The sequence below is a fragment of the Lentzea sp. NPDC051213 genome (genome assembly GCF_044455585.1).
Classification (GTDB): domain Bacteria; phylum Actinomycetota; class Actinomycetes; order Mycobacteriales; family Pseudonocardiaceae; genus Lentzea.
The window spans coordinates 1-56,797 of record NZ_JBITEX010000016.1; the positions used below are offsets into that span (position 1 = coordinate 1).

The 56,797-nt window shown below is 68.6% G+C and carries 52 protein-coding genes and 2 pseudogenes (1 of these 54 cut by a window edge); 20 read left to right on the forward strand and 34 right to left on the reverse strand.

Translation table 11 applies throughout. From position 1 onward, the window contains the following. Positions 1–525: 525 nt before the first annotated feature. A complete protein-coding gene (tyrS, locus tag ACIA8G_RS43200; RefSeq protein WP_396424645.1) occupies positions 526–1,800 on the reverse strand; it encodes a tyrosine--tRNA ligase in 1,275 nt (424 codons plus the stop codon). 67 nt (positions 1,801–1,867) lie between these two features. Here tyrS and ACIA8G_RS43205 point away from each other — a divergent pair, with 67 nt between their 5' ends. Continuing rightward, positions 1,868–2,308, forward strand: a complete 441-nt coding sequence (locus ACIA8G_RS43205; protein WP_396424646.1) for a hypothetical protein — start codon at positions 1,868–1,870, stop codon at positions 2,306–2,308. On the opposite strand, the gene ACIA8G_RS43210 is transcribed toward ACIA8G_RS43205, so the two are convergent. After that, complete coding sequence (locus tag ACIA8G_RS43210) at positions 2,298–3,578, reverse strand: SMI1/KNR4 family protein (RefSeq protein ID WP_396424647.1); 1,281 nt, start codon at positions 3,576–3,578, stop codon at positions 2,298–2,300. The genes ACIA8G_RS43205 and ACIA8G_RS43210 overlap by 11 nt on opposite strands. Before the next feature lie 38 nt (positions 3,579–3,616). Between ACIA8G_RS43210 and ACIA8G_RS43215 the strand changes: the two genes are divergently transcribed. Then, on the forward strand, positions 3,617–4,663 hold the full coding sequence (locus tag ACIA8G_RS43215) for a TIR domain-containing protein (RefSeq protein WP_396424648.1): 1,047 nt from the start codon (positions 3,617–3,619) through the stop codon (positions 4,661–4,663). On the opposite strand, the gene ACIA8G_RS43220 is transcribed toward ACIA8G_RS43215, so the two are convergent. The 10 genes from ACIA8G_RS43220 to argC are packed head-to-tail and all read right to left on the reverse strand — an operon-like array spanning position 4,632 to position 13,807. After that, positions 4,632–5,894 carry an SMI1/KNR4 family protein gene (locus ACIA8G_RS43220; RefSeq protein WP_396424649.1) on the reverse strand — a complete coding sequence of 421 codons (1,263 nt, stop codon included), beginning with the start codon at positions 5,892–5,894 and terminating at the stop codon, positions 4,632–4,634. The genes ACIA8G_RS43215 and ACIA8G_RS43220 overlap by 32 nt on opposite strands. A gap of 27 nt (positions 5,895–5,921) precedes the next feature. Continuing rightward, positions 5,922–6,524, reverse strand: a complete 603-nt coding sequence (locus ACIA8G_RS43225) for a DNA-3-methyladenine glycosylase (protein ID WP_396424650.1) — start codon at positions 6,522–6,524, stop codon at positions 5,922–5,924. Continuing rightward, positions 6,514–7,905: an argininosuccinate lyase gene (argH, locus tag ACIA8G_RS43230; RefSeq protein ID WP_396424651.1), complete on the reverse strand. Its 1,392-nt coding sequence runs from the start codon at positions 7,903–7,905 to the stop codon at positions 6,514–6,516. The genes ACIA8G_RS43225 and argH overlap by 11 nt, the downstream gene beginning before the upstream one ends. A gap of 29 nt (positions 7,906–7,934) precedes the next feature. After that, positions 7,935–8,201: a hypothetical protein gene (locus tag ACIA8G_RS43235; RefSeq protein WP_396424652.1), complete on the reverse strand. Its 267-nt coding sequence runs from the start codon at positions 8,199–8,201 to the stop codon at positions 7,935–7,937. Further along, the gene (locus ACIA8G_RS43240) at positions 8,194–8,679 is read right to left on the reverse strand and encodes an arginine repressor (RefSeq protein ID WP_396424653.1); all 486 of its coding nucleotides are present in this window, start codon (positions 8,677–8,679) and stop codon (positions 8,194–8,196) included. Before ACIA8G_RS43240 ends, ACIA8G_RS43235 begins: the two co-directional genes overlap by 8 nt. Further along, entirely contained in the window at positions 8,676–9,608 is a 933-nt protein-coding gene (gene argF / locus ACIA8G_RS43245; RefSeq protein ID WP_396424654.1) for an ornithine carbamoyltransferase, read from the reverse strand. The genes ACIA8G_RS43240 and argF overlap by 4 nt, the downstream gene beginning before the upstream one ends. Continuing rightward, positions 9,605–10,738: an acetylornithine transaminase gene (locus ACIA8G_RS43250; protein ID WP_396424764.1), complete on the reverse strand. Its 1,134-nt coding sequence runs from the start codon at positions 10,736–10,738 to the stop codon at positions 9,605–9,607. The genes argF and ACIA8G_RS43250 overlap by 4 nt, the downstream gene beginning before the upstream one ends. A gap of 20 nt (positions 10,739–10,758) precedes the next feature. Next, positions 10,759–11,628 carry an acetylglutamate kinase gene (gene argB / locus ACIA8G_RS43255; protein WP_396424655.1) on the reverse strand — a complete coding sequence of 290 codons (870 nt, stop codon included), beginning with the start codon at positions 11,626–11,628 and terminating at the stop codon, positions 10,759–10,761. Further along, entirely contained in the window at positions 11,625–12,797 is a 1,173-nt protein-coding gene (argJ, locus tag ACIA8G_RS43260) for a bifunctional glutamate N-acetyltransferase/amino-acid acetyltransferase ArgJ (protein ID WP_396424656.1), read from the reverse strand. The genes argB and argJ overlap by 4 nt, the downstream gene beginning before the upstream one ends. Then, positions 12,794–13,807, reverse strand: coding sequence for an N-acetyl-gamma-glutamyl-phosphate reductase (argC, locus tag ACIA8G_RS43265; RefSeq protein ID WP_396424657.1), 1,014 nt, complete (start codon positions 13,805–13,807; stop codon positions 12,794–12,796). Before argC ends, argJ begins: the two co-directional genes overlap by 4 nt. Before the next feature lie 167 nt (positions 13,808–13,974). Here argC and ACIA8G_RS43270 point away from each other — a divergent pair, with 167 nt between their 5' ends. From ACIA8G_RS43270 to ACIA8G_RS43280, 3 genes are read left to right on the forward strand one after another with little or no spacing between them, the layout of a single operon-like run. Continuing rightward, entirely contained in the window at positions 13,975–15,465 is a 1,491-nt protein-coding gene (locus ACIA8G_RS43270; protein WP_396424658.1) for a sensor histidine kinase, read from the forward strand. After that, positions 15,462–16,943, forward strand: coding sequence for a sensor histidine kinase (locus ACIA8G_RS43275; protein ID WP_396424659.1), 1,482 nt, complete (start codon positions 15,462–15,464; stop codon positions 16,941–16,943). The genes ACIA8G_RS43270 and ACIA8G_RS43275 overlap by 4 nt, the downstream gene beginning before the upstream one ends. Before the next feature lie 10 nt (positions 16,944–16,953). Beyond that, positions 16,954–17,595 (forward strand): response regulator, encoded by a 642-nt coding sequence (locus ACIA8G_RS43280; RefSeq protein ID WP_396424660.1) that lies wholly within the window; start codon positions 16,954–16,956, stop codon positions 17,593–17,595. On the opposite strand, the gene sthA is transcribed toward ACIA8G_RS43280, so the two are convergent. Beyond that, on the reverse strand, positions 17,582–18,997 hold the full coding sequence (gene sthA, locus ACIA8G_RS43285) for a Si-specific NAD(P)(+) transhydrogenase (protein ID WP_396424661.1): 1,416 nt from the start codon (positions 18,995–18,997) through the stop codon (positions 17,582–17,584). The genes ACIA8G_RS43280 and sthA overlap by 14 nt on opposite strands. A gap of 84 nt (positions 18,998–19,081) precedes the next feature. Here sthA and ACIA8G_RS43290 point away from each other — a divergent pair, with 84 nt between their 5' ends. Continuing rightward, positions 19,082–20,131: a 2OG-Fe(II) oxygenase family protein gene (locus tag ACIA8G_RS43290; protein ID WP_396424662.1), complete on the forward strand. Its 1,050-nt coding sequence runs from the start codon at positions 19,082–19,084 to the stop codon at positions 20,129–20,131. Here the strand turns inward: ACIA8G_RS43290 and ACIA8G_RS43295 are convergent. Further along, positions 20,097–21,101, reverse strand: a complete 1,005-nt coding sequence (locus tag ACIA8G_RS43295; RefSeq protein ID WP_396424663.1) for a hypothetical protein — start codon at positions 21,099–21,101, stop codon at positions 20,097–20,099. The two genes, ACIA8G_RS43290 and ACIA8G_RS43295, sit on opposite strands and share 35 nt — an antisense overlap. 133 nt (positions 21,102–21,234) lie before the next feature. Between ACIA8G_RS43295 and ACIA8G_RS43300 the strand changes: the two genes are divergently transcribed. Then, the gene (locus tag ACIA8G_RS43300) at positions 21,235–21,897 is read left to right on the forward strand and encodes a DNA alkylation repair protein (RefSeq protein WP_396424664.1); all 663 of its coding nucleotides are present in this window, start codon (positions 21,235–21,237) and stop codon (positions 21,895–21,897) included. A 33-nt stretch (positions 21,898–21,930) separates the two neighbouring features. Here ACIA8G_RS43300 and ACIA8G_RS43305 read toward each other — a convergent pair whose 3' ends face one another. From ACIA8G_RS43305 to pheS, 3 genes are all read right to left on the reverse strand, one after another. After that, positions 21,931–22,428, reverse strand: a complete 498-nt coding sequence (locus tag ACIA8G_RS43305; RefSeq protein WP_396424665.1) for a hypothetical protein — start codon at positions 22,426–22,428, stop codon at positions 21,931–21,933. Between the two features lie 355 nt (positions 22,429–22,783). Then, positions 22,784–25,261 carry a phenylalanine--tRNA ligase subunit beta gene (gene pheT / locus ACIA8G_RS43310; protein ID WP_396424666.1) on the reverse strand — a complete coding sequence of 826 codons (2,478 nt, stop codon included), beginning with the start codon at positions 25,259–25,261 and terminating at the stop codon, positions 22,784–22,786. A gap of 3 nt (positions 25,262–25,264) precedes the next feature. Then, the gene (gene pheS, locus ACIA8G_RS43315; protein WP_396424667.1) at positions 25,265–26,332 is read right to left on the reverse strand and encodes a phenylalanine--tRNA ligase subunit alpha; all 1,068 of its coding nucleotides are present in this window, start codon (positions 26,330–26,332) and stop codon (positions 25,265–25,267) included. Between the two features lie 133 nt (positions 26,333–26,465). Between pheS and ACIA8G_RS43320 the strand changes: the two genes are divergently transcribed. Together ACIA8G_RS43320 and ACIA8G_RS43325 are read left to right on the forward strand one after the other, a co-directional pair. After that, entirely contained in the window at positions 26,466–28,217 is a 1,752-nt protein-coding gene (locus tag ACIA8G_RS43320; protein WP_396424668.1) for an HSP90 family protein, read from the forward strand. Positions 28,218–28,219: 2 nt separating this feature from the next. Beyond that, the gene (locus tag ACIA8G_RS43325; protein WP_396424669.1) at positions 28,220–30,925 is read left to right on the forward strand and encodes a hypothetical protein; all 2,706 of its coding nucleotides are present in this window, start codon (positions 28,220–28,222) and stop codon (positions 30,923–30,925) included. On the opposite strand, the gene ACIA8G_RS43330 is transcribed toward ACIA8G_RS43325, so the two are convergent. The 5 genes from ACIA8G_RS43330 to infC all read right to left on the reverse strand — a co-directional run bounded on the left by ACIA8G_RS43330 (position 30,922) and on the right by infC (position 33,997). Beyond that, positions 30,922–31,803 carry a S41 family peptidase gene (locus tag ACIA8G_RS43330; protein WP_396424670.1) on the reverse strand — a complete coding sequence of 294 codons (882 nt, stop codon included), beginning with the start codon at positions 31,801–31,803 and terminating at the stop codon, positions 30,922–30,924. The two genes, ACIA8G_RS43325 and ACIA8G_RS43330, sit on opposite strands and share 4 nt — an antisense overlap. Positions 31,804–31,840: 37 nt before the next feature. Further along, positions 31,841–32,680, reverse strand: coding sequence for a TrmH family RNA methyltransferase (locus tag ACIA8G_RS43335; RefSeq protein WP_396424765.1), 840 nt, complete (start codon positions 32,678–32,680; stop codon positions 31,841–31,843). Beyond that, positions 32,677–33,066: a 50S ribosomal protein L20 gene (gene rplT / locus ACIA8G_RS43340; RefSeq protein ID WP_396424671.1), complete on the reverse strand. Its 390-nt coding sequence runs from the start codon at positions 33,064–33,066 to the stop codon at positions 32,677–32,679. Before rplT ends, ACIA8G_RS43335 begins: the two co-directional genes overlap by 4 nt. An 81-nt stretch (positions 33,067–33,147) precedes the next feature. Then, entirely contained in the window at positions 33,148–33,342 is a 195-nt protein-coding gene (rpmI, locus tag ACIA8G_RS43345) for a 50S ribosomal protein L35 (RefSeq protein ID WP_396424672.1), read from the reverse strand. A 49-nt stretch (positions 33,343–33,391) separates the two neighbouring features. Then, on the reverse strand, positions 33,392–33,997 hold the full coding sequence (gene infC / locus ACIA8G_RS43350) for a translation initiation factor IF-3 (protein WP_396424673.1): 606 nt from the start codon (positions 33,995–33,997) through the stop codon (positions 33,392–33,394). 294 nt (positions 33,998–34,291) lie between these two features. Here infC and ACIA8G_RS43355 point away from each other — a divergent pair, with 294 nt between their 5' ends. Then, a complete protein-coding gene (locus ACIA8G_RS43355; RefSeq protein WP_396424674.1) occupies positions 34,292–34,654 on the forward strand; it encodes a DUF1844 domain-containing protein in 363 nt (120 codons plus the stop codon). A 34-nt stretch (positions 34,655–34,688) separates the two neighbouring features. On the opposite strand, the gene ACIA8G_RS43360 is transcribed toward ACIA8G_RS43355, so the two are convergent. From ACIA8G_RS43360 to ACIA8G_RS43380, 5 genes are all read right to left on the reverse strand, one after another. Further along, positions 34,689–35,345 (reverse strand): hypothetical protein, encoded by a 657-nt coding sequence (locus ACIA8G_RS43360; RefSeq protein ID WP_396424675.1) that lies wholly within the window; start codon positions 35,343–35,345, stop codon positions 34,689–34,691. Continuing rightward, a complete protein-coding gene (locus tag ACIA8G_RS43365) occupies positions 35,342–35,932 on the reverse strand; it encodes a hypothetical protein (RefSeq protein WP_396424676.1) in 591 nt (196 codons plus the stop codon). Before ACIA8G_RS43365 ends, ACIA8G_RS43360 begins: the two co-directional genes overlap by 4 nt. A 102-nt stretch (positions 35,933–36,034) precedes the next feature. Further along, on the reverse strand, positions 36,035–36,415 hold the full coding sequence (locus ACIA8G_RS43370; RefSeq protein ID WP_396424677.1) for a RidA family protein: 381 nt from the start codon (positions 36,413–36,415) through the stop codon (positions 36,035–36,037). Between the two features lie 11 nt (positions 36,416–36,426). Continuing rightward, the gene (locus tag ACIA8G_RS43375) at positions 36,427–37,173 is read right to left on the reverse strand and encodes an IclR family transcriptional regulator (protein ID WP_396424678.1); all 747 of its coding nucleotides are present in this window, start codon (positions 37,171–37,173) and stop codon (positions 36,427–36,429) included. Beyond that, positions 37,174–38,139, reverse strand: coding sequence for a sugar kinase (locus ACIA8G_RS43380; RefSeq protein ID WP_396424679.1), 966 nt, complete (start codon positions 38,137–38,139; stop codon positions 37,174–37,176). It lies immediately after the preceding gene. An 85-nt stretch (positions 38,140–38,224) separates the two neighbouring features. Between ACIA8G_RS43380 and ACIA8G_RS43385 the strand changes: the two genes are divergently transcribed. The 4 genes from ACIA8G_RS43385 (at position 38,225) to ACIA8G_RS43400 (ending at position 44,697) form a co-directional block, all read left to right on the forward strand. Then, on the forward strand, positions 38,225–39,517 hold the full coding sequence (locus tag ACIA8G_RS43385; RefSeq protein ID WP_396424680.1) for an amino acid deaminase: 1,293 nt from the start codon (positions 38,225–38,227) through the stop codon (positions 39,515–39,517). Positions 39,518–39,530: 13 nt separating this feature from the next. Further along, positions 39,531–41,114, forward strand: coding sequence for an amidohydrolase family protein (locus ACIA8G_RS43390; RefSeq protein ID WP_396424681.1), 1,584 nt, complete (start codon positions 39,531–39,533; stop codon positions 41,112–41,114). Further along, positions 41,111–42,508 (forward strand): GntP family permease, encoded by a 1,398-nt coding sequence (locus ACIA8G_RS43395; RefSeq protein WP_396424682.1) that lies wholly within the window; start codon positions 41,111–41,113, stop codon positions 42,506–42,508. The genes ACIA8G_RS43390 and ACIA8G_RS43395 overlap by 4 nt, the downstream gene beginning before the upstream one ends. Before the next feature lie 98 nt (positions 42,509–42,606). Continuing rightward, complete coding sequence (locus ACIA8G_RS43400; RefSeq protein WP_396424683.1) at positions 42,607–44,697, forward strand: alpha-galactosidase; 2,091 nt, start codon at positions 42,607–42,609, stop codon at positions 44,695–44,697. Positions 44,698–44,749: 52 nt separating this feature from the next. On the opposite strand, the gene ACIA8G_RS43405 is transcribed toward ACIA8G_RS43400, so the two are convergent. Next, positions 44,750–45,913, reverse strand: coding sequence for a hypothetical protein (locus ACIA8G_RS43405; protein WP_396424684.1), 1,164 nt, complete (start codon positions 45,911–45,913; stop codon positions 44,750–44,752). 234 nt (positions 45,914–46,147) lie between these two features. Further along, positions 46,148–47,323 carry an FAD-dependent oxidoreductase gene (locus tag ACIA8G_RS43410; RefSeq protein WP_396424685.1) on the reverse strand — a complete coding sequence of 392 codons (1,176 nt, stop codon included), beginning with the start codon at positions 47,321–47,323 and terminating at the stop codon, positions 46,148–46,150. 75 nt (positions 47,324–47,398) lie between these two features. On the opposite strand from ACIA8G_RS43410, the gene ACIA8G_RS43415 reads away from it, so the two are divergent. Next, positions 47,399–47,995 (forward strand): TetR/AcrR family transcriptional regulator, encoded by a 597-nt coding sequence (locus ACIA8G_RS43415; RefSeq protein WP_396424686.1) that lies wholly within the window; start codon positions 47,399–47,401, stop codon positions 47,993–47,995. 19 nt (positions 47,996–48,014) lie between these two features. On the opposite strand, the gene ACIA8G_RS43420 is transcribed toward ACIA8G_RS43415, so the two are convergent. The 3 genes from ACIA8G_RS43420 to uvrA form a co-directional block, all read right to left on the reverse strand. Then, positions 48,015–48,542, reverse strand: coding sequence for an SRPBCC family protein (locus ACIA8G_RS43420; RefSeq protein WP_396424687.1), 528 nt, complete (start codon positions 48,540–48,542; stop codon positions 48,015–48,017). A gap of 78 nt (positions 48,543–48,620) precedes the next feature. Further along, positions 48,621–48,803: a hypothetical protein gene (locus ACIA8G_RS43425; RefSeq protein ID WP_396424688.1), complete on the reverse strand. Its 183-nt coding sequence runs from the start codon at positions 48,801–48,803 to the stop codon at positions 48,621–48,623. Continuing rightward, a complete protein-coding gene (uvrA, locus tag ACIA8G_RS43430; protein ID WP_396424689.1) occupies positions 48,803–51,682 on the reverse strand; it encodes an excinuclease ABC subunit UvrA in 2,880 nt (959 codons plus the stop codon). Before uvrA ends, ACIA8G_RS43425 begins: the two co-directional genes overlap by 1 nt. Before the next feature lie 224 nt (positions 51,683–51,906). On the opposite strand from uvrA, the gene ACIA8G_RS43435 reads away from it, so the two are divergent. Next, positions 51,907–52,659, forward strand: a complete 753-nt coding sequence (locus ACIA8G_RS43435; protein WP_396424690.1) for a maleylpyruvate isomerase family mycothiol-dependent enzyme — start codon at positions 51,907–51,909, stop codon at positions 52,657–52,659. A 47-nt stretch (positions 52,660–52,706) separates the two neighbouring features. On the opposite strand, the pseudogene ACIA8G_RS43440 reads toward ACIA8G_RS43435, so the two are convergent. Beyond that, positions 52,707–53,666 (reverse strand): annotated as a pseudogene (locus ACIA8G_RS43440) (acyltransferase family protein); the annotation flags it as partial. Positions 53,667–53,804: 138 nt separating this feature from the next. Here ACIA8G_RS43440 and ACIA8G_RS43445 point away from each other — a divergent pair. From ACIA8G_RS43445 to ACIA8G_RS43455, 3 genes and pseudogenes are all read left to right on the forward strand, one after another. Further along, positions 53,805–54,482 (forward strand): MBL fold metallo-hydrolase, encoded by a 678-nt coding sequence (locus tag ACIA8G_RS43445; RefSeq protein ID WP_396424691.1) that lies wholly within the window; start codon positions 53,805–53,807, stop codon positions 54,480–54,482. Between the two features lie 164 nt (positions 54,483–54,646). Continuing rightward, entirely contained in the window at positions 54,647–55,900 is a 1,254-nt protein-coding gene (locus tag ACIA8G_RS43450) for an ATP-binding protein (RefSeq protein WP_396424692.1), read from the forward strand. A 33-nt stretch (positions 55,901–55,933) separates the two neighbouring features. Next, positions 55,934–56,091, forward strand: a pseudogene (locus tag ACIA8G_RS43455) (MBL fold metallo-hydrolase); the annotation flags it as partial. 20 nt (positions 56,092–56,111) lie between these two features. Here ACIA8G_RS43455 and ACIA8G_RS43460 read toward each other — a convergent pair. Next, positions 56,112–56,474: a VOC family protein gene (locus ACIA8G_RS43460; RefSeq protein ID WP_396424693.1), complete on the reverse strand. Its 363-nt coding sequence runs from the start codon at positions 56,472–56,474 to the stop codon at positions 56,112–56,114. A 141-nt stretch (positions 56,475–56,615) separates the two neighbouring features. Here ACIA8G_RS43460 and ACIA8G_RS43465 point away from each other — a divergent pair, with 141 nt between their 5' ends. Beyond that, positions 56,616–56,797 carry the beginning of an Lrp/AsnC family transcriptional regulator gene (locus tag ACIA8G_RS43465; RefSeq protein ID WP_396424694.1) on the forward strand. Its footprint extends 271 nt past the window's final position, so 182 of the gene's 453 nt are visible here — the first part of the coding sequence; it begins with the start codon at positions 56,616–56,618; the stop codon falls past the right edge of the window.

Sequence of the window (56,797 nt, forward strand, 5' to 3'; positions counted from 1 at the left end):
ATCTTCTCAAAGGAATTACCTCGACGAGGAGGTAATTCATATATTACTGGCTGTGTTATCGGCACGCTGTTGAGTTCTCAAAGAACACGCGCACATCATCACGATCCGCCACACGGCGACTCGATCCGAGGCTGTGTTGTACATAAGCTTTGTGTTGAAACTTCCGACGCCCTTGGCCTCTGAGCTCAGACGAGCTACCGGCTGGGTCTTCATCGTTTCTCGGCCACCCACCCTACCACACGAAGTGGAAGCTTGGTTCGTGACCTTCGTCGCGCTCCGTTCCGGTGTTCCCGGCCCGTTCCTCGCTGACATGGAGAAAGTTACACGCACGCCAACGCAGGGTCAAATCGGGGGCAACCCGGCCACCTGCGATTTAGAACCGCAGGTCAACAGCCCCGTACAGGACTCAGGAACAAGCTATCGCAGCCCCGATCGGCACACACTGTGACCGCGATCACATCCAGAAACCTCAGAGGCCGCCGACCCCGAGTGGGATCGACGGCCTCCGCAAAGCGAACCTGCAGGTCAGAGCTCCACCCGCACGCCGGCGTTGTTGCGCTTGCCCCGGCGCAGGACCAGCCACTTGCCGTGCAGCAGGTCGTCCTTCGCCGGCTTCCACTCCTCCGAGGTCACCTTCGCGTTGTTCACGTAGGCACCGCCCTCGTTGATCGTGCGTCGCGCGGCACCGCGGCTCTCGGCCAGGCCGGAGGCGATCAGCAGCTCGACGATCGTGGGCTCGTCGGCGAGCCGGACCGTGCCGGACGGCGCCTCGGCGAGTGCCGCCTCCAGCACCGACTCGTCGAGCTCGCGCAGCTCACCGCGGCCGAACAGGGCACCGGACGCGAGCACGACCTGCTGGGTCGCGCGCTCGCCGTGCACCAGATCCGTGAACTCCTGCGCGAGACGCTTCTGCGCCGACCGCAGGTGCGGCTTCTCGACGGTCTCCTTCTCCAGCTCGTCCAGCTCCTCACGCGTGAGGAACGTGAACAGGCGCAGGTAGCGGAGGACGTCGGCGTCACCGACGTTCACGAAGTACTGGTACCAGGCGTACGGCGAGGTCATCTCCGGGTCGAGCCACACGCTGCCACCGCCGGTCGACTTGCCGAACTTGCGGCCCTCGGCGTCGGTGACCAGCGGCGCGGTCAACGCGTGCACGTGCTTGCCCTCGACCCGCCGGATCAGGTCCACGCCGCCGACGATGTTGCCCCACTGGTCAGAGCCGCCGACCTGCAGCGCGGTGCCGTAACGCCGGTTGAGCTGCAGGTAGTCGTTCGACTGCAGCAGCAGGTAGCTGAACTCGGTGTACGACATGCCGTCCGTCTCGAGGCGCCGCTTCACGGTCTCGCGCGACAGCATGACGTTGATCGAGAAGTGCTTGCCGACGTCGCGCAGGAACTCGAGCGCGGTGACCTGGCCGGTCCAGTTGAGGTTGTTCTCCACGATCGCGCCGGTCGGCGAGTCGTCGAACTCCACGAACCGCTCCAGCTGGCCGCGGATCCGGTCGGCCCACTCGGCGATGGTGTCGAGCGGGTTGAGCGTGCGCTCACCGGTGTCGCGCGGGTCGCCGATCATGCCCGTGGCACCGCCGGCCAGCACGATGGGCCGGTGACCGGCCATCTGGAAGCGCTTGAGCATGAGCAGCGGGACCAGGTTGCCGGCGTGCAGCGACGGCGCCGTCGGGTCGAAACCGCAATAGAGCGTGAGCGGGCCGCCGTCCAGGTCCTTGCGGAGTGCGTCGAGGTCGGTGGACGTCGCGATCAGGCCGCGCCAGGACAGTTCGTCAAGGATGTGCTCGCTCACGGCACTCATTGTCGCCTACCAGGTCGAACGGGTTTCGACCCGGTACTGCGACGGGTACGCCGTGACCATGACGGACCCACGTGATGCGGAGTTACGCCGGCCTACCGAGCACATGCCGCGCGTCAACGAGCCGGTCGTAGAGGAGCAGGTCGTCGAACGCGACGACTACCGCAAGGCACGGACGGTGCGCACTGTGTGTGCGGTCATCGACATCGTCTGCTGGACGTTCGCCATCGTGCTGTTGGCGCACGTCTTCCTGGTGATCGCCGGTGCGAACACCGGCAACGGGTTCTTCCAGTTCGTCGCGGGCTGGGCGGGTGGGATCAACCTTGGGCTGGGCGATCTCTTCACGCCGGACAGCCAGGCCGTGGCCACTTTGCTCAACGAGGGGCTGGCCGCTGTTCTGTGGTTGCTCCTCGCCGCGTTGCTGACGAACCTGATCAGCCGCGTCGCGCTGCCGGCGGATGCGCGCCGAGCCTGGTACCGCAGGACCACTCCTATCCGCTGACGGACCGGCGCGGCAACACGACGCTCAGGCTCTCGGCCCAGTCGAGAGCCTGAGCCAGCGAACGTTCGCCGACCAGCGTGGCGGCGGCAGGACACGCCTTGCAGTGCCGCCATTGGTCCGCGTTCAGCACCAGGCGGTCCACCTGAGGCAACGATTCGCAGTCCACGTCCGCGTGGGACACGTCGAGTACGCGCAGCTTCGGCAACGTGGGCAGGTCAACGCGCGCACCGCTGACCGTGAGCGAGGTCAGGTGCTCCAGCGCGGGCAGGTCGATGTCGGTCGCGGTGACGTGCAGGCGTTCCAACGGAAGACCTGCCAGGCCGCCCAGCCGCAGCCGCCCTCCGCTCACCTGCAGGTCCCGCAGGCTCGCCAGGCTCGCGAGCGGGGCGAGGTCCACGTCGCCGAGCTCGTGCAGAACGAGTTCCCGCAGGGTCCGGAACCTTCGCGCCACCTCGGCGACGTCGTGGTCCGCGGCGGAGTAGTGCGCCTTCATCCCGGGAGGGTTCTGGCGTTCGGGCGACTGATGCCACTCGGTCACGGATCCAGCGAGGAGCCGAAGCGGGTAACAGGCCAGGGCAGGCTCGATCACCTGGCCGACGCGCCCCTGCGGACCGGGAGCGAGGTCCACGCAGAGGGCCACTCCGGACGTATACCGCACGATCGGCACCCACAGCGGGTGATACCCGACGAGCTGCACCGCATCCCGTGGGCCGGCGTACGGGATCAGCTCTGCCCAGCCGTTCTGGCTGTGCGACAGCAACTCCTCGAGGTCGAGCAGTTCACGCCGAACGCCCAGAATCTCGTCGGCGGGCAGCAGCGTGTGGTCACCGAACTCGGTGACACCGCTGAGGTACAGCTCGTGCACCTCGGGCGGCAACGGCACACCGAGCTCGGCTTCCACCGCGGCCAACGGGCCGACCGATTGCACCTCGGTCCGCTCGTACGGCGCGAAGAGGTGCCGTGGCCTTGGTTCGAGCACGATGCCGTAGGTCGGTGGTAGGTAACCGGTGTTCTGGTCGATGCCATCGGTGAGCAAGGCGGTGAACGCGCCGTTGGGGTCAACCCTCATTTCGACGACGACGTTGCCATCCGCGCCAAGTGCGCCCAACGACTCCAGGTGCCGCACACGCACGTGGTCATCCGACGGCCCGGAGGAGACCCGTTCGCTCGTGTATCCGTTGTCGCAGGTGGCGCGCAGGGTCAGGTAGTCCCGCGCCGGCCTGGCCTTGGCAACGAGTTCGGCGGCCACTTCGGCCAGCAGTTTCTCCACGTGATCCCCCAGGACGTCGAGGCCAGTACGTTAGTCCGGTGACCGAGTACGAGTTCGACGTCGCGCCTTCGTTCGCCGAGGAGGACCGCGAGAAGGCGGTGCTCCCGATCGTCCAGCGGCTGAAGGAACTGGGCGTCAACGTGTTCTACGACGCGGACCAGGCGGTCGAGCAGTGGGGACTCAACCGCGTCGAGCACACGTCGGAGACCTATCGGCGGAGGGTTCGCTACGTGCTCTTGTTCGCGTCGGAGCACTATGTCGAGCACCGCTGGGCACGGCTGCAGCAGCAAGCCGCGCAGGCGCGGGCGTTGGAGCAGCAGTCCGAGTTCCTGCTGCCGATCCGGATCGACGACACCGAGATACCGGGGCTCCTCCCGACCATCGGGTACCTGGACCTGCGCCTGCACGGCACCGAGGTGATCGCGCAGGCCGTCCGGCAGAAGCTGGCGCAGCACCGTGCGGAGTTCACCGCCCAAACCCCGATCACCCCCAAGTCGGTCGCCGCGCTGGTACGCGAGAAGCCACGCGGATGGGAATACCTGCTCTACGTAACCGTTGTAGCGCAAGGACTTGCCGAACTGGAGCAGAAGTACTGGGAGCACTTCCTCCGCTACGCCCCGCGCAACGGCGCCGTGGAGCACGGCAGCGGCATCGACCTGATCCGCGACCGCAACGTGGTGCTGAGCGAGATCATCAAGGTCGCGGTCGAGGCGCTGTTCACCGCGCAGACGCAGGAAGCAGCGTTCGGGGCGCCCGGTGAACCCGGTCAGCCGGACCGGATCGTGCACCTCGGCGGGCTGTTCGTGCGGACGTTCGACGAGATCCTCGAGTGGGCGCGGGGTATTCACGGCACGAGTTACGCCAACGAGCACGCACGCACCGCGGCTCGCTTGCATGCTCAGTTCGCCGACCAACAGCTGCGTGCGATGCACACACTCGCGCAGGACCTTCGTGCTGTGGCCGACACGTTGGTCGAACGGCTGACGGCGGGCGAGCGGATCGACATGACCGTGCCGCTCATCTTCGAGGTCGACCCCGCCCTGGAGCGGGAGTTCAAGGCAGCGCTGGAAAAACTGACCCGCTGAACACCTGGCAGTCCAGCTCCACGCCGAGCCCTCGCGCCCAGTCGAACAGGCGAGCCAACGAGAACTCACCCGTGAGCGAGGCGGCGGCGGGCCTCTGCGAGCAGCGCTGCCACTGGTCGAAGTTCAGCACGAGGTACTCGACGAAGGGCAACGACTCGACGTCCACGTTCGCACCCGACACGTCGAGCACGCGCAACGAAGGCAACGAGGGCAGCTCGACGCGCGCATCGCTGCGAACCACGAGAGCCCTCAGGGTCTTGCACGCTGGAAGCTCGATCTCGTCGCCGGCGACGTCAATGCGTTCCAACGGCAGATGCGAGAGCCCGCCAAGACGCACGACGCCACCCCCGATCACGAGGTCGCGCAACGAGGTCAGCCGGGCGAGCAGACCGAGGTCGCGGTCGCTCGGGTCGTCGAGGTTGAGATCCTGGATGGTGTCCGGCAGCTCGGCCACGTCCGGTGGCCGGTGGGCGGAGAGGTGGTCGTAGTCCGGGAAGTCCGCCGGGGGCACCCAGCCCGCCACCGAGTCGGCGAGGTACGTCAGCGGCACCTCCCCCGCAATCTGGATCAGCTGGCCGACCCTGCCGCTGGGGCCGGGCGCGAGGTCGACGCACACCAGGTCGGCGCAGGCGTTGAACGCGATCGGCACCCACTTCGGGTCGAACTGGACCACCCGCACCGCGCCGGGCGGCCCGAGGTACTGCACTGGGCGCTCCCACTCCTGCGGGTAGTACCCGAACTGGTGTGCCCAGGCGTTCCAGTAGTAGAGGATGTCGTCGATCCCGAGCAGGCGGACGTCGTCACCGATCGTCTCGGCACCGCTCGCGAACAGCTCGTGCACCTCCGCCGGCAGCGATACGCCGATCACGGCCTCCACGTCCGCCAGCGAGGTGGCTGTGTGCTCGCTCGGCGGGTGATAGCGCGGCTTCTGCACGACGGTGTAGATCGGCGGAAGGTAACCCGCGCCTTCGAGAATGATGTCGTCGGTCATGCGGGCTTCGAACGTGCCGTCCGCTTCCACTCTCAGCTCGAAAACGGCAGGCCGTTCTCCACTGAGCGCGTTCGCCGTCGTCGGATAGTGCGAGAGGGGCACCCTCTCAGCGGACGATCCGGCGGTGAGCCTGAGGCTGCAGGCGCCACCACCGCTCTGGCCCCACAGCGTGAGGAAGTCGTAGCCCGGTTCGACCATCGTGCTGATTTCGCGCGCGAGCGCGGCAAACTCGTCCTGCATGTGATCCCCCAAGATCGCCCCCAGGGTTCACACCTTAGTGCCCCGTTTCCCACCGCGTTTGTAGGTCGAGACAGCCGGGGAGTCGATCCAGAACCGCCACGGCACGTCCATCGCCACCGCGACGCCGACGCGTGGCCCGGAGAACGCTTCCTGCACCGGATCGCCCGCGTACAACCGGACCGGCGACTCGGCGGAGGTCAGGTCCAGGCCGTTGGACTCCCGGTCCAGGCCGAGGACCTTGCACAGCCGCGCGGGTCCCTTGGCCAGTTCCGCCGCCGAGCGCGAGGCGGGGCGCCGGGAGAACGCGACGTCCTCACCATCAACAACCTCACCAGCGCGCAACAGCACGGCGCCGGGCACACCGTCGGTCAGAGACACGACGTTGGCGCAGAAGTGCATGCCGTAGACGAAGTAGACGTACAGGAACCCGGCCGGGCCGAACATCACCTCGTTGCGCGGGGTCCTGCCGCGGTAGCAGTGGGACGCCGGGTCGTCGCCGCCCCGGTACGCCTCCACCTCGACGATCCGCACGCGGACGTCGTCTGATTCCAGGTACGAACCGAGGAGGAGCCGGGCGGCATCGACCGGGTCGATGGCCAGCTCCTCCCTGGTCAGCAGCCTAGAACTCACGTGCGGAAGCCGCCTTCGCGACGAGAGCGTCCAGCTGTTCGCGGACACGTGAAGGAGCGGTACCGCCGTGGGCGTTCCTGGAAGCGATCGAGCCCTCGACGGTCAGCACCGACCGCACCTCGGGCGTCAAAGCCGGCGAGATGGCGAGGAACTCCTCGTCGGTCAGGTCTTCCAGGCCGACGCCACGCGTCTCCGCCGCACGCACACACGCACCGGCGGCCTCGTGCGCGACGCGGAACGGAACTCCTTGGCGCACAAGCCATTCCGCGATGTCCGTGGCCAGCGTGAAGCCGGCCGGAGCGAGCGAGGCCATGCGGGCAACGTCGAACTTCAAAGTCCCGACCATGCCCGCGAACGCCGGCAGCAGCAGCTCCAGCTGCTCGACCGAGTCGAACAGCGGCTCCTTGTCCTCCTGCAGGTCGCGGTTGTAGGCCAGCGGCTGCGCCTTCAACGTCGCGAGCAGACCCGCCAGGTTGCCGATCAGCCGCCCGGACTTGCCGCGCGCCAGCTCCGCGACGTCCGGGTTCTTCTTCTGCGGCATGATCGAACTGCCGGTCGACCACGCGTCGTCGAGCACCGCGAAGCGGAACTCGGCGGTCGTCCAGATGATGATCTCCTCGGCCACGCGCGACAGGTTCACGCTGATCATCGCCAGCACGAACGCGATCTCGGCGGCGAAGTCGCGGGAGGCCGTGCCGTCGATGGAGTTCTCGACCGGCGCGTAGAAACCCAGGTCAGCGGCCACCTTCGCGGGGTCGAGGCCCAGCGACGAACCGGCCAGCGCGCCCGAGCCGTACGGGGAGTACGCGGCGCGCTTGTCCCAGTCGTGCAGACGGTCGACGTCACGCAGCAGCGAGTGCGCGTGGGCCAGAAGGTGGTGCGACAGCAGCACAGGCTGTGCGGACTGCAGGTGCGTGCGGCCCGGCATGACCGCGCCGAAGTTCGACTCGGACTGCGCGGCCAGCGCGTCCACCACGTCCAGCACGCCGGCGGCGACGCGGCGGGCGGCGTCGCGCAGCCACATGCGGAACAGCGTGGCCACCTGGTCGTTGCGGGAACGGCCGGCGCGGAGCTTGCCGCCCAGCTCGACACCCGCGCGGTCGATCAGGCCGCGCTCCAGTGCGGTGTGGACGTCCTCGTCCTCGAGCACCGGGGTGAAGGCACCGGACTCGACGTCGGTCAGCAGCTCGTCCAGCGCCTTCTGCATACCGGCGAGCTCGTCGTCGGTCAGCAGGCCTGCCGCGTGCAGCACACGGGCGTGCGCGCGCGAACCCGCGATGTCGTACGGCGCGAGCCGCCAGTCGAAGTGCGTCGACAGCGACAGACGGGCCATCGCCTCGGCCGGTCCGGACTCGAACCTGCCACCCCACAAAGAACTCATTGTTGTGCAACTTTCATTTGGGCGAACTCTCAGCTGGCGAAGTCGTACAGCGATTCTTCCGAACGGGCGACGAGCCCGACCACGCGGCCCTCGTGCAGCGAGACGTCGACCTCGCCGGAGCCGGAACGCAACGCGGTCCGCGCCACCCGCACCGCGACCGAGCCCAGGCTGGACCGGTAGACGCCCGCGCGGAAGTTGAGCTCGCGGATCGTCTCCGGCACCGTGAGCGTCTCACCGTCCACGGCCACCGGCACGCCGGCGTCGAACGTCAGGACGGCGTGCACGGGCTCATTCATCGCCGTCACCGGAGGCCAGCGCGGCGATCCGGTCGGCGAGCTCGGACCCGGTCATCGGCTCGCGCGCCACGACCAGGATCGTGTCGTCACCCGCGATCGTGCCGACGACCTCGTGCAACGCCGCCCGGTCCAGCGCCGAGGCCAGGAACTGCGCCGCGCCGGGCGGAGTGCGCAGCACGGCGAGGTTCGCGGACGAGTCCGTGGAGACCAGCAGTTCGCCGAGCACGCGTGCCAGCCGCGTCGTACCGCCCTGGATGCCGCGCACGGGACTGCCGTCCTCCGGGATCACGTAGACCGGCGCGCCGCCGTCAGGTCCGCGCAGCTTCACGGCGCCCAGCTCGTCCAGGTCGCGGGACAACGTCGCCTGGGTGACGTCGATGCCTTCCGCGGCCAGGAGTTTCGCGAGCTCGGACTGGCTGCGGATGACGAGCTGGCTGACCATCTCGACGATCCGTCCCTGACGTGCGGTGCGGGTCATGACGACTGCTCCAGCAACCACACGAGCAACGCCTTCTGGGCGTGCAGGCGGTTCTCCGCCTCCTGCCACACCAGCGACTGCGGCCCGTCGAGCACGTCGTCGGTGATCTCCCAGCCGCGGTGCGCCGGCAGGCAGTGCAGCACGGTCGAGTCGGGCTTGCCGGTGGCCTCGAGCAACGCGGCGTTCACCTGGTACGGGCGGAACGGGCCGACGCGGTCCTTGCCGTCGTTCTCCTGGCCCATCGACGTCCACGTGTCGGTGACCAGCACGTCCGAGCCGTCGACGGACTCGCGCGGGTCGCTGATCAACGCCACCGAACCCCCGGTCTCGGCGGCACGCTTCTTGGCGTCCTCCAGGAACTGCGGGTTCGGCACGAACGAAGCCGGCGCACCGATGCGGACGTGCATACCCGCCGTGGCACCACCGAGCAGCAGCGAGTGCGACATGTTGTTGGCGCCGTCGCCCAGGTACGTCATCGTCAGGCCGTTCAACCGGCCGTAACGACGGCGGATCGTCTGCAGGTCCGCGAGCACCTGGCACGGGTGGAACTCGTCGGTCAGCGCGTTGACCACGGGAATCCGCGAAACGCTGGCCATCGCCTCGATGCGCGCCTGGGCGAACGTCCGCCACACCACGGCGTCGACGTAGCCGGAGAGGATCCGCGAGGTGTCCTCGATCGTCTCCTCCCGGCCCAGCTGCATCGAGCGGCCGTCGATGATCACCGGGTTGCCGCCGAGCTGGGCGATGCCGACCTCGAACGACAGCCGGGTGCGCGTCGAGTTCTTCTCGAAGATCACCGCGACGGATTTGGGGCCCGCCAACGGTTTCGCGGTGAACCGGTCCGCCTTGTAGGCGTCCGCGAGGTCGAGCACGGCCGACTGCTCGTCCGGCGTCAGGTCGTCATCCCGCAGGAAGTGCCGAATGCTCACGGCTGCTCCTCAAAGAAGGTCGGCAGCGCGGCCACGAAGGCCTGCGCGTCGGATTCGTCCAGGATCAGCGGCGGCGCCAGGCGGATGACGTCGGGCTGGATGGGGTTGATCAGGTAACCGGCCTTCTGCGCGGCCGCCGCGGCCTTCGCCGAGACCGCCTCGCGCAGCATGATGCCGAGCAGCAGGCCGGCTCCCCGCACCCCGGAGATCGCCGGGTGGTGCAACGCCTCCACGCCGGCCGCGATCTCCTTGCCCACGGACGAGGCGTGCTCCAGCAGGCCTTCCGCTGCGATCGTGTCGAGCACCGCGAGAGCGGCCGCGCAGCACACGGGGTTGCCACCGAACGTGGTGCCGTGGTGGCCGGGCTGGAAGAGGTCGGCCGCCGCGCCGAACCCGATGGTGGCGCCCAGCGGCAAGCCACCGCCGATGCCCTTCGCCAGGGTCATCACGTCCGGGACGATTCCGGCCTGCTGGAACGCGAACCACGTGCCCAGCCGGCCGATACCGGTCTGCACCTCGTCCAGGATCAGCAACGCGCCGTGCTCGGAGGTGATGCGCCGCGCCTCCTGGAGGTAGCCCTCCGGCGGCATGACGACGCCCTGCTCGCCCTGGATCGGCTCGACGATGAACGCCGCGGTGTCGTCGTCAACAGCCGCTTCCAACGCCGCCACGTCACCGAACGGGATGTGCGAGACACCAGGCACGAGCGGCTCGAACGGCGTCTTCTTACCGGGCTGGCCGGTGAGCGACAGCGCGCCCATCGTCCGGCCGTGGAAGCCGCCGGTGCACGCGACGATCTTCGTGCGGCCGGTGCGGCGCGACATCTTCAGGGCGGCCTCGTTGGCCTCCGCGCCCGAGTTGCAGAAGAAGACCTTGCCCGGCACGCCGCTGAGGTCCAGCAGGCGTTCCGCCAGCTGCAGCGCCGGCTCGTTCACGTAGAGGTTCGAGGTGTGGCCGATGGTCGAGATCTGCCTGGTGACGGCCTCGATGATCTTCGGGTGCGCGTGCCCGAGGGCGTTCACCGCGATGCCGGTCAGCAGGTCGAGGTAGCGGTTGCCTTCGGTGTCCCAGACGTGCGCGCCCTCACCGCGTGCCAGCGCCAGCGCGGGTGTGCCGTAGTTGTCCATCATGGACTGTTGCCAACGCGTGGTCACTTGTCCCCCAAGACCATCGTTCCGACACCTTCAGTGGTGAAGACTTCGAGCAGCACCGAGTGGGCCAGCCTGCCGTCGATCACGTGCGCCTGCGGGACGCCACCGCGCACCGCGCGCAGGCAGGCCTCCATCTTCGGCACCATGCCGCTTTCCAGATCCGGCAGCATCTTCTCGAGCTCGGCCGCGCGCACCTGGTTCAGCAGCGACGTCTTGTCCGGCCAGTTCGAGTAGAGACCCTCGACATCGGTCAGCACGACGAGCTTCTCCGCGCCCAACGCAACCGCGAGCGCACCGGCGGCCGTGTCCGCGTTCACGTTGTGCGGCACGCCGTTGATGTCCGGCGCGACCGACGACACGACCGGGATCCGGCCCGCACGCACGATGTCGAGCACCGCGTCCGGGTTGACCTCGGTGATGTCGCCGACGAGGCCGATGTCGACCTCTTCGCCGTCCACGATCGCGCCGCGGCGGGTGGCCGTGAACAGGTGCGCGTCCTCGCCGGAGATGCCGACCGCGTACGGGCCGTGCTGGTTGATCAGGCCGACGAGCTCACGCCCGACCTGGCCGACCAGGACCATCCGCACGACGTCCATGGCCTCGGGCGTCGTGACGCGCAGGCCGCCGCGGAACTCGCTGTGGATGCCGAGCTTGTCCAGCATCGACTTGATCTGCGGGCCACCGCCGTGCACGACGACCGGGCGCAGGCCGCACAACCGCAGGAACACCATGTCCTCGGCGAACGCCCTCTTCAGCTCGTCGTCGATCATGGCGTTGCCGCCGTACTTGACGACCACGAGCGCGCCGCGGAAACGCTGCAACCACGGCAGGGCCTCGACGAGGACTGCCGCCTTTTCCTGTGCGTTCATGAGGAGTATGCGCTGTTCTCTTCGACGTAGGCGTGGGACAGGTCGGTGGTCAGGACGGTGGCCTCTGCGTCGCCGACGTTGAGGTCGATGACGATCTCGATGTCACGGCCGGACAGGTCGGCTTCGCTTCGATCCCGGTCGCGGGTTCCCTGGCGGAACAGCGAAACGCCGTTGATCAGGATCTGCAGCTGGTCGGGGTCGATCTGGGCGTCGGCGCGGCCTAGCGCCATCGCGATGCGGCCCCAGTTCGGGTCGCTGCCGAAGAGCGCGGTCTTGACCAGGTTGTCCTCGGCGACCGTCCGTCCGATGTGGACTGCCTCGGCCTCGGTGGCCGCCTGCCTGACGGTGATGCTGATTTCCTTGGTGACGCCCTCCGCGTCGCCCTGCAACTGCTTGACCAGGTCGCCCGCGACCTCGGTCAGCAGCTCGACGAAGTCCTCGTAGGACGGCTCGACACCGGAAGCACCGGACGCCAGCACGAGCACGGTGTCGTTGGTGGAGGTGCCGCCGTCGACGTCGAGGCGGTCGAAGGTCTTGGAAGTGGCCTCGCGCAACGCCTTGTCGAGCTGCTCGCCGCTGATCCGGGCGTCGGTCGTGATCACCGACAGCATCGTGGCGAGGTTCGGGGCGAGCATGCCCGCGCCCTTCACGAACCCGCCGGCGGACCAGCCCTGCGCGGAGGCCTTCCAGGACTGCTTGGGCCGGCTGTCCGTGGTCATCACGCCGGTGGCCGCGTTGAGACCGGCGTCGTCCGAGGAAGCCAGCTCCTTCGCGACGTTCTCGATGCCGGTCAGGATCTTGTCCATCGGCAGTCGCTCGCCGATCAGGCCGGTGGAGCAGACCGCGACGTCGACCGCGCCGGTGCCGAGGACCTCGGCGACCTTCTCCGCGGTGGCGTGGGTGTCCTGGAAGCCTTCGGGGCCGGTGCACGCGTTGGCGCCACCGGAGTTCAGCACGACCGCGGTGAGCCGTCTCGACCCGATCACCTGCTGCGACCACAACACCGGCGCGGCCTTCACCTTGTTCGTCGTGAAGACACCGGCGGCGGAGTCCAGCGGCCCGTCGTTGACGACGAGCGTGAGGTCGAGAGCGCCGGACTCCTTGATCCCGGCGGCGATCCCGGCGGCCCGGAAGCCCTGGGGTCCGGTGACGCCCTTGTTGCGGTTCACGGTGCGACTCCAACGGTCGAGAGGCCGGTCGTCTCCGGCAGGCCGAGAGCGAGGTTCATGCACTGGACGGCGGCACCGGCGGTGCCCTTCGCGAGGTTGTCGACGGCGGCCACGACCACGAGCCGGTTGAGGTCCTCGTCGACGGTCACCTGCATCTGCACGGCGTTCGAGCCGAGGACGGCGTTCGTCGTCGGCCAGATGCCCTCAGGCAGGAGGTGGACGAACGGCTCGTCGGCGTACGCCTTCTCGTAGACCTCGCGAACGTTTGCGGTGCCCTTGAGGGTGGCGGTGCAGGTGGCGAGGATGCCGCGCGACATCGGGGCCAGCACCGGCGTGAAGCTGACGTTGATCTTCCGCCCGGCGACCTTGCTCAGGTTCTGCGTGATCTCGGGGGTGTGGCGGTGTGCACCGCCCACGCCGTACGCGCTCGCAGAACCCATCACCTCGGATCCGAGCAGGTTCGGCTTGAGGGACTTGCCCGCGCCGGACGTGCCGGACACGGCGACAACGACCACCTCGTCGTCGATGAGGTCGACGGCCGGTGCGAGTGCGAGGGAGGACACGGTCGGGTAGCAGCCGGGGACGGCGACACGGCGTGCGTTGACGAGCTGCTCGCGCTGACCGGGCAGCTCTGGCAGGCCGTACGGCCAGAAACCCGCGTGCTCACCGCCGTACCAGCGCTGCCAGTCGTCCGCGCTGGTCAGCCGGTGGTCGGCGCCGCAGTCGATCACCACGGTGTCGTCGCCGAGTTGCTCGGCGAGCTCCGCTGAGTGACCGTGGGGCAGCGCGAGGAAGACGACGTCGTGGCCCTTCAACGTCGCGGCGGACGTCTCCAGGAGCTCGCGGTCGGCCAGCGGCAGGAGGTGGGGCTGGTGCCTGATCAGCTTGTCACCGGCGCTGCTGTTGGCGGTCAGCGCGCCGATCTCGATGTCCGGATGGCCCAGGAGCAGGCGTAGCAGCTCGCCTCCCGCGTACCCGCTGGCGCCGGCTACCGCGATCCTCACTGTCATACGCATGATTATGCACGGTCGTGCAAAGCTACTCAACTCATGGTTCACCCAATGGAAACACGACGAGTTAGGTTAGGGCACCCTTACGTGAGTGTGGCCACCTGGCCATCCGATCGGGGCCGGGTGGCGCTAAGGCAGGCCGGACGGCACCGGACATGATGACCCGCGTGAATGTGCGGTTGCGTGACGGTCTGTGGGCGACCGGGGTGTTCCTGCTCGCCCTGGTGTCGGTGGTGGCGCCGCTCGGCAGGCCGATCCCGTGGTGGCTGAACGTCGCCTCCGCGCTGTGGGCCGCCGCGCTCGTGCCCGTCAGCGCACGGTGGCCGCGATGGGCGCTGCTGCTGACCACTCCCCTGCACGCGGTCAACAACCTGCTCGCGATCGCCCCGACCTCGCTCGTGGTCTTCCGCTGCGCCCGGTCCATCCGCCCTGCTCTGCACCTGTGGGTGCTGGGGGCCGCGACGGCCTTCCTGCAGGCCGCGTTCGGCGGCCTGCACGCGTGGCGCAACGGCGACGGCTTCATCGAGTACCTGTCCAGCACCGCGTTCACCGTCGTGTTCATGCTGTTCTTCCCCGCCGTGTCGGGTGCTCTCGTCGGGCGGCGCAAGCCGTTGACGAAGGTGCTGATGGAACGCAACGACTACCTGGAACACGCCCGCGTGCTCACCGCGAGCACCGCCCGGTCCGCCACCCGCGCCCACATCGCGAGCGAGATGCACGACGTGCTCAGCCACCGGCTGCGCCTGCTGGCCGTGCACGCCGGAGCGTTGGAGCTCACCGCCGCTCAACAGGCCCCTGAACTGCGCGAACAGGTCGAACTGATCCGCAAGACGTCCACGGTCGCGATCGAGGAGCTGCGCGAGATCCTCGGCGTGCTCGGGGCAGCGACCGACGCCGATGAGGACGCCGGCACGCGCGCGGACGTCGAACGGCTCGTGGCGGCGTCCGTTGATGCGGGCGTCTCGGTGTCGTTGGACTGGTCGGGCGCTGATCTGGCCGATGTCGACGCACGGCTGCGGAGGGCTGTGCACCGGGTGGTGCGCGAAGCACTCACGAACGTGCACAAGCACGCCACCTCAGCCCGGACCCGCGTCTCGGTGCAGGTGGCCGACCGGGTGCGGGTCGAGGTGGTCAACGCGCCCAGCGGCGAACCCAGGGGTGCCGGCACGCGGCGCGGACTCGCCGGGCTGGAGGAACGCGTCGCGTTGATCGGCGGGACCTTCCTCGCCGGCGTGCCCGCCGGTGGCGGGTTCCGGGTGTCGGCCGATCTCCCGCTGCACCCGGTCGTGCCGGAGGAGACGGGTACCGCGAGCGCCGTCGCCGAGGCGCCCCCGCCGATCACCGCCGAGGTGCTGACCGTGCCGCGGGTGATCGGCAGCGGCTGCCTCGGCACGCTGGCGGTGGTGCCCGCGCTCGGCACGGCGTTCGTCCTGATCCTCGTCGCGTTCTTCGGCGGCAGCGAGATCAGCAGGCAGGAGTACGACGGGATGCAGGTGTCGGTCGTGACCGAGATGCAGCTCACCGACCTGCACGGGTTCGGGCTGCCGGCCGACGGCACCGGCTGCTACCGCTACCGCCTGCTCGACGAGGAGGGCTTCGTCGAGCTCTGCTTCGACCAGGACGGCACGTTGACGACGAAGAGGGAGCTGACGAAGTGAGGTTCGTCTGGCCGCTGCTCGCGTTCGTGCTCGCCCTGGTGCCGTTGGTCGCGCCATTGGCCCCGGTCCCGCACGACGCGATGATCGTGGCGTCCGCGGTGTGGATCGCCGGTCTGGTCTGGCTGGCACCGCGCAAACCGGCGTGGGCGCTGATCCTCACGGCACCGCTCTTCGCGATCAACAACCTGTTCGCGATGGCCACCACGACGTTCGTGGTGTTCGCCGCGTCCCGGCGGATCCAGAAGCGCAGCAGGCTGTGGGCGCTGCTCGGCGTGACGGCCGTCGTGCAGACGGTCTTCGGTCTGGCGCTGCAGAGCGTGCGGGCCACACCGGTCTGGGAGATCACCGCGGGCATGGTGTTCGGGGCGGTCTTCTTCGTGCTCTTCCCGGCTGTGTCCGGCATGCTGCTGGGCCGTCGCCGGCCGATGGTCCAGCTGCTGCAAGAGCGCAACGAGTACCTGGAACGCGCACGGGCGTTGACCGCCGCCTCGGCCCGTTCGGACGAGCGCGCGCACATCGCCGGCGAGATGCACGACATGCTCGGCCACCGCCTCAGCCTCATCTCCATCCACGCGGGCGCCCTGGAACTCGCGACCGCCGCGAAGGCCCCGCAACTGCACGAGCAGGCCGAGCTGATCCGCACCACGTCGTCGATCGCGATGGCCGAACTGCGGGAGATCCTCGGCGTGCTGCGGACGAACCCCGAGCCGGAATCGCTCGACGAGGACACCGGCACGAAGGCCGACATCTCTCACCTGGTGGCGAGCTCAGTCGAAGCAGGCATCACCGTGAGCCTGGACTGGTCCGGCGACGACCTGCGCGACGCCGACCCCCGCACCCGCCGCGCGGTGCACCGGGTGGTCCGCGAGGCGTTGACCAACGTGCACAAACACGCCGCATCCGCCCGCACGCGCGTGCTGGTCACCGTCCAAGCCGGACGCGCACGGATCCAGGTGCTCAACGGCCCGTCGGACGCCTCGCCCGGCAAGGGCACCCGGCGCGGTCTGGTCGGCCTGGAGGAACGCGTCGGGCTGCTCGGCGGGTCGTTCAGCGCGGGCCCACCGCCCGAGGGCGGGTTCCGGGTGGCGGCGGACGTGCCCCTGCACCCGGCCGCGCAGGCCGACCAGACCGTGGCCGAGGTCCGGGAGGTGCCGCCGCCGCTCGCGGCCGAGGTGCTGACGGTGCCGCGGGTGCTGGGCGGCGGGTGTCTCGGGATCCTGACGTTGCTGCCGATCAGCGGGGCGGTGATCGTGCTGCTGGTCTTCACGTTGCTCAATCCCACCCAGATGAACGCGCCGTACTTCGACTCGTTGCGGGTCGGGGTGTCGACCGAGGGCGAGGTGATGGGCGAGTTCGGGGTCGGGCAGCTCGGGGTGGACGGATGTTCGCGGTACCGCGTCTCGCACGATGCGAACCTGTCCTACAAGCTGTGCTTCCGCGACGGCAAGCTCGTCACGAAGGAGCAGGAGGGGCCGTAGGCTGCTCCGCGTGATCCGAGTTCTCATCGCCGACGACGAAACGCTCATGCGTGCCGGCATCCGGCTGATCCTCGAGAACGACCCGGAGATCACCGTGGTGGCCGAGGTCAGCGACGGCAGACAGGCCGTCCAGCAGATCCGCGCCCAGCAGGTCGACGTGGCCCTGCTCGACATCCGCATGCCCGGCGGCGACGGCCTCAAAGCCGCCGAGGAGATCGCCGCCAGCACGAACGTGGTGATGCTGACGACGTTCGGCGAGGACTCCTACGTGGCGCAGGCGCTGAAGGTCGGCGCCACCGGCTTCCTGCTCAAGGACACCCCGCCGCAGGAGCTGATCAACGCGGTCCGCAAGGCGGCCAACGGCGAACCCATCCTGGCGCCGCAGATCACCCGCAGGCTGATCGAGAAGCACCTCACCACGCCGGACAACGGCAGCGACGCGCGGCGCAAGATCGACACGTTGACCGAGACCGAGCGCAACGTCCTCGTGCTGGTCGGTGAAGGACTGTCCAACACCGAGATCGGCGAGCGGTTGTTCATGGCGACCGGCACGGTGAAGGCGCACATCAGCCGGATCCTGCCCAAGCTCGACTGCGCCAACCGCGTGCAGGCCGCCATCGTGGCCCACGAGGCCGGGCTCACTGGCCGCTGAAGCGGTCCAATGCGCGGATCTTGTTCGTGGCGTCCAGCGCGGCGACCTTGTACGCCTCGGACAGGGTCGGGTAGTTGAAGACCGTGTCGACGAGGTAGTCGACCGTGCCGCCACAGCCCATCACCGCCTGGCCGATGTGCACCAGATCCGTCGCACCCGTGCCGAACACGTGCACGCCGAGGATCTTTCGGTCCACAGTGGACACCAGCAGCTTCAGCATGCCGTAGGCGTCGCCGACGATCTGGCCACGCGCCAGCTCGCGGTACCGGGAGATGCCCACCTCGTAAGGAATCGCGGACGACGTCAGCTCGGCCTCCGTCGCACCGCAGTACGAGATCTCCGGGATCGTGTAGATGCCGATGGGCTGCAGCGCGGTCAGCGAGTGCACCTCCTCGCCGAACGCGTGGTACGCGGCCAGGCGGCCCTGGTCCATCGACGTCGCGGCCAGCGCCGGGAAGCCGATCACGTCGCCGACGGCGTAGATGTGCTCGACCGGGGTGCGGTAGTGCTCGTCCACGGACAGCCGGCCGCGGCGGTCCGGCTCCAGGCCGGCCGCGGGCAGGTCCAGCATCTCCGTGCAGCCCTGGCGGCCGGCCGAGTACATGACGGCGGCGGCCGGGATCCGCTTGCCGGAGGCCAAAGTCGTGATCGTGCCCGAGTCGGACACCGAGACGTCCACGACCTTCTCGCCGAACCGGAACGTGACGGCCTGGTCGCGCAGGTGGAACTTCAGCGACTCCACGATCTCCGGGTCGCAGAAGTCCAGCATCTTCTCGCGCTGCTCCACGACCGTGACGCGGGTGCCGAGCGCGGCGAACATCGAGGCGTACTCGATGCCGATCACGCCCGCGCCGACGACGACCAGCGACGACGGGATCTCCGTCAGCGCGAAGACCTCGTCGGAGTCGAGGATCCGCTCCTCGTCGAAGTCCACCGCGGACGGACGGGCGGGCGTCGTGCCGGTCGCGATGACGATGTACTCGCCGGTGAGCGTGGTGCGGTCGCCGCGATGACTTCCTTCCACCGCAACCGTGTGCGCGTCGACGAACCGGCCCATGCCGTTGAGCAGGTCGATGCCGTTGCGGTGCAGCTGTGCGCGCACGACCTGGACCTCGCGGCCGATCACGTGCTGCGTGCGGGCCATCAGGTCGGTGATCGTGATGTCCTGCTTGACCCGGTAGCTCGCGCCGTACAGCTCGCGCTGGCTCATACCGGTCAGGTACATGACCGCCTCGCGCAGCGTTTTCGACGGGATTGTGCCCGTGTTCGCGCAGACGCCGCCGACCATCTCCTGTTTGTCGATGATGGCCACTCGCTTGCCCAGTTTCGCACCCGCGATCGCCGCTTTCTGGCCACCAGGACCAGAGCCGATAACGATCAGGTCGTAGTCGTACGACGTCATGGTCAGCAGCCTACTAAGACGCCGGCGATTCCACTCCTGAACGAAAAATGAACCCCCACCGCGCCAACGCCCGTTCGTTGGGCCATGACCGAACTACGCACCTTCCACCTGCCCGCGACCGTCACCGGTTCGGACGACGACGTCGAGCTCGGCCGCCGGTTGATCGCAGCCTGGCAGGCCGACGGGATCCTGCAGATCGCGGCCGACGCGACGCAGGACCGCACGACCGCGGCCGCGCTGGCCGCGAGCAGAAGGTTCTTCCACGGCTTAACCCTCGAAGAGAAATCACGGCTCGTCAGCGACCTGACCTACGCCGGGTACATCGCGTCCGGCGAAGAGGTCACCGACGGCGTCGCGGACTACTCGGAGATCTTCACGGTCTGCAAGGACGTCCCGCTCGACGACTCGCGGGTCATCGGCAAGTGGCCGTGCCACGGACCCGTGCCGTGGCCGGACGACGACTACCGGGACGCCATGCAGGCGTTCATGGCCATGCTCGGTGCCGCGGGTGAACGGATCCTGCAACTCACCGCGCTGGGCTTCGGGCTCGACATCGACACGTTCACCAGGCTCACCGCCGACGGCTGGCACCACATGCGGGTGCTGCGCTTCCCCACCAGGTCCGAGACCGTCGACCGCGGCATCGGTGCCCACACCGACTACGGCATGCTCGTCCTGGCCGCGCAGGACGACGTCGGCGGCCTCTACGTCCGTCCGCCGATCGAGGGCGAACAACGGCCGCGCAACTGGCTGCCGGACGAGTCGGCCGCCGGCTGCTTCCAGGACGCGGAGGGCTGGCACCTCGTCGAACCGGTCGAGCACGTCTTCACCGTGTTCCCCGGCGACATCCTGCAGTTCCTGACCGGCGGCACGCTGCTCTCGACGCCGCACAAGGTGCTGCTCAACACCCGTGAGCGGTTCACCATGGCGTACTTCCACGAGCCGAACTTCGAAGCAGTGATGCGCCCGCTGGACGGCAGTGGCGAGAACAGCGACGACCTCATCCACTACGGCACGCACTTCACCAACATGTTCATGCGCTGCTACCCCGACCGCGTCACCACGCGCCGCATCCTCGAGGAGGACCGGCTGACCGTCCTCAGCGAACTGCGATCTGGGCTGCGGCACTCCTGAAGGGCATGATCCGGTCGAGCAGGCGGGCCGTGGCGCGGTACTCCGCGACGCGGTCCGCGAACGGCCGCGTGACGATCTTGCGCACGGCGTCCGCGGACAGCCGTTCGTAGGCGGGAACGGTGTCGTTGCTGAGGAAGTCCCACCGATCCTCGCGGTCCGCGTAGTTGAACGCGGGCAGCGGACCGCCCAGCAGCGGCCGGTACTGCGCCGGTGTCTTCCCGCCGGGCACCGGCATAGGGCCGGCCACCGTGATCGCGTACGTGACCAGCTCGCCTGGTGGCAGCAACCGGGAGCGCATCCGGTCGAACTGGTCGGGGATCACGAGGTTCTGCTCGCGCGAGGAGAACTCGAGGACGGCCTGAGCCGGATCGGCCCACGCGGCGGTGGTCTCGGCGTCGATGATGCCGGCGTCGCGCATTTCTTCCACGGCCTTGATGCCACCGTGGAGATAGGCGGCGTGCATGGCACCGAGGTCCATGAAAATGTGCTTCTGCATGGACATCAGCATCGACGAGAAGTACCGGAATTCCGGCAGCAGGCCGAGGTCGAGCATGCCGGCGGCGAACGCGGGCGCGCCGATGTTCGCGAACCCCATCCACCGCAACGTGTCCGGGCGCTGCAGGTACAGCCGGGCGTAGAAGTCGTAGACGGCGAAGATCGTCGCGCGGTTGTGCTCCGCGGTGCCCTGCGGATCCCAGTCGGACAGTCGCACACCCGCGTCCTCGGCGGCACGGACGATCCAGTACTGCCACAGCAACGCCTTGAACCTGGCTGGTGCGACGGCGGTGCTCCGGTGGCCGCCCAGCGCGCGCTCCAGCGTGGCCCGGTCGAACGGCAGATCGGGGTGCACGCCACCCCGCTGTTCACCGTTTCCGTTGACCAACGGCAGATCCAGGAAATCCACCGTGTCCGCCCTGGTGGCGCTCATGCTGCCGAGCACGAGCGCCGCCACAACCACAAGCACGCGCATGAACGCGCACTGTAGTGGGGAAAAGCAGGGTTTCGGTCCACGGCGTTACCGATGTCGCTCACCCTTGACCGGCAATACGCCATCAATCTCAACGGCAATACTCCTTTAAGCCCTCAGCGGTACGGTGCAACCCGTGAGTCCCAAAGTGATCGCCGCGGTGCGCGACGGGTTGCGGGCGGCGGCGGATCCGGTGAAGGCGCCGGAGATGCAGGCGTACATGAAGTCCGACATGCCGTTCCTGGGCGTGCAGAAGCCCGCGCGGGTGGCGCTGGTGCGGTCGCTGCCCCGGATCGACGACCGGGACGAGTGGCTCGACGTCGTGCGGACGCTGTGGCGCGAGGCGACGTATCGCGAAGAACGGTACGTGGCGCTCACGTTGAGCGGGGATCGCCGCTTCCAGTCCGTCGCGCTGATGCCGTTGTTCGACGAGATGATCGTGACCGGGGCGTGGTGGGACTACGTGGACGAGGTGGCCGCGCGGCGGGTGGGGCCGCTGCTGCGCTCCGATCCGGACGTGATCCGGCCGCTGATGCTGAAGTGGTCGACCGACGCCGACCTGTGGCGCCGGCGCACGTCGATCATCTGCCAGCTGGGGTTCAAGGCGGCGACGGACGTGGATCTGCTGACGGCGTGCATCGACGCGAACGTGGACGACCGCGACTTCTTCCTGCGCAAGGGGATCGGGTGGGCGCTGCGGGAGTTCGCGAAGACCGAGCCGGGGTGGGTGCGGGCGTTCGTCGAGGCACGGCCGGGGTTGTCGCCGCTGTCACGGCGTGAGGCGCTGAAGCACCTCTGATCTCGCACACCTGAGTTTGGCGCGGGCCGTTGCTCAGGCGTGCTTCGCCCGGCCCGAGTAGGTGAGCGGGAAGACGAGGTCGGAGCAGGCAGCCGGCACGTCCACGGCGACCTGGACCTTCATGACGACCTCGACCGCACCTCCGGCGGGGATCTCCACGATGTCCTTCAGCGGCACCACGGACAGCACGCCGGCGGGGCAGCCCGCGACCCGCTTCTGGGTGGCGTCGAGCGGCTGGCCGGGGACCGCGGAGAGGCTCTCGACGATGATGTCGACGGGGTTCGGATTGGACAGACGCACCTTGCGCTCGCCCTCGGCACCTGGTGTGAGTTCCACGGCCGCGCCGGAGATGTCGTTGATTTCAAACGGTTTGAGCTGCTGGATGTCCGACTCACCACTGCTGACGGAGTACGCCATCGCGGGCAGCCGCTGCTCCGGCCAGGTGAGGTGCATGGCCGCGACCACGGCCGCGCCCACCATGAGAATCGTCAACGACACGGCGATTTCAAGGCGCGGACCCAGACTACGCATGGCGCAACTCTCCAGAGTTGTTGCTCCCAGGCGGTGGGTTCGCCAGTAGCTCCCCACCGGACCGGCGACCAGACTCGCCCGGTGGTTCATCGCTTCGCCCCTCGGCCCAGCGGGCCGCGAGGCCAATCTTGGAGAACCTTCACGTACTGCGCAAGCGTCCGACGGGCGCCGATTTCCCCTTGTAATGAGGGACCTTTGGCACCTTGACAGCTACGCAGGGCTACCACCTGCTGGTTTGATCCCAAATCCCGATCTCCGGGACTCAACCGTTCGAGCGAACCTGATGTCGTGAAACGGGGCGAGGGGGAGTGACCTTCAGCTGAGCTTCAGGAAACTCCCCCTCGGTAGACCCAGGTCAGGTGCGCAGAGCCGCGCCCAGACGTTCGCCGGCGGCGGCCACGGCCGCGTCACGGGCGGTCGTCGCCTCCTCGACCGTGAGCGTGCGGTCCGGCGCGCGGAAGCGCAGGGAGTACGCCAGCGACTTCTTGCCCTCGCCGACCTGCTCACCGGTGTAGACGTCGAACAGGCGGATGTCCTCGAGCAGCTCGCCCGCGGACGCGCCGAGCACCTCGGACACCGACTGGACCGGCACGGCGGCGTCGACGACGAGCGCCACGTCCAGCAGGACCGGCGGGTACGGCGACACCATCGGGGCCGGGCGGTGGTCGTCCAGCGGCAGCGCGTCGAGGTCGAGCTCGAACGCGACGGTCCGCTTGGGCAGGCCGAGGGCCTCGATCACCTTCGGGTGCAGCTCGCCCGCGTGGCCGACGGGCCAGTCGCCCACCCGCAGCTCGGCGCACCGGCCGGGGTGCCACGGCAGCAGGTCGGAAGCCACGACGCGCAGGGTGACCCCGTACGCCTCACCGACGCGGCGGGCCGCCTCGACGGCGTCCGACCACTCGGCGATGCGACCCTTGCCCCACCAGCCCGCGAGCTCGCGGTGGCCGGTCAGCACGCCCGCGACGTGCAGCGGCTGCTGCGGCAGCGCGGCCAGCAGCGAGGCCACCTCGGCCTCGGTGGGCCGGCGGTCGACGCCCAGCGAGGGCACCGGGACCTGCTGCGCACGCGGCAACGTCACCTGCGCGATGTTGTACAGCGCGACATCACGCGCACCACGGGCCAGGTTGCGCTGCAACGTCTCCAGCAGGCCCGGCAGCAACGTGGTGGCGAGGACGTTCTTGTCCGCCTCCAGCGGGTTCAGCACGCCGACCGTGTTGCGCCGGACGTCACCCTCGGCGAGACCGAAGGCGTCGAACACCGAGGGATCGATGAACGGGAACGGCTTGACCTCGACGAAACCGTCCTCGGCGAGCGTGCGCCACACCGTGCGGCGGCGGCGCTGCTGCTCGGTCAGGCCGCGACCGGCGGGGGCGGGCGGCAGCACCGAGGGAATCGTGTCGTAGCCCTCGAGCCGCAGCACCTCCTCGACGAGGTCGGCGGGCTGCACCAGGTCGGCACGCCACGTCGGCGGGACGGCCGTGACGATCGTCTGGCCGTCGTCCGAGGTGGTCACGGAGACCTGGCAGCCGATCTGGCCGAGCCGGCGGGCCGTGACGCCACGCGCGTAGCGGACGCCCGCGATGCGGTCCGGCAGGTCGATCGGCATCGACACCGGCTCCGGCAGCGTGGGCACACCGACGTCGGTGCGGCCCGGCTTGATGGAGCCCTCGGCGTAGTGGTTGAGCAGCTTCGCGGCCCGCTCCAGCGCCACCGGCGCGAGAGCCGGGTCGACCGTGCGCTCGAAGCGCTTCGCGGCCTCGGACGGCAGCTTGTGCCGGCGGACCGTGCGCGCGATGGACGCCGGGTCCCAGTTCGCGGCCTCGAGCAGGATGTCCGAGGACGAGTCCGTGACCTCCGTCGACGCACCGCCCATGACACCGGCCAGCGAGATCACGCCGGAGTCGTCGGCGATCACGATGTCGTCGGTGTCGAGCGCGCGAACGGCGTCGTCCAGCGTCGTGAGCTTCTCGCCCGCGGTCGCACGACGCACGATCAGGCCGCCCTGCAGAGCAGCGGCGTCGAACGCGTGCAGCGGCTGACCGAGTTCGAGCATCACGTAGTTCGTGACGTCGACCGGCAGCGAGATGGACCGGATGCCGGCGAGCATCAGGCGGCGGCGCATCCACCACGGCGTGGGCGCGGTCGGGTCGACACCGGAGACCCGGCGCGCGACGAACCGCGAGCAGCCGGTGCGGTCCTCGATGTGGACCGGCCAGGCCTCGCCTTCCGGCTCCGGGATCTCGACGCCACCGGGGTCGCCGAACGGCACGTCCAGCGCGCACGCGATCTCACGGGCCAGGCCGCGGACCGAGAACGCGTAGCCGCGGTCCGGGGTCGGCGCGACCTCGATGACCGTGTCGTTCAGGCCGAGCAGCTCCAGCGCGTCGTCGCCCGGCTGGGAGGTGCCGGTGGGCAGCACGAGGATGCCGGAGTGGTCGTCGCCGATGCCGAGCTCGTCCGCGGCGCAGATCATGCCGTTGGACGTGCGGCCGTACGTCTTGCGCGCGGTGATCGTGAACCCGCCGGGCAGCACGGCGCCGGGCAGCGCGACGACGACCGAGTCGCCCTCGACGAAGTTCGTGGCACCGCAGATGATCTCGTTGACCTGCTCGGGGCCGACCTCGACGCGGCAGAAGCGGATCGGCTTCTTGAACTCGGTGAGTTCCTCGATCTCGACCACGCGGCCCGCCACGATCGGACCGGTGACGGGTCCGAGCGGGCTGACCTCCTCGACCTCGATGCCGATGCGGGTGAAGGCCTCCGCGAGCTCGTCGGGCGACGGTGTCTCGTCGAACTCGAGATGCTCGATCAGCCAGGTAACCGGAATACGCACCGGTCAGGCCTCCGTTCCGAATGGCTGGGTGAAACGGACGTCGCCCTCGACCATGTCGCGCATGTCGGGCAGGCCGTTGCGGAACTGCAGCGTCCGCTCGAGGCCCATGCCGAACGCGAAGCCGGAGTAGACGTCGGGGTCGACGCCGCAGGCACGGAGCACGTTGGGGTTGACCATGCCGCAGCCGCCCCATTCGACCCAGCCGGCGCCGCCCTTCTTCTCCGGGAACCACACGTCGACCTCGGCCGACGGCTCGGTGAAGGGGAAGAAGCTGGGACGCAGGCGGGTCTTGGAGTCCTCGCCGAACATGGACCGGGCGAACGCGTCGAGCGTGCCCTTGAGGTGGCCCATGGTCAGGCCCTTGTCGACCGCGAGGCCCTCGACCTGGTGGAACACCGGGGTGTGGGTCGCGTCGAGCTCGTCGGTGCGGAACGTGCGGCCGGGGCACACCACGTACACCGGCAGCTCGCGGTCGAGCAGCGTGCGGGCCTGCACCGGCGAGGTGTGCGTGCGCAGGACCAGCTGCGAGTCGCCGGGCGCGATGTAGAACGTGTCCTGCATCGACCGGGCCGGGTGGTCCTTGCCGAAGTTCAGCGCGTCGAAGTTGAACCACTCGGTCTCGAGCTCGGGGCCCTCGGCGATCTCGTAGCCCATGGCCACGAAGACATCACCGATGCGCTCGGCGAGCGTCGTGATCGGGTGGCGCGCGCCGCGTGGGAAGCGGTCCCAGGGCAGCGTGACGTCGACGGACTCCTCGCGCAGCACCCGCTCGTCGCGTTCGACCTGAAGCGCGGCGTGGCGCTCTTCGAACGCGGTCTTGATCGCGGTCTGCGCCTCGTTCACCCGCTTGCCGGCCTCGGCCTTCGCCTTGGGAGGCAGTGCACCGATCTCGCGGCGGGCCAGCAGCACGGGCGACCGGTCGCCGAGGTGGCCCGGCTTGACCGCCGCCAGGGCCTCCAGGTCGGCAGCTCCGGCGAACGCCTCGAGCGCCTTCTGCACGGCCGCGTCGAGGTGCTCGGCCGACAGCGCCGCGACCTGCTTCGGGTCGTACGGGTCGTTGGCTCCGGACATGGTTGGTGGACAGCTCCCGTCACGGATTTCGGTAATCAACAGACCGATCCTAGTGGGTGCGGTCTTGACCGTTCCGGGCCGTTCCTTTAAAGGGCGGCACTGGCCCTGCCGTCGTCCCTAGGATGGCGGCATCATGTCGCACACTTTCCGCGTCGACCTGCGCGGCATCATCGACCTGCTCAGTCACCACCTGTACAGCAGCCCGCGCGTCTACGTGCGTGAACTGCTGCAGAACGCCGTAGACGCCATCACCGCGCGGCGCGAGCTCGATCCGTCGTGCCCGGCCGAGGTGACGATCACCTGCGGCGCGGAGCTCAAGATCACCGACTCCGGGGTCGGGCTCACCGAGGCCGAGGTGCACGAGCTGCTGTCCACTCTGGGCCGCACCTCGAAGCGGGATGAGCTGGGGTTTGCGCGCGAAGGGTTCCTCGGCCAGTTCGGCGTCGGCATGCTGTCGTGCTTCCTCGTCGCTTCTTCAGTGACAGTCATCACACGGTCCGCTCGCGGCGGTTCGGCGGTGCGCTGGGAGGCGGACTCCTCTGGCAACTACTCGGTGTCTGCTGTAGACGGTGACGTGCCGGTCGGTACGACGGTGGTGCTGACCGCGTCACGTGGCAACGAGCATTGGCTGGAGGCCGACGTCGTGCGGCCGTTGGTGAGCGACTACGGCGATCTGCTGCCGGCCGTTGTGACGGTGGACGGCGCGGTGGTGACGCGCGGCGAACGGCCGTGGGATGACGAGGACGCCGACCTCACCGCGTACTGCGAGCAGGTCCTCGGGTTCACGCCGTTCGAGGCGATCCCGATCGAGGTCGAGGCGGCGGGGCTGACCGGCGTCGCGTTCGTGCTGCCGTCCGGAGTGCATCCCGGCACGCGCCAGACGCACCGGGTGTACCTGAAGCGGATGCTGGTCGGCGACAACGTCGAGGGGCTGCTGCCGGACTGGGCCTACTTCGTGCGGTGCGTGGTCGACGCGTCCGCGATCCGGCCGACGGCGTCGCGCGAGTCGCTGTACCAGGACGAGATGCTGCTCGCGGTCCGCGAGGAGCTGGGCGAGCAGATCCGCGACTGGCTGATCCGGCTGGACGCGATCGAGCCGCGCCGCGCCGGTGAGCTGCTGGCGGCGCACCACCTGGGCATCAAGTCGCTGGCGCGGTCGGACGACGAGATGCTGCGGCTGGTCGAGCGCTGGCTGCCGTTCGAGACGACCGAGGGCGCGATCCCGTTGCGGCAGTTCAAGCGCAAGCACGGCGCGATCCTCTACATCCCGGACGTCGACGAGTTCCACCAGCTCGCCCCGGTCGCGGCCGCGCAGGGACTCGGGCTGGTGAACGCCGGCTACGCCTACGACATGGAGCTGCTGAACCGGCTCAGCGCGCTGGACGGCCCGTCCGTCGCGAGACGGGTGGCGCCGACGGAACTGCTGGCGGCGCTGGCGGATCCGGAACCGGACATCGAGGCGGCGCTGCGGCTGCGGCTCGCCGAGGGCGCGGCGGCGCTGGACCGGCACGACTGCGACGCGGTGATCCGCGACTTCGACCCGGTCTCGTTGCCCGCGTTGCTGATCAGCAACGCCGAGCAGCAGCGCAAGCTCGACACCGAGCAGACGGCGGCGGAGACGGTGGACCCGCTGTGGGCGGAGCTGCTGGGACAGCTGACCGCCGACACCGGCTCGGCCCGCCCCGAACAGCTGGTGCTGAACTGCCGCAACCCCCTGGTGCAGCGGCTGGCGCGGCTCCGCGACCCGGCGCTCGTGGAGCTGACGCTCGAATCTCTTTACGTGCACGCCGTTCTGCAGGCGCGGCGAGCGATGCGACCGAAGGACACGGCGGCGCTGAACCGCTCGTTCCTGGAACTGCTGGACCGCGCCGTCGGGGGTAAGTGATCATGGCCGACTTCACCAACGAGGACGCGGAGAACGCGTTTCTCGAGGCGTACAACATGCCGACGGGCATGCCGAAGCACGAGGCGCTGGAACGCGCGGCGCGCATGTCCGACGCGCTCGGTCACCTGGCGCTCGGGGTGTCGTGCCGGATCGCGTTGATCGACTCGGCCTACTACCTGGCGCGCTACGACCTGATGCTGGCGCCGTTCGCGTGGGTCAGGGCCGCCGAGGAGAAGGACCCCGAGGCGTTCAACGACTACGAGCGCCACTCGCTGAACTGGTCGCACAAGTGGATCGCGACCGGGCTGCGGCGTGATCCGCGGTTCTCGCTGGACCAGCTGAAGGCGGTCATCGGGCAGCTCGCTGACCGCTACGGGCGGCTCGGGTTCTCCGTGCAGCCGGTGCACGGCGCCCGCGCGGAGCACGCGTACCACGTCGGCGACATGGCCGGGCTGAGCGAGCACCTCGGGCGTTATCTCGCCACCGAACGCGGTCCGATGGCGGACTGCGAGGCGTGCGTGGTGGAGGAGCAGGTCTGGATGCTGGCTCGGCTCGGCCGGCACGAGGAAGCCGCCGCGCACGGCTGGCAGGGCCTGTCCGGCAACACCAACTGCTCCACGCAGCCGCAGGGGATCCTGTCGGCGCTGTTGTGGCCGTTGCTGGAGATCGGTGACGTGGAACGGGCGGCGCACGCGCATCTCACCGCGTACCGGTTGATCAAGGACGACGAGATCACCTCGTACGTGCACGAGCACATCCGGTTCTGCGCGCTGACGGGCAACGTCGCGCGCGGCGAGGACATCCTGCGCCGGTCGCTGCACAAGCTGACCGCCGCGCAGCTGCCCGCCGACGAGATGTCGTTCGCGGAGAGCGCTTCCGTGCTGCTGCAACGGATTCCGGCCGACGTGACGTTCGAGGTGCCCGCGGTGGGCCCGCTGTCCGCCGCCGAGCTGCTCGACCGGCTGTCGGCGCGGGCGATGGAGCTGGCGAAGGCCTTCGACGCGCGCAACGGGACGTCCGCCTGGACCGAGCGGATCACCCAGGCACTGGAGCAGGCCGACTACGCCCCGGTGGAGCTGGCGGTGCCGCCGGCGCCCGCTCCCGCCGTCGCGCCGGAGGAGTCCGTCGTGTTCGGCGATCCCGTGGAGATCGCCGAGGCGATGGTGACGCTGTACGAACAGGGCGACTTCGTGCAGGCGCGGCGGATGCTCGACTCGCTGCCGGCGGACATGGACTCGTTGCTGCCGCCCGATCTCGCCGCGCACGCCGGCATCCGGCGGATGACCACCGGGCTGGTGCCGTTCGACCAGGCCGCCTTCGACGAGCTGCTGGCCGCGGTGCCCGCGGACCTCGCCCTGCGGTACCAGGCCCGGCTGGCGGTCGGGCGGGAGAACGGCGCCGAGCTCGCCGAGCGGTGCCTGGCCGAGGCCGAGTCGGACTACACGCGGACGATCGCCGCGTTGACGCTCGCCGAGCTGCTCGACGACGGGCACACCCACGACCGCGCCGCCGCGATGATCGCGCTGGCGTCCTCTTTGGACGTTCCGGAGCTGCGCGGCAGGGTGGCCGTCGAGACCGCGGAGCACAAGGCACGGCAACAGGATCTCGACGGTGCGTACGCGGACGTCGTCGCGGTCATGGCGGGCGAGCTGCCGGCCAACGCGCGCTTCGAGGGGTTCCGGCTGCGGTTGCGCCTGGAGACCGTGATGGGCAAGACCGACGCCGCGATGGCGACGGCACGCGAGTTCGTGGCGGCGTTCCCGCTGCCGGAAGGCGCCGAGGCGCGCTGGTACCAGGTCGCCGCGATCCAGGAGCTCGACCAGGAGGCCGCGTGCCTGGCCGAACTGCGTGAGGCGGTGGCGATCTCGCGCGTGCACCTCTCCCCCGGCCACACCGCGCACTTCTGCTTCGCGCTGAGCGGCGGCTACATCCAGACGGACCGGTTCGTCGAGGCCGCCGAGGTGCTGGAGGAGTCGTTGCGGCTGCTGCAGGACGCCCAGGACGACCTGCGCCTGCAGGTGGTGTTCCGGCTGGGCCAGGTGTGCCGCCGGCTGGGCGAGCTCCCGGCCGCCGAGCGGTACCTGCGTGAGGCGTCCGAGCTGCTGCCACCGGAGGAGGTCGGCCGGCGGGCGTTCCTGCTGGACGTACTCGCCTCGGTGCAGAGCCGCTCGGACAAGACGGAGGACGCGACGGCGTCGTGGCGCGCGGCCGCCGCGTTGTGGCAGCAGGAGGGCAACCTCTCGGAGGCGATCGGCTCGTTGATCGAGCTGGCCTCCGCGCTGCCGGACGACGACGTGGCCGAGACCCGCGCGGCCGTCGACGAGGCCGAGGCACTGCTGGCGTCGCTGGACGATCCGCGCGAGGTCGCCCGGCGGCAGGCGGAGATCGTCGCGATCCGCGGCTGGGTGCACGGCCAGGCAGGCGAGTTCGCGCTGGCGATGAAGCACTACCGGGACGCGGAAGCGCTGGTGGTGTCGCTGGAGGACGAGGGCTGGCGGGTGTTCATCGTGCTGCGGGCAGCACAACTGCTGCTCAACGCCGACGATCCCGAGGGCGCCGAGGCCGAGGCGCGCCGGGCGGCATCTCTGCTGCCCGACGACACCCAGGCCGGGAACGTGCTGTCGGTGCTCTCGGAAGCGTTGCGGCGGCAGAACAGGGCGGCGGGCACGGATCCGCTGGTGCGCCTGCTGACGACCCGCCTCGACTAGATGGCTTCCAAGGCCTTCGCGTAGGCGACGTCGAAGGCCTCGTCGGCGGGCACCTCGACGTGCGGCACCACGCCGACGCCTTCCCAGTTGGTGCCGGAGATCGGGTTGATCGCGCGGCCGTTGGGGACGGCGGACTTCAGGTGCGGGCCGACGCGGTAGCGGTCGCCGGGGTGGGCGCCGCCCTTGGTGGTCTCGCCGATGAGGGTGGCGCGCTGGTTCTGCTGGAGGTTGTAGCTCAGCTCCTCCGCACCGGAGAAGGTGCGGCTGCTGGTGAGGACGTAGACCGGCTTCTTGCCGCCGAACCGCGGACCGGGGACGTGCGGAAGCGTCCAGAACTGCTGGGTGGTGTCGTCCGGGCGGTTGTAGATGTCGTTGAGGTGCACCGATTCGTCGAACAGGTAGCTGCAGATCAGGGCCACCGTGTGGGGGTCGCCACCGCCGTTGTTGCGCAGATCGATGATGAGCGCGTCGGTGTACGCGATGAGGTTCATGGCCGCGGTGACGGCCGGTGTGGCGATCTCGGCGTCGTGCAGCAGACGGAGTTCCAGCAGGCCGATGTTGCCCTTGAGGCGCTCGACCTTGGTGATGCCGAACGCGTCCTGCTCGGCCTCCTTGCGGTAGGCCACCGGGTCCCAGGCTGATTCCTGGCCGGTCTCCGGGACCTCTTCTGCGCTGTAGAGCAGGCGGAGGTGCTTGTCGCCGTTGACCGACTGGAGGTCTGCGGTGACCCGCCGGGCGAACTCCTGATCGTCCACATCGGAGTAGGCGCCCTCGCTCAGGCGAGTGCGCAGGACCTTCGCGACGTCTTCAGCGATGTCCGGGAACACGTAGTAGTCGGCGAGCTGGGAGCACAGCAGTTCGATCTCGGATTCGCGCACGGGCGGGAGAGTAGTTCCGCGTTGGTGCTGCGTCAGCTCAATTCCGCTGATCGCGGGCGGAGGCGTAGAGGCACACCGCGGCGGCCGTGGCCAGGTTCAGGCTCTCGGCGGCGCCGTACAGCGGCACCTTCAGCGAGGTGTCGAGCTTCGCGATGACGTCGTCGGGCAGGCCGTGGGCCTCGCTGCCGAACACCCACGCCGTGGGCTGTGCGAGCTCGCCCTTGGCGGAGGCCACGACGAGGTCGTCCTGCGCGTAGCCGTCGGCGGCGACCAGGCGGAGCCCGGCTTTCCGGCACGCCGCGAAGACGTGGTCGGTGTCGCGGGAACGGACGATCGGCAGGTGGAAGAGCGAGCCGGTGGAGGCCCGCACGCACTTGCCGTTGTGCGGATCGACCGTGTCACCCGCGAAGATCACCGCTTCCGCGCCGGCCGCGTCGGCCACCCGCGTGACGGTGCCCGCGTTGCCGGGGTCGGAGACGCCGTACAGGACCGCGACCAGCCGCGGGGTGCCGGCCAGCGCGTCTGGCAGCCCGACGGGAATCTCGTCGCACACGGCGATGAGGCCCTGGGGCGTCACGGTTTCCGAGAGCGATTCCGCGGCCTTGTCCGTCACGGTGCTGATGCGCACGCGAGCGGCCGCGGCGGACCGGAGCAACTCCTGGTTGCGTGCCGCGGCGGTCTCGGTGACGAACAGCTCGTGAACCGCGCCGCCGGTCCACGCCAGCGCTTCACGGACTGCCTGGGCGCCCTCGACGAGGAACCGGCCTGCCTTGTCACGGCCGGCGCGGCGGGTGAGGTGGCGAGCAGCAACGACCCGAGGCGTCCGTTCGGTGAACGGAGCGTCCTCGGGTCGTTGGCCGCGTGCGTGCTGACTCAGGCCTTGTCCCCGGCCGGAGCGTTCACGTCGGTCGGGAGCGCGCCACGGGCGATCTCGACGAGCGCGGTGAACGCGTTGGCGTCGGTGACGGCGAGGTCCGCGAGGATCTTGCGGTCGACCTCGACGCCGCCGAGGCGCAGGCCCTGGATGAGGCGGTTGTAGGTCATGCCGTTCGCGCGGGCAGCGGCGTTGATGCGCTGGATCCACAGCTTGCGGAAGTCACCCTTGCGCGCACGCCTGTCGCGGTACGCGTAGTTGAGCGAGTGGAGCACCTGCTCCTTGGCCTTGCGGTACAGCCTCGAGCGCTGACCGCGGTAGCCGCTGGCCAGCTCAAGGGTGGTACGGCGCTTCTTCTGGGCATTCACAGCCCGCTTGACGCGTGCCACGGGTCCATCCTGTCGATCTCATGGGGAGCCAGGGGTCGGGGCCCTGGGGTTCCCGAAGTTAGCTAGGGAGTCGAAGCGGGGTCAGAGACCGAGCAGCTTCTTGATGCGCGGCGCGTCGTTCTCGGACACGACCGCGGTGCCGCTCATGCGACGCGTCACCTTGCTGGACTTCTTCTCCAGGATGTGGCGCTTGCCGGCCTTCTCCCGAAGGATCTTGCCGGTGCCGGTGACCTTGAACCGCTTCGAGGTCCCGCTGTGCGTCTTGTTCTTCGGCATTTCCGTCCTCGTCTCGTGCTACCCACCGGGTCGGGGGCGGCCATGCGTCCTACTCGGGGACGACGTCACCTTCTGCTTCGACGTCGTCGTCCTGCTTGACCGGACGCGCCTTGATGTTCTTGTGCGGCGCCAACACCATGATCATGTTGCGGCCGTCCTGCTTGGGGTTGGACTCGACGAAGCCCAGCTCCGCGACGTCCTCCGCCAGCTTCTGCAGCAACCGGTAACCGAGCTCCGGACGCGACTGCTCGCGACCGCGGAACATGATGGTCACCTTGACCTTGTTCCCGTGCGAGAGGAAGCGGGCCACGTGGCCCTTCTTCGTCTGGTAGTCGTGCGGGTCGATCTTCGGCCGGAGCTTCTGCTCCTTGATGACCGTCAGCTGCTGGTTCCGGCGAGATTCACGAGCCTTCTGAGCGGTCTCGTACTTGAACTTGCCGTAGTCCATGAGCTTGCATACCGGAGGTCGAGCCTGCGCGGCGACCTCGACGAGGTCCAGATCCGCTTCCTGCGCGAGTCGGAGTGCGTCCTCGATGCGAACGATCCCGACCTGCTCACCGTTCGGCCCGACCAGACGAACCTCGGGCACGCGGATGCGGTCGTTGATGCGCGGCTCGGTGCTGACGGGAGCACCTCGGTTCGAGGGACTTGTCATTCACGTCCTTTGCGACTCGTCTGCGCCAAAAGACAAGAGCCCCGTTCGTCGTTGCCGACGAAGGGGCCCGCTTCCGACCGATCGCAAACCTGGACGGAGGACACCCGTGTGTCCTGTAGTCAGGAGGACCGGACCCGGCCACCTCATTGAGGCGGTGGACGCGGGTGGGAGCGGGGCTCCACTTGCCGCTCCCGCACTAACGGGAGCTGGTCGCGTCCGAAATAGTAGCAGACGCCGTTGTCAACCCCCGAATCGCGGCCCTGTGACGTCTGCCGGTTCAGGGCGCTTGCTTCAATGGTGCCCGTGACCGAGCCGCTGGAAGACAGTGTGGAAGACGGCATCCGCGACCTGGGCGACGTCCCCAGCATCGAGGTGATCAGCCGGGCGGCCGTGATGCTGCTGTCCGCCGCCGCGGAACGCCTCGGCCTGGCGGACCCCGACCCGGACAACTCGCCGCGCCGCGACCTGGACGAGGCCCGCCGCCTGATCACGGCCCTGGCCGGCCTGATCACCGCCTCCGGCGAGTACCTCGGCCCGCACGCGGCACCGTTGAAGGACGGTCTGCAGTCGGTGCAGCGCGCGTTCCGCGAGTCCTCCGCCGTGCCCGACGAGCCGGGCCAGGGCCCCGGCGAGAAGTTCACCGGCCCCGTCTACTGATCCCGCCGGCAGCGGTCCCCGGCGCCGGGGACCGCTACTGCTCGGCCCGCACGACGACGGGCTCCCAGGGCTCGGCCTTGATCGAGAACACCGCGGAGGCCCGCTGCCCGGTCGCCGCCCGGAACGTGATGGCGGAGCCGTTGTACAGCGGCCCGACCTCCAGGTGCTCGACCGGCGGCTCGTCGTTGAACTGCAGCCCGAGCACCCTGCTCCCCGGCACCACGGACACCGTCAGCTGGTCGATGACGGCGGGCCCGCCGAAGTAGCTGAGGTGGAACTCGTCGGGCGCGCCGGGCGTGATCGCGAACGTCGGCATGCCCCTCCTCCTGCGTTCCGTCGCGATGCTGTCCGCCAGCTCGTTGACCAGTGCCGCCGCCTGCTGCGAGGTGAGCTGCGCCTCATCGGCCAGCATCCGCGCCGCCCTGGCCGCCTCTTCCGCTTCCCTGGCGGCCTCTTCGGCTTTCTTGGCGGCACGTCCGGCCACTTCGGTGACGTTCTTGGCCTGGAGCGCGCTGCTGGTGGCCTGCTCCACCGCCTTGCGAGCGGCCTGGGCCTCTTCCTGGGCGCTCTGCGCGGCTTCCTGGGCGCTCCGCGCGGCCTGCTGGGCGTGTTTCGCCTCACGCGCCTGCCACAACGAGATGGCCACGGCACACATCGCCACGATGGCGGCGATCACCGACACGGCGATCATGCGCGCACCCCCAGCGACGCGAGCTGACGTCGCGCCAGCTCGTCGATCACGTCCGTGTCGCCGGTGCGCCAGGCCACCGCCGGGTCACCGTCGAACTTGCCCAGTTCCCTGGGCGACAGGCTGGTAAGCGCTCTCAGGGCCAGCAGGTCCGGCTTGTTGCGGAGCTTGGCGGTGTTGCCGGCCTTGCGCGCGTACCGCAGCCGCAGGGGCAGCCAGGTGATGAGGAGGAAGAGCAGGGGAACGACGATCAGGGCCGCGGCGAGCCAGAACGCGCTGTCCTCGACCACGCTGATCTGCGCGTTGCCCGCGTTGGTGAGGGTCTCGCCGGCTTTGGTTCCACTGCCGAGCGCACCGGCCAGGTCGTCGCCCACCAGGGGAACGCCTCTGGCCTTGTTGGCGGCGTTGGTGAAGACGTCGCGGATGCTGCCGCCCGCGTTGACCAGGCCGTCTCCCGGGGCTCTCAGTTCCAGGACCCAGTCGTGGACCGTGGTGGCCACCCAGATCCAGAGTGCTACCCAGCCTGCGGCGAGGAGGTCGGCGATCAGCTGACGCGTGAACCTGACCGGTCTGTCCGCGTACCACTTCATGGGTCGGATGCTGCCACGTGACCCATCGGGCGTCGATGATCACTCCTGGTTCGACAGAGCACCCTCAGGTTCGAGGGTGCTCTGTCAGCTGCGAACGGCAGGTCAGTCGACGACCGCGAGTGCGTCGATCTCCACCAGCAACCCAGCCGGCAGCCCCACGTAAACGGTCGTCCGCGCAGGCGCCGGATCGGTGACGAACTCGCTGTAAACCTCGTTCAGCTCACCGAAGTGCGCCGTGTCGGTGAGGTAGACCCGGATCATCACCACATCGTCGATCGACGCACCACCCGCGGCCAGCACCGCGTGCAGGTTCGCGAACGTCTGCCGGGTCTGCTCGGCCACGGTGGTGCCGACGATCTCGCCGGACTTCGGGTCGAACGCGACCTGGCCCGCCACCTGCAGGATGTTGCCCTTGCGCACACCCTGCGAGAAACGGGCCACCGGCTGCGGCGCGTCGGCGGTCTTGATCTCAACCTTGGACAACGGAACTCCCCTTATCTTGGAACATAACCGCATTCAACGGACGCCGCCTCGGCGGTGGCGAGCAGGTCGGGCAGGTGGGCCAGCAGGCCGTCGAAGTCGAGCAGCACCTTCGGCACCGACATCGAGACGGCCGCGATCACCTCGCCCCGCGCGCCCTTGATCGGGGCGGCGATGCAGTGGATGAAGTCCTCGTGCTCGGCGTTGTCGACGGCGTAACCGTTGGTGCGCACGCGCTCCAGCTCGGCCAGGTACGCCGTCGGGCCGATGATGGTGTTCGCGGTCAGCCGCGGGAACTCCATGTTCGCCAGCACCTTCTGCAACGAGGGCGCCGGCAGGTCGGACAACAGGATCTTCGCCACCGCCGTGCAGTGCAACGGCGCGCGGCGGCCGATGCGGGAGTACATGCGCATGGGGTGCGACGACTCGTACTTGTCGATGTAGATCACCTCACCGTCCTCATAGGACGCGAGGTGGATCGTGTAGCCCAGGCGGGCGTTGAGGTCGCGGAGCGCGGGTTCGGCGGAGCGCCGCACGTCGCGTTCCTCCAGCGCGCGGTTGGCGAGGTCGAACAACGCGGTGCCGAGCCGGTAGTGGTGCACGCCTTCGCGTTGCACGAACCGGTGCGACTCCAGCGTGCGCAGGAGCCGGAGCGTCGTCGACTTGTGCACGCCGATCACGCCGGACAGCTCGTCCAGCGTCTTCGGTCCTGTCGCGAGCTGGCTCACCAGTGTGAGCGCGCGGTCGAGGCTCTGACTCATCTACACCTCCAGGCGGGCGGACGCCCAGGTCTGCGGGTCGGCGTGCAGCAGCGGCGCCGTCACGTCGTCCGGCAAAGGATCTCCGACGTCCTCGGCGGTCAGCAAAGCGGATGCCGCTTGGAGGTGCCCGGCGCGCAACCTCACCGAGGGTGTCTCCCCCGCCAGTGTGGCCGCGAGGAAGCCCGCCGCGAACGCGTCGCCGGCGCCGACCGGTTCCACGACCTCGACTTTGAGTGCCGGCTCGAAGTGCGACGAACCGCCTTCCAGCAGCGTCGCGCCGTCCGCGCCCTGTTTGACCACCAGCGACGCCGGGCCGGGCAGCAGCGCCCGCAGCCGCGCCGGATCACCGGTCCCCCACACCAGTTCCGCCTCGTCGGACCCGGCCAGAACCACATCGGCCAGGTCCGCGAGCTCCCGCAGCACGCGCGGGTCGCGGTCGGACCACAGCGCGGGCCGCCAGTTCAGGTCGAACGAGATCCGGAAGCCGTGCCGGGGGCGGCGCAGCAGCTCACGCATCAGCGCGAGGCACGAATCGGACAAGGCGGGCGTGATTCCGCTGATGTGCACCAGCTTCACCTCACCGAGGCCGAGCCGGTCGATCATCTCCAGCCCCATGCCGGACGCCGCCGAGCCGCGCCGGTAGTAGCGCACCGGGCTGCCGTCCGGCGAGGCCTCCTTCACGTAGAGGCCGGTCGGGCGGGCCGGGTCGACCCGCACAGCCGACACGTCCACGCCGAAGCCGCCGACGGCGTCGAGCACCGCGAGCCCGAACGAGTCGTCACCGACCGCGCTGACCCACGACGACCGCACGCCGAGGCGCGCCAAGTGGATGGCGACGTTGCTCTCGGCGCCACCGACGGCGCGGTGCCAGGTGCGCACCAGATGCACAGGACCGGGGTCAGCCGGAACCATCATCACCATGGTCTCGCCGAGACACACGACACCGCCGACGTGTTCGAACCGCATGCAAGCTCCAGAGGTGTTCGTTGACGGCGGCGCACCCGAATGCTACACACTCCAGCATCACATCGCGCAATGGGAGTTGCAAAATATGCAACAACTGATGGAGATGGACCTCTCGGCAGTCGCGGACATCAGGTCCGAACGCATCGACTGGCGATTCAAGGGCCTGCCGTCCACCACGTTCGGTTCGACCATCGGCGAGGTCGCCGGGCGGCGGCTCGACCTCTTCGCCGACGAGTTCGTCGGCCCGCTGGTCGTGCTGGACGCGGACGCGCTGACGCACAACCTGACGACGATGGCCAAGTGGTGTGACAACCACGGCGTCAACCTGGCGCCGCACGGCAAGACAACGATGGCGCCGCAGCTCTTCCAGCGGCAGATCGAGCACGGCGTGTGGGGCCTCACCGCCGCCAACGCCTCGCAGCTGCGGGTGTACCGGGGGTTCGGGGTCTCCCGGATCCTGCTGGCCAACCAGCTGCTCGACCCCGGCGCGTTGCGCTGGCTCGTCAGCGAGCTCGACCACGACTCGCGGTTCGAGTTCAGCTGCTGGGCCGACTCCGAGGCCGGGGTCGCGCTGATGAGCGAGACGCTGCAGGAGCTCCAGCCGTCCCGCCCGGTCGACGTGCTGGTCGAACTGGGCGCTCCCGGCGGGCGGACCGGCGCCCGTGATCTGGAGACGGCGCTGGCCGTGGCCCGCGCGATCGACCAGAGCCCGGTGCTGCGACTGGCCGGCGTCTGCGGCTACGAGGGCGCGCTGGCGCACGACGCCTCCGAGTCCTCGCAGTCCATTGTGGACCGGTACCTCACCGACCTGCGCACGCTGGTGCTGCGGCTGGCCGACGCCGGGCTGCTCGACGAGCTGGACGAGGTGATCGTCACCGCCGGTGGCAGCGCGTACTTCGACCAGGTCGCGGCGACGCTGGGACAGCCGTGGCCGGTGCCGGTGCGGCCGGTGCTGCGCAGCGGCGCGTACATCACGCACGACGACGGCTTCTACCGCGGGATCTCGCCGTTCTCCCGGATCGACGGCGTCGAGCCCTTCCGGTCCGCCCTGCGCGCCTGGGCCCAGGTGACGTCCCGGCCGCAGCGCGACCTGGCGCTGCTCACGATCGGCAAGCGCGACGCGTCGTTCGACGAGGGCCTGCCGGAACCGCAGCTGCTGCGCAGGAACGACGGCGCGATCGCACCGTTGACCCAGGCCAAGGTGACGGCGCTGAACGACCAGCACGCGTTCCTCTCGCTCGGCGCGGAGGCCACCGTCCGGGTCGGCGACTGGGTCGGGCTCGGGCTTTCCCACCCCTGCACGGTGTTCGACAAGTGGCAGCTGATCCCGGTCGTCGAAGGCACGACCGTGGTCGACCTGATTCGCACCTACTTCTGATCGGAGAGCACCGATGGACGACGTCGTCCTGCGCGGACCGCTGATCGCAGACGGCACGGGCACACCCGCCTACCGCGCGGATGTGTCGATCAAGGACGGTGTCATCTCGGCGATCGGCCACGGCCTGGGCGGCACGCGGTCGATCGACGCGGACGGGCTCGTGCTCGCGCCGGGGTTCATCGACATGCACTCGCACTCTGACCTGCGCGTGCTCGCCGAACCGGACCACCTCGCGAAGGTCTCGCAGGGCGTCACGACCGAGGTGCTCGGCCAGGACGGGCTGTCGTACGCGCCGGTGAACGACGAGGTGCTGGCCACGCTGCGGGGCCAGCTCGCCGGGTGGAACGACGACCCCGCCGGCTTCGACTGGAACTGGCGCTCGGTCGGCGAGTACCTCGACCGGCTCGACCAGGGCATCGCGGTGAACGCCGCGTACCTGGTGCCGCAGGGGACGTTGCGGATGCTGGTGGTCGGCTGGGACGACCGGCCGGTCACCGAGTCCGAAATGGACAACATGAAGTCCGTGCTGGCGCAGTCGCTCGTGGAGGGCGCGGCCGGGATGTCGTCCGGCCTCACCTACACGCCGGGCATGTACGCGGACACGTCGGAACTCGTGCAGCTCTGCGAGGTCGTCGGGCAGCACGGCGGGTTCTACAGCCCGCACCACCGCAGTTACGGTGCTGGCGCGCTGGAGGCGTACGCCGAGATGGTGGACGTCTCCCAGCGGTCCGGCTGCGCGCTGCACCTCGCGCACGCGACGATGAACTTCCCGGTGAACAAGGGCAAGGCGCCCGAACTGCTGACGTTGCTGGACGACGCGATCGCCGGTGGCGCGGACATCTCGCTGGACACCTACCCGTACCTGCCGGGCGCGACCTACCTGTCCGCGCTGCTGCCCTCGTGGGCCACGGAGGGCGGACCGGAGAAGGCGCTGGCAAGGTTGTCCGATGTGGACACCCGCGAGCGCATCCGCGAGGAGATCGAGGAGATCGGGTCGGACGGATGCCACGGCGTGCCGGTCGACTGGCACTCCATCGAGATCAACGGCGTCCGCAACGACCGCAACGCGCACCTGGTCGGCGCGAGCGTCCTCGACTCGGCCGCGCGGCTCGGACGTGCGCCCGCCGACCTGTACTTCGACGTGCTGGTCGACGAACGGATGGGTACCTCGTGCCTCATGCACGTGGGCCACGAGGAGAACGTGCAGGCGATCATGAAGCACCCGGCGCACACCGGCGGCAGCGACGGGCTGCTCGTGGGCGACCGGCCGCACCCGCGCGCGTGGGGCACGTTCCCCCGCTACTTCGCGCGCTACGTCCGCGAGCTGGGCGTGCTGAGCCTGGAGGAGTGCGTCGAGCACCTCACCGGCAGGGCCGCCAAGCGTTTGCGGCTCACCGACCGGGGTCTGGTCCGCGAGGGTTTCGCGGCCGACCTGGTGCTGTTCGACGCCTCGACGATCGCCGACACGGCGACGTTCGACGAGCCTCGGCAGCAGGCCGCCGGCATCCCGTACGTGTTCTGCAACGGGGTGCCGGTGATCGATGACGGAACCGCCACCGGCGCATTGCCAGGCCATTCACTCAGGAGCCGCCCGTGATCGACTGGTTGCAACACTCAACACCGGGTCTGCTGACCCTCGCGGTAGTCAGCATCGCGGTGCTGCTGCTCCTCATCATCAGGTTCAAGGTCGAGCCGTTCATCGCGCTGATCGTGGTCGCGCTGGGCGTGGCGCTCGCGGCCGGCGTGCCGACCGAGGCACTGGTCGGGTCGGCGCAGAAGGCCTCGGACTCGTTGCTGGAGAAGGGCTTCGGCGGCATCCTCGGGCACATCGCCGCGATCATCGGTCTCGGCACGCTGCTGGGCGCGATGCTCGAGGCGTCCGGCGGCGCGCAGGTGCTGATGGACAAGCTGATGCAGGCGTTCGGCGAGAAGAAGGCACCGGTCGCGATCGGCCTGGCCGGTCTGATCTTCGGTGTGCCGGTCTTCTTCGACATCGGCATCTTCGTGCTGGCACCGCTCGTCTACGTGGCGGCCAAGCGCAGCGGCAAGTCGATCGTGCTGTTCAGCATGCCGTTGCTGGCCGGTCTGTCGGTCATGCACGCGTTCATGCCGCCTCACCCCGGACCGGTGGCGGCGGCCGGCCTGCTGAAGGTCTCGCTCGGCTGGATCATCATCATGGGCCTCGCGGTGGCGATCCCGTCGTGGTTCGTCGGCGGTGTCCTGTACTCGTACTGGATCGGCAAGCGGCTCAACGTGCCGGTGCCGGAGGAGATGCTGGTCGCGGCCGAGAAGGCCAGGGCGGAGAACGGTTCGAAGGACGCGCCGTCGCTCGGGCTGGTGCTGTCGATCATCGGCCTGCCACTGGTGCTGATCCTCGCGGGCACGTTCGGCTCGATTCTGCTGCAGAAGGGATCGCGGCCGTACTCGATCGCCACGTTCTTCGGCACACCCGCGGTGGCGTTGACGATCTCGGTGCTGCTCGCGTTCTGGCTGCTGGGATTCCGGCGCGGGATGACGCGGGAGAAGATCGCGGAGCTGTCCGGTGCCTCGCTGAAGCCGGTCGCGATGATCCTGCTCGTGGTCGGTGCAGGTGGCTTCTTCGGCGCCGTGCTGGCCGCGACGGGCATCGGCAAGACGCTCGCCGGCGAACTTTCGGGCATCGGCCTGCCGGTGATCGCACTGTCCTACGTGATCAGCTGCGTCATCCGGATCGCGCAGGGCTCGGCGACGGTCGCGATCGTGACGACCGCGGGCATCGTCGCCCCGGTGGTGGCGGACCTGAACTACTCGCAACCGCAGCTGGCTCTGGTGGTCATGGCCATCGCGGCCGGTTCGATCATCGCCTCGCACGTCAACGACGGCGGGTTCTGGATCGTGTCCCGCTACTTCGGCCTGTCCGTGAAGGAGACGCTGCAGTCGTGGACGGTGCTGGAGACCATCCTGTCCGTGGTCGGCTTCGTGGTCGCGGCGCTGCTCAGCCTGGTGGTCTAACCAGACAGAACTAAACATTTTCCAACGCTTGACAACGCAGGCCCCGCGTCACAGGATCGGCACAATGTTCATTTGTGTTTGATGTGGACGGGGCCCGCATGAACAACACGGAGGTCGTGCACCTGCACGACACCGCCTCCAGCGTGGTGATCGAGGTCCGGGGCACCGGACTGCCGGTCGTGAAGCACTGGGGGCGCACGCTCGGCGACGTCGGCCAGGATGCTCTGCGCACCCTGGCCGACGCGCTGTTGTGGACGAACCCGAACAACTCGCCCGACAGCGCGGTCGCGCTCGCCCTCGTGCCGGACGCGGGTGCCGGGCACTCCGGGCGCCCCGGCCTGCGCGGGCATCGGGGTGGCGAGCACTTCGCGCCGGCGCTCACGGTCACGTCGTTCGGGGAAGAGAACGGCTCGATCTTCCGTTACGTCGCCTCGGACGCGGCCGCTTCGCTGACGCTGACCGGCGTCGTGGAGCTGCTGGAGTCCGGGATGCTCCGGCTGCGGCACACCGTCCGCAACGACGGCGAGACGCCGTACGCGTTGGAGGGACTGGAATCCGCGCTGCCGATCCCAGGCCGTGCCGCGGAGCTGCTCGACTTCACCGGGCGGTGGAGCCGGGAACGGTCACCGCAGCGACAGGCGCTGAGTTACGGCTCGTGGGTGCGCGAGAGCCGCCGCGGCCGCACCGGGCACGACGCGACCATCGGGTTGCTCGCCGGTACGCCGGGGTTCTCGTTCCGCACCGGCGAGGTCTGGGCGCTGCACGTGGCGTGGAGCGGCAACCACGTGACGTACGCGGAGAACCTCACCGACTCCTCGCCCGTGCTGGGCGGCGGCGAGCTGCTGCTGCCAGGCGAGATCTCGTTGGCGCCAGGAGAAACCTACGAGTCGCCGTGGCTGTACGCGGCCTACTCGTCCGAGGGCATCGACGGGATCAGCGCGGCGTTCCACCGGCAGTTGCGGGAGCGGTCGCTGCGGCCGCGGCCGGTCGTGCTCAACACGTGGGAGGCCGTGTACTTCGACCACGATCTCGCGCGGCTCACCTCACTGGCCGACACCGCCGCGGCGGTGGGCGTCGAACGCTTCGTGCTGGACGACGGCTGGTTCCGCCACCGCCGCGACGACACCGCGGGCCTCGGTGACTGGTACGTGGACGAGACGGTGTGGCCGGACGGGCTGTCGCCGCTGATCAAGCACGTTCGTTCGCTGGGCATGGAGTTCGGGCTGTGGTTCGAGCCCGAGATGATCAACACGGACTCCGACCTGTACCGCGCGCACCCGGACTGGGTGCTGGGACCGCGACCGGGCGTGCTGCCGCCGCCGTGGCGCAACCAGCAGGTGCTGAACATCGCGCACCCCGAGGCGTACGCGTACATCCTGGAGCGGGTGTCGTCGGTGTTGTCCGACAACGACATCGCGTTCGTGAAGTGGGACCACAACCGCGACCTGATCGGCTCGCGGGTGCACGAGCAGACCCACGCGTTCTACCGGCTGCTGGACGACCTGCGGCTGCGGCACCCGCACGTGGAGATCGAGAGCTGCTCGTCCGGCGGCGCCAGGATCGACCTCGGCGTGCTCTCCCGCACCGACCGCGTGTGGACGTCGGACTGCAACGACGCCCTGGAACGCCAGCTGATCCAGCGGTGGACCGGTGTGTTCCTGCCGCCCGAGCTGATGGGTGCGCACGTCGGACCGACCAAGTCGCACACCACCGGCCGCGTGCACGACCTGTCGTTCCGGGTGGCCACGGCGTTGTTCGGGCACTTCGGGATCGAGTGGGACATCAACTCGGCCACGGACGAGGAGCGGGCGGAGCTGCAGGCCGCGATCGAGTACTACAAGGACGTGCGTTCCTTGGTGCACAGCGGAACCGTGGTGCACTCCGACCACCCGGACCCGGCGGCCTGGGTGCACGGGATCGTGGCGTCCGACCGGTCCGAGGCACTGTTCTGCTACGCGCAGATCGCCACTTCGGTGCAGAACAAGCCGGCTCGCGTGCTGCTGCCTGGACTGGATCCGGCGCGGACCTATCGGCTGTCGTTCGACGCACCGGCCGGGCGGCCGCGGCTGAACCAGCGGCGGACCGAGGGCTGGGACGAGATCGAGCTGCCCTGTTCCATGCTCTCCGAGGTGGGCGTCCAGCTGCCGGTGCTGGAGCCGGAACAGGCACTCCTGCTGCGCTTGCGCTGAAAATGGTCGTGAGTGGTGTGGCCGCCCTGACGACCACACCACTCACGATCTCTTACTTGCCGGCGCGACTTCCGTCGGCCTTGGTAGCCCACCACTTCCCGCCAACGCCCTGTCCGTTGGCATCACCGCAGACCTTGTCACCTGAGAAGAGGTACTGCGGCGAACCGGCGATGGTGAGCTGTTTCTTCCCGTCCCGCTCGATCGTCCCCACGAGCGAGGCATCCACGCCCTGCACCTGGAAACCCTCGCTGACGTAAGCGGGCGGCCATTGCACCGCGCAGTCGCCGGAGCAGTTGCTCGCAGGCGGTTCCGCGGTGTCGTCGTCGAACCTGTAGAGCGTCATGCCGTCCTTGTCGGTGGCGATGATCCCGAGGTCGGCGACGGTCGCACTGGTGAGCGCGATCGCCTTGTTCTGCTGGGCCTTCTTGCCATCGGTCGCGGTGGCGAACCACTTCGGCACCGTGACGCCCTTGGCCTCACCGGGCTTCGTGTCGTTCTTGAAGATGTACTGCGGCCAGCCCGCGACCGTGAGCTGCTTGCGGCCGTCCTTGCGCTCGACCGTGCCGAGCAGCTTCGGGTCGACGCCCTTGACGCGCGGCTTCTCACCCTCCACGTACACCGGCGGCCAGGTCTCGGCGCAGCCACCGTCGCAATTGGACACCGGAGGCTGGGCCGTGTCGCCGTCGAACCGGTAGAGCGTGCGGCCGGCGTCGTTGGTCAGCACGGCGCCGAGGCCGGTGATGACGCCCGTGCGGGCGGCCAGCTGGGTGCGTTCGCCGTCCTTGCCGGTGGCGAACCACTTGCCCTGCAGGCCCTGCCCCTTGGTCTCACCGGGCTTGCTGTCCTTGGCGAACCGGTACTGCGGCATGCCGTCGATGGTGAGCTGACGGCTGCCGTCCTTGCGGACGATGGAGCCGACAATCGCCTTGTCGACGCCGTTCACCGTGAAGTTCTCGTCGGTGACGGTGGCCGGCGGCCACGTGGCGGCGCACTCACCGTCGCAAGTGGACTCTTCCGGCTTGTCGTTGTCGAAGCGGTAAAGCGTGAATCCCCTGACATCGGTGACCACCGGGCCCAGGTCGTCGATCTCCGCAACGTTGAGCGCCACAACGCTCTCCAGCTGCTGTGCGACCGGCTTGCTCTCCGGCGTACCGGAGCAGGCGGTCAACGTGATCAACCCCAACGCGACGACCGCAACACCCTTGCGGATCATCATGAACCTCCTGGCTAGTGCCCTCCAACGCCCAACACACGTAGGGACGGCCAGGTCGGTTCAATCTTTTTTCTAGGGCCGGTATCGAAGTCCCGTTCGATGAGAGTCGAGCCTGAGGTGGTTCCTGGCGGTGCGGCCGAGTGGCCCGCATACCGGTGTTGTATGTGGGCCACTCGGCCGTGCCGCCAGGGGCCGCCTCAGGCCCGACTATCGCGAACATGGACTTCGATACCGGCCCTAGTCCCCCTGACCTGCGAACATCGCCCGCTTCAACGCGGGTACGGCGCTCGCGGTCCTCAGCACGGTCTTGAAGATCGTCCGCGCCACCGGACTGCCGTCGGCGAACTGGCGGGCAGCACGCAGCGAGTCGCGGACCGCCGCGAACCCGTAGTCGTACATCTCGTGCTCGTACCGCGCGACGGCGTCACCACTCTCGGCGACGCACCGTGCTAGCAGCTGCGCGTCCCGCAAGGCGATGTTCGCCCCGATGCCCCGCATCGGCGTCATCGCGTGGATCGCGTCGCCCAGCAACGTGACGTTCGTGGGCTGCCACCGCTCGATCGGCTTCGACGACCGGATGCGCCACTGGTTGATCGTCTCGGCGGGCGAGGCCTCGACGATCCTGCGCAGTTCCGGGCTCCACTTCGCGATGCGGCGCAGCACCTCGCGTCGCAGATCCTGTCCATCGTGGATGGTCAGGTCGGCGGCCGCGTAGGCCCACATCAGGTAGGGACGTACGTTGTCGAACAACACGTCGTCCGGATCGTCGGTCACGCCCAACCCGTCGTGCGCGGCCAGGAACATGCCGGCCCGGCTGGTCGGGATGATCGAGTTGGCCCGGACGACCAGTTCCTGAGGCACCCAGTCGTGCTCGTCGAGCAGCAGCTTCCCCGCGACCGCGCTGACCCCCACCTCCTCGGTGCCGGCGTGCGGCAGGTACTGGTTGCGCACGCGCGACCGGATCCCGTCCGCACCGACCAGCACGTCGCACTCGGCCGTGGTGCCGTCCTCGAAGTACAGCTTGATCGTGTCGTCCTGCTCATAGCGCTCGAACCGTTTGCCGAACTGCACGTCCAGCCCGTCGAGCAACACCTGCCTGAGCGTGATCCGGCTGGCCGAGTAGTGCTGCTCCGCCTCGGGGTCGAGCAGCAGCAACGGCTTGAGCTGTTCCGTCAGGAAGCCGAATCCGTTGCCGCCGGTTCCCGCGCTCTGCTCGAATCGCGCCCAGTTCGCCGCGGGTAAGCACTCTCTGAGAGCAGCGGCACCATGCGGGTTGATGTGCACCCGATACCCCTGCAGGCGGTCCGTGCGCGAGAGATCGCGCTCGTACACCGCCACGTCCACGCCGGCCTTGCGCAACCCGTGCGCCAGGCACAGCCCGCCGATTCCCCCACCGATCACTGCGATTCTCATGCCACCAAGTTTCAACCGTGCGGTTGATTAAGTCAACCTGTTGGTTGAAAACAGCCGGTCGGCTACCGTGGCGCCGTGGATCAACGCCGCTCTCCCAGCACCTCGGAACGCAAGCGAGACCCGGAACGCACGCGGGCCCGCATCCTGGAGGCGGCCGCGGCGGAGTTCGGCGCGAAGGGCTACGCGGCCACCCGCACGACGGACATCGCGGCGCGGGCCGGCGTGAACAAACAGCTGATCTCGTACTACTTCGGCGGCAAAGAGGGCCTGTACAAGGAACTGGCCACGAGTTGGCACAGCACCGCCACCGAGATGGCGAGCGAGGACCAGCCGCTGGACACGGTGCTGGCGGGCTTCGTGGCGACCACGCTCACCGACCACGGCCGACTGTGGGCGTGGGCGAACCTGGCCGGTGACAGCCCGGCGACCGACGAGGCGTTCCTCCGCACGCAGGTCGACCAGATGCGGGACCGCCAGTCGGCCGGGGAGTTCCCCTCAGACCTGGACCCCGGGCTCCTGCTGCTCGCGCTGATGGCGGCCGCTTCTGCGCCGTTGACGCTGCGGCAGACCGCGGCTCAGATCACCGGCGAGGACCCGGCCACGCCTGAGTTCGCCGAGAAGTACGCCGAGCAGTTGGCGCGGTTGGTGCGGCACCTGTCCGGGCGGACCTGACTGCTCGGGCCGACGGGCTCTAGAACTCGTGCCGGCTCGCCGACTTGATGTCCAGCTGCTGTCTCAGGCCTTTCAGACAGCCGCGCATCATCAGGTCGTGGTTGCCGCGGAAGAACGGCTTCGCGATCAGCACCAGGCGCCGCAACAACACCTTGTTGACCACGACCTCCTGATCGAACACGAGATCGGTGCCACCGTCGCGGCCGATGATCTCCCAGCTGGCGAAGCCCTCGAGATCACCGGACAACGTCGCGCGCAGGAGACCCGCCTGCTGGCTGCGAATGCTGTGCCGGACCTGCACGACGATGTCGAAGGGCAGAAATGAGCGGCAGATGATCTCGCCGCACTCGTCGTCGATCTTCGTCGCGGCCCGAACCTCGTGCCACCACACCGGGTAGTTCGCGATGTCGGACAAGATCTCGTACACAGCGTCAGGAGGCGCGTCAACGTGCCACACGCTGCGGAATCGATAGCGGTTCAATGGCACGGCGGACATCATTCCTGATAGCTCGATCGAGTGACAGCCTCTCGACCAAACTCGCAACATCCGGGAATTACCCGCCTCGTGACCGCGCCTTTCAAGTGGCTCTAGTGAGACTCAAGCGTCTCACTAGGCCGGCCCGGTTCACTTGTCGGCGAGGTGAGGAAGCCTTTCCAGGATTCGCAACCAGCCGACAGCCGCGACGCGGCGGAGTGCCTGCTCCGACGAGTCGAGCGCCTCAACGAGGCTGAAGGGGTACGCCATGGGCTCGCCGCGCGACGCCTGAAGGGCGCGCTCGCGGTGGGCCAGCGCATCGAGTGGAATCATCACCCTGCCGCCGACACCTCCTCATTTCCGAGCACCTGCAGCAAGAACTGCCCCGTGTAGCTCTTCTCGACCGCGGAGACCTGCTCGGGTGTGCCCTCTGCTATGACCATACCTCCGCCGGAGCCCCCTTCGGGACCCATGTCGACGACCCAGTCGGACGTCTTGATGACGTCGAGGTTGTGCTCGATGACGATGACGGTGTTGCCCTTGTCCACCAAGCCGTTGATGACGCCGAGGAGCTTGCGGATGTCCTCGAAGTGCAGGCCGGTCGTGGGCTCGTCGAGGATGTAGACCGTCTTGCCGGTCGACCGCTTCTGCAACTCCGACGCGAGCTTCACGCGCTGCGCCTCACCACCGGACAGCGTCGGTGCCGGCTGGCCCAGCCGCACGTAACCGAGACCGACCTCGACCAGCGTCTTCAGGTGGCGGTAGATGGCGTTGATCGGCTCGAAGAACGTCGCGGCCTCCTCGATCGGCATGTCGAGGATCTCGGAGATCGTCTTGCCCTTGTAGTGGACCTCGAGCGTCTCGCGGTTGTACCGCGCGCCCTTGCACACCTCACAGGGGACATAGACGTCCGGGAGGAAGTTCATCTCGATCTTGATCGTGCCGTCGCCCGCGCACGCCTCGCAGCGGCCGCCCTTGACGTTGAACGAGAAGCGGCCCGGCTGGTAGCCGCGGACCTTCGCCTCGGTCGTCGCCGCGAACAGCTTGCGGACGTGGTCGAACACGCCCGTGTAGGTGGCCGCGTTCGACCGCGGGGTGCGGCCGATCGGCGACTGGTCGACCCGCACCAGCTTGTCGACCTCGTTCAGGCCGTTGATGCGGGTGTGCCGGCCGGGCACTTGGCGCGCGCCGTTGAGCTTGTTCGCGAGCACCGTGGCGAGGATGTCGTTGACCAGCGTCGACTTGCCGGAGCCGGACACGCCGGTGACGGCCGTGAGCGTGCCGAGCGGGAACGACACGTCGATGCCGCGCAGGTTGTGCTCGCGGGCGCCGACGACCGTCAGCTGGCGCTTCTTGTCGATCTTGCGGCGCTTGGCGGGCATCGGGATCTGCTTGCGCCCCGACAGGTACGCGCCGGTCACCGACTCCTTGTTCGTGAGCAGCTTCTTGTACGGGCCGCTGTGCACGACCTTGCCGCCGTGCTCACCGGCGCCGGGACCGATGTCGACGACCCAGTCCGAGGTGCGGATCGTGTCCTCGTCGTGCTCGACGACGATCAGCGTGTTGCCGAGGTCGCGCAGCCTGGTCAGCGTCTCGATCAGCCGGTGGTTGTCGCGCTGGTGCAGACCGATGGACGGCTCATCCAGCACGTACAGCACGCCGACCAGGCCGGAGCCGATCTGCGTGGCGAGCCGGATGCGTTGCGCCTCACCGCCGGACAGGGTGCCGGACGCGCGGTCCAGCGACAGGTAGTCGAGACCCACGTCGAGCAGGAAGTGCAGGCGGGCCTGGATCTCCTTGAGCACCGCGCCCGCGATCATCGACTCGCGCTTGCCGAGCTTCAGGCCGTCGAGGAACTCCGAGCACTCCGAGACGCTCATCGCGCAGACCTCGGCGATGGACCTGTCGCCCTTTTTGCCGTGGTGCAGCGTGACGGCGAGGATCTCCGGTTTGAGGCGCGTTCCCGAGCACGCGGGGCACGGGACCTCGCGCATGTAGCCCTCGTACTTCTCCCGCATGTACTCGGACTCGGTCTGCTCCTGACGCCGTTCGAGGAACGGGATCACGCCCTCGTAGTTGGCGTAGTAGGAGCGCTCACGGCCGTACCGGTTCTTGTACTTGACGTGCACCTGCTCGTCGATGCCGTGCAGGATCGCCTTCTGCGCCTTGGCGGGCAGCAGCCGCCACTGCTGATCCATCCGGAAGCCGATGGTCTCGCCGAGCGACTGCAGCAGACGCGTGAAGTACTCGGCGGTCTGCCCGCCTGCCCACGGTGCGATGGCGCCGTCTTCGAGGCTCAGCTCGTCGTCCGGCACCACGAGCTCCGGGTCGACCTCCTTGCGCACGCCGATACCCGTGCAGACCGTGCACGCGCCGTACGGCGAGTTGAAGGAGAACGACCGCGGCTCCAGGTCCTCGATCGCGAGCGGGTGTCCGTTGGGGCACGCCAGGTTCTCGGAGAAGCCCCTGATGCGCTTCGGGTCCGTCTCCGGGAGGTCGACGAACTCGAGCTCGACCAGGCCGTCGGCGAGCCGCAGCGCCGTCTCCACCGAGTCGGTGAGGCGCTGCTTGGACGACGCCTTGACGGACAGGCGGTCGATGACGACCGCGATGTGGTGCTTCTCCTGCTTCTTCAGCTTGGGCACCTCGCCGAGCGCGTAGACGACATCGTCGACCTTCGCGCGCGAGTAGCCCTGCGACTGCAGGTTCTGGAACAGGTCGAGGTACTCGCCCTTGCGGCCGCGGATGACCGGCGCGAGCACCTGGAACTTGGTGCCCTGCTCCATCGCGAGCACCTGGTCGACGATCTCCTGCGGCGTCTGCTTGCCGATCGCCTCACCGCACTGCGGGCAGTGCGGCTTGCCGGCGCGCGCGTAGAGCAGCCGCAGGTAGTCGTAGACCTCGGTGATGGTGCCGACGGTCGACCGCGGGTTGCGGCTCGTCGACTTCTGGTCGATCGAGACCGCGGGCGAGAGGCCCTCGATGAAGTCGACGTCGGGTTTGTCCATCTGCCCGAGGAACTGCCTCGCGTACGCCGAGAGCGACTCGACGTAGCGGCGCTGGCCCTCGGCGAAGATCGTGTCGAACGCGAGACTCGACTTGCCGGAGCCGGACAGCCCCGTGAAGACGATCAAGCTGTCCCGCGGCAGGTCGATATCCACGCCGCGCAGGTTGTGCTCGCGGGCGCCGCGAACAACAAGACGGTCTGCCACTGGGGTCCCTTCGGCTGTGATCGGCGGGTCACTCACGCCACACTCTCCCGAACAAGCGTTCGAAGAGTACTAGCATCGATTTGGAGGCTGCGACCGACCCGCCGACCATGCTAGGGCGCACCCCTGACAAAAACGGTTCCGGCACCGATCGCATTCCCCTGAGCAGGCTTTACTCATAGTCTGGTCACTTCGATCAGAGCCTCAACGTCGGGGAGAGGCAGCACATGACCTACACGCCGTCCACGCAGCACACCTCCGTACCAGCACAGCGCGGAGTGCCTGACCGGCACATCAACGCGGTGCGTCAGGCGACGGACGTGCTGTACGAGGTCGTCGAGGAGCTGGACCAGGCCGCCCTGCGCGGCCCGAGCCTGCTGCCCGGTTGGACCAGGGGACACGTCATCACCCACCTCGCGCGCAACGCCGACGCGCTGGTGAATCTGCTGACCTGGGCGAAGACCGGGGTCGAGCACCAGGCCTACGCGTCGCGGGCGGACCGCGACGCCGACATCGAGGAGGGTTCCCGCCGGATCCTGCAGGTGATCAAGGCGGACCTGGACTCCGCGTCCCTCCGGTTCGAGGCCGCGTGCCGCGAGATGCCGGCACACGCGTGGCGTTCCGAGGTCACCGCGCCCAAGGGGCAGACGATTCCAGCGTCCACGGTGCCGCTGTTCCGGCTGCGCGAGGTCTGGATCCACCTCATCGACCTCGACTGCGGCGTCGGGTTCGACGACCTGCCCGCCGACTTCGTGGAGGAGTTCCTCGACGACGCCGTCGAGCAGTTCTCCGGCCGGGTCGACCCGTTCAGCATCGAGGTGACCCTGCCCGATGGCTCTCAGCGCATCTGGACGGTCAGCGGACCGGCGAGCCGCAGTTCGGTGAGCGGGTCGGCGAGCGCCGTCCTGGGCTGGCTGACCGGCCGGACGGACGGCACGGGCCTGCGCGGCGAACTGCCGTCACTGCCCGACTGGATCTGAGTCAGCAACCGATAGGCAGGCCGTTCGACGAACTTCGTCATCGCCCAGCCGAGCACCAGCGCCGAGGTGATGAAGCCGGCGAGCAGCCACCAGGACCGCAGCCCAACGAAGTGCATGCGGTCCATCACCACCGCGCCGATCTGCTGGTGCACCAGATAGACCCCGTACGAGATGCCCGCGAGCCAGGTGACCGGTGTGGCGATCGGCGTGAAGAACACCCAATCTGGTCCGGCGGCCGCGGCGCAGACCATGAGCAGCAGCACAGCGAAACCGAGCGTCGAACCGTACTCGGTCGTGTGAATCGCCTGCGCTATCAGCGTGGCCGTGAGGAGCGCGACCAAGTGCGGTGTGCTCATCCGACGCTTGTGCCACAACCAGATCGCGATACCGGCCGCGAACAGCTGCGCCCTGTGCAGCGCAAAACCGTTGTAGACCACGAAGAGCGTGTGTGAGTGGTCCAGCAACGGTCGCAACAGCAGCGGCGTGACGATGAGCGCCCACAGGAAGAACCGGAGCTTCGTGCCTCTGAGACGCTTCACGAGCACGGCACCGGCGATGAACGCCGTGATCTGCACCGGGATGGTCCAGTAGGCGAAGTCGACGATGTCGACGTCCGGGAACCACTGGTTGACCAGCAGCAGGTTGTAGACGACGTCCCTGCCGTCGAGCTGGCTCCACCCGTCCGGCGCGATCCACCGCTGCACGGCGTAGGTGAGCAGCACTGCCACCAGGTACGCGGGCAGCAGCCGCGCGAGCCGTCTCCACAGGAACACGCCGGGCCTGCCGCTGTTGAGCGAGGCGCACGCGAAGAAGGCCGAGATGACCATCAACGTGCTGGCGCCCATCGACATCGGGAAGGTGAACGGCAGCGGCCCGAGATCGGGGTGGCTGCTGACGCTCGTGAGCGTGGCGTGGTGGAGCAACACGCACCCGATGGCGACGACGCGGAGGACGTCCCAGCTGACCCTGCGGGCCGTGCGGGGCTTCTGTCGTTGCGCTGGAATCACGAGAGGCGGGGACCTGTTCGTTGGTGCTTTCGGCGTACTCGGGCTTCGAAGCTTGATCCTTACTTACCCTATGAGTGAGACCTGTATGCAACCTGAAGGTGTGCGCTGCGCCGCTTCGAGCGACTACCGTCTGCCACCGTGGACGTACTCGAGAACTACACAGGTCACGTCGATCCAGGCGGCCCCGCAGTCCGCCGCACGCTCGACGCGCTGACCATCACGAAGATCTCCGTCGGGCCCATGGACAACAACGCCTACCTGCTCGTATGCCGGTCCACGAACGAGGCGTTGCTGATCGACGCGGCCAACGACTACGAGCGTCTGTCCGACCTGTTCGGCCACGTCCCGAACCGCCCGCGCCTGCGCACGATCGTGACAACGCACCAGCACGCCGATCACTGGCAGGCACTCGGCGCACTGGCCGGAGCCCACGGTTCGAACACCGTCGCGCACGAACTGGACGCCGCCGTACTGCCCGTCCCGCCGGACGTCCTGGTGGACCACGGCGACACCATCAACGTGGGCGAAGTCGGGTTGTCGGTGATCCACCTGCGGGGCCACACGCCGGGCTCGATCGCCCTCGTCTACGACGACCCGACCGGGCATCCGCACCTCTTCACCGGAGATTCACTCTTTCCGGGGGGTGTGGGGAAGACCACGTCGGCCGACAACTTCGCCTCGTTGATCAACGACATCGAGGATCGGATCTTCGCGGTGCTGCCTGACGACACGTGGTTCTACCCCGGTCATGGTGATGATTCGACGCTGGGCAAGGAGCGTCCGGCGCTGGCGGAGTGGCGCGCCCGCGGCTGGTGACCTCGAGGCCCCTTGGCAACGTGTGACGTTGCCAAGGGCCTTGACCGCGAGCGTCCCATTGACCACAAGCACCCCGGCCAGATGGCCACAGTTCAACCGTCCAGGTGACCACGTAGGGCGCGTCCATGCGACCGTTGATCTAGCTCTTCCGGCATAGTTGCCTCGTGAGCACGCAATCAAGCTTGGTCCCACGCCACGCCGAGGCGCTGGTGACCGAGGCGCTGGACGACACCCGCGTCATCCTCGTCAACGGAGCTCGCCAGGCTGGCAAGAGCACCTTGACGAGACTGGCCGCCGGTAGAAGGTCGACCGCAGTTGTACGCCTGCTGGACGATCCAGCAACTTTGCGTGCGGCCAAGGACGATCCGACCGGGTTCGTGGAACACGACACCCTCATGGTCATCGACGAGATCCAACTCGTGCCAGAGCTCCTCCAACCGATCAAAGTCGCTGTCGACCTCGATCCCACCCCTGGCCGCTATCTACTGACCGGCTCATCACGGATCCTCGCCCTGCGAACGCTTCCAGACGCGCTGCCCGGCCGCATGGAGGTTATTGAGCTCTGGCCCTTCTCACAGGGCGAGATGAACGGTCAACCTGATCGATTCGTCGACGCGGCCTTCCGCCACGGGCCAAGAATCGACCACTCGTCGACCATGCGCCGCAGGGACTACCTGGACCGACTCGTCGTAGGCGGCTTCCCCGAAGCCGTGCGCCGCACCCCTCGACGCCGAACGGCGTTCTTCGACTCCTACCTGTCCACCCTCATCGAACGCGACGTTCTGGAACTGGCGAACATCGAGCGCCGAGGTGACCTGCTGAAACTGCTCGCGCTACTGGCCGGGCGAGTCGGCGGTCTGCTGGTACCCGGCGCGCTCGCCAACCAATCGGGCATTCCGAGAACCACTCTCACCAGGTACCTGGAACTGCTGTCGTCCGTCTTCCTCATCAAGAGCATCCCGGCTTGGTCCTCGGGGCAAACGCAACGAGCTGTCGGGACGGCGAAACTAGCCTTTGTGGACACAGGCATCGCCTGCCATCTCATTGGCCAGGACGCGTTCCGTCTCGGCGAACCGGGTGGCGCGGCCGGCCCGATGATGGAGAACTTCGTCGTCATGGAACTTGCCCGCCAACTGACGTGGTCCGAGGAGCGCGGTCGGCTCTATCACTACCGAACCAAGGACAAGATCGAGGTCGACGCAGTAATTGAGACACCTGATGGCAGAGTGATCGGGATTGAAGTGAAGGCCGGGGCCACGGTTCGTACCGAGGACCTTGCCGGGCTGCGGAACCTCGCTACCCGGCTGGGAGACAGGTTCGTAGCGGGTTACGTGCTCTACACCGGACAGCAAACCCTGCCATTCGGCGAGAAAATCAGGGCGGTACCACTGGACTCACTCTGGCGTCTCGCTCCATAGCACGAGATCGTGCACCAGCGTGATTCACTCCAGGACAACTTCGCCTCCCTGATCAACGACATCGAGGACCGAATCTTCGCGGATCTTCGCGGTGCTGTTGACGACACCTGGTTCTACCCGGTCACGGTGATGACTCGACGCTCGGCGAGGAGCGTCCGGCGCTGGCGGAGTGGCGCGCCCGCGGCTGGTGACCTCGAGACCGTTCCAGCGATCAGGGATCCACCCTCGCCCGGCAAAGGCAGAACTCGTTGCCCTCCGGATCCGCGAGAACGTGCCAGCTGACCTCACCCTGGCCAACGTCGACCGGTACCGCGCCGAGGCCGAGCAGGCGCGCAAGCTCGGCCTCCTGGTCGCGATCGGTGGGGTTGATGTCGAGGTGCAGCCGGTTCTTCTCCCGCTTCACGTCGGGCACGACCCGGAAGTCGAGCTGGAACGTGCTGTCGGGTTCGCGGCCGATGGAGACTCCGTAGTTGCCCCGGTGGACGATCTTCCAGCCGAGCACCTCCGCCCAGAACCCGGCCAGCAGTTCGGCGTCGGTGCAGTCTACGGGTAGCGACACGATGCGGCTTGCCATCAGATTTCCTCCCCAGGAAGCGTTCTTCGGCTGGGGTGCAATGCTTGTCGCTGTATTGCGGCAAGTACATGGCCATCTGAAGGCAGGAGCAATCAATTGCCTGCGGAGTCACGGCGAAACGGCAGTTCTACCTTCGAGGGCGTGCTGGACGAGGTGAACCGGCGGCTGCTCGCCGAGCTGCACGCCGACCCGAGGATCACGATGTCCGCGCTCGCCCGCCGGGTCGGCATGAGCCCGCCCGCGGTCACCGAGCGCGTGCAACGCCTGGAGCGGGCCGGGGTCATCACCGGCTACCGGATGGACGTCGACCCCGCCGCGCTCGG

What these genes read in the sequence shown, in the direction of transcription:
- ACIA8G_RS43205 (WP_396424646.1), top strand. Translation starts at nt 1,868, where the DNA reads ATGACGGACCCACGTGATGCGGAGTTACGCCGGCCTACCGAGCACATG.
- ACIA8G_RS43220 (WP_396424649.1), bottom strand. Translation starts at nt 5,894, where the DNA reads ATGCAGGACGAGTTTGCCGCGCTCGCGCGCGAAATCAGCACGATGGTC.
- argH (WP_396424651.1), bottom strand. Translation starts at nt 7,905, where the DNA reads ATGAGTTCTTTGTGGGGTGGCAGGTTCGAGTCCGGACCGGCCGAGGCG.
- ACIA8G_RS43235 (WP_396424652.1), bottom strand. Translation starts at nt 8,201, where the DNA reads ATGAATGAGCCCGTGCACGCCGTCCTGACGTTCGACGCCGGCGTGCCG.
- ACIA8G_RS43240 (WP_396424653.1), bottom strand. Translation starts at nt 8,679, where the DNA reads ATGACCCGCACCGCACGTCAGGGACGGATCGTCGAGATGGTCAGCCAG.
- ACIA8G_RS43250 (WP_396424764.1), bottom strand. Translation starts at nt 10,738, where the DNA reads ATGATGGACAACTACGGCACACCCGCGCTGGCGCTGGCACGCGGTGAG.
- argB (WP_396424655.1), bottom strand. Translation starts at nt 11,628, where the DNA reads ATGAACGCACAGGAAAAGGCGGCAGTCCTCGTCGAGGCCCTGCCGTGG.
- argC (WP_396424657.1), bottom strand. Translation starts at nt 13,807, where the DNA reads ATGACAGTGAGGATCGCGGTAGCCGGCGCCAGCGGGTACGCGGGAGGC.
- sthA (WP_396424661.1), bottom strand. Translation starts at nt 18,997, where the DNA reads ATGACGTCGTACGACTACGACCTGATCGTTATCGGCTCTGGTCCTGGT.
- ACIA8G_RS43290 (WP_396424662.1), top strand. Translation starts at nt 19,082, where the DNA reads ATGACCGAACTACGCACCTTCCACCTGCCCGCGACCGTCACCGGTTCG.
- ACIA8G_RS43295 (WP_396424663.1), bottom strand. Translation starts at nt 21,101, where the DNA reads ATGCGCGTGCTTGTGGTTGTGGCGGCGCTCGTGCTCGGCAGCATGAGC.
- ACIA8G_RS43305 (WP_396424665.1), bottom strand. Translation starts at nt 22,428, where the DNA reads ATGCGTAGTCTGGGTCCGCGCCTTGAAATCGCCGTGTCGTTGACGATT.
- pheS (WP_396424667.1), bottom strand. Translation starts at nt 26,332, where the DNA reads ATGTCCGGAGCCAACGACCCGTACGACCCGAAGCAGGTCGCGGCGCTG.
- ACIA8G_RS43320 (WP_396424668.1), top strand. Translation starts at nt 26,466, where the DNA reads ATGTCGCACACTTTCCGCGTCGACCTGCGCGGCATCATCGACCTGCTC.
- ACIA8G_RS43325 (WP_396424669.1), top strand. Translation starts at nt 28,220, where the DNA reads ATGGCCGACTTCACCAACGAGGACGCGGAGAACGCGTTTCTCGAGGCG.
- rpmI (WP_396424672.1), bottom strand. Translation starts at nt 33,342, where the DNA reads ATGCCGAAGAACAAGACGCACAGCGGGACCTCGAAGCGGTTCAAGGTC.
- infC (WP_396424673.1), bottom strand. Translation starts at nt 33,997, where the DNA reads ATGACAAGTCCCTCGAACCGAGGTGCTCCCGTCAGCACCGAGCCGCGC.
- ACIA8G_RS43355 (WP_396424674.1), top strand. Translation starts at nt 34,292, where the DNA reads ATGGTGCCCGTGACCGAGCCGCTGGAAGACAGTGTGGAAGACGGCATC.
- ACIA8G_RS43360 (WP_396424675.1), bottom strand. Translation starts at nt 35,345, where the DNA reads ATGATCGCCGTGTCGGTGATCGCCGCCATCGTGGCGATGTGTGCCGTG.
- ACIA8G_RS43365 (WP_396424676.1), bottom strand. Translation starts at nt 35,932, where the DNA reads ATGAAGTGGTACGCGGACAGACCGGTCAGGTTCACGCGTCAGCTGATC.
- ACIA8G_RS43375 (WP_396424678.1), bottom strand. Translation starts at nt 37,173, where the DNA reads ATGAGTCAGAGCCTCGACCGCGCGCTCACACTGGTGAGCCAGCTCGCG.
- ACIA8G_RS43380 (WP_396424679.1), bottom strand. Translation starts at nt 38,139, where the DNA reads ATGCGGTTCGAACACGTCGGCGGTGTCGTGTGTCTCGGCGAGACCATG.
- ACIA8G_RS43385 (WP_396424680.1), top strand. Translation starts at nt 38,225, where the DNA reads ATGCAACAACTGATGGAGATGGACCTCTCGGCAGTCGCGGACATCAGG.
- ACIA8G_RS43390 (WP_396424681.1), top strand. Translation starts at nt 39,531, where the DNA reads ATGGACGACGTCGTCCTGCGCGGACCGCTGATCGCAGACGGCACGGGC.
- ACIA8G_RS43400 (WP_396424683.1), top strand. Translation starts at nt 42,607, where the DNA reads ATGAACAACACGGAGGTCGTGCACCTGCACGACACCGCCTCCAGCGTG.
- ACIA8G_RS43405 (WP_396424684.1), bottom strand. Translation starts at nt 45,913, where the DNA reads ATGATGATCCGCAAGGGTGTTGCGGTCGTCGCGTTGGGGTTGATCACG.
- ACIA8G_RS43410 (WP_396424685.1), bottom strand. Translation starts at nt 47,323, where the DNA reads ATGAGAATCGCAGTGATCGGTGGGGGAATCGGCGGGCTGTGCCTGGCG.
- ACIA8G_RS43420 (WP_396424687.1), bottom strand. Translation starts at nt 48,542, where the DNA reads ATGTTGCGAGTTTGGTCGAGAGGCTGTCACTCGATCGAGCTATCAGGA.
- ACIA8G_RS43425 (WP_396424688.1), bottom strand. Translation starts at nt 48,803, where the DNA reads ATGATTCCACTCGATGCGCTGGCCCACCGCGAGCGCGCCCTTCAGGCG.
- ACIA8G_RS43435 (WP_396424690.1), top strand. Translation starts at nt 51,907, where the DNA reads ATGACCTACACGCCGTCCACGCAGCACACCTCCGTACCAGCACAGCGC.
- ACIA8G_RS43460 (WP_396424693.1), bottom strand. Translation starts at nt 56,474, where the DNA reads ATGGCAAGCCGCATCGTGTCGCTACCCGTAGACTGCACCGACGCCGAA.